This window comes from Candidatus Omnitrophota bacterium (assembly GCA_030650275.1).
Lineage (GTDB): Bacteria > Omnitrophota > Gorgyraeia > Zapsychrales > Fredricksoniimonadaceae > JACPXN01.
In genome coordinates, this window is the sequence record JAUSEK010000021.1 from 1 (window position 1) to 57,671 (window position 57,671).

A 57,671-nucleotide genomic window follows, 5' to 3' on the forward strand; every position below is an offset into this window, starting at 1 on the left:
GAACCGTTGACATCCCTGTCGGTAATCAATAAGGACAAAAGACCACGGTCATAGCTTACATCATCCCGAGGTGCTAATTTATTTTCGTGGTTAATTACAAGGGAAGCGAACTTGGCGGCATACGCATCAAACGAAAACGCCGCGTTGATAAACGCCGGTGGTTTGGTTGTTTCATACACTGGGCTTGTAAACAAAGCTGTGTCCGCAATCCCTGCCTCAACACCCATGTAGTCAAAATTGACCATTACCGGCTCACCGCTTTTGAAATTGATCTTGAATTTACCGCGACAGCCTCTTAATAATTTTCTGATCCCATCCTCATACCCGGACATTGTCTGCGATGGAATATTATCGGTAAGCGGCTCGATCACATTCCCAACCGTCGTCGCAGAAGATGAAGTCGTAGCAGTGGCACCCGATGTGCCGCCGGTAATAACTTCACCACTTTGAAGTGTGCCGGAAATGATAACGTAGAAAACTGCACTGGCACCGTTGGCCGTATTGATAATGACCCGACCTTTACCAGCCGATGTGCCGCCAGTAATCGTTTCGCCATGCTGAAAGGGCCCCGCTGTAACTGCGCCGATATTAATCGACTTCAGAAGATTGACCCCGCATCCGCAATTCTGAAAATGCTTCCCCCAGTCTGGGGCTGTTGCCGCGGCACCAGATCCTCTTAATTCCAAACCAAAACCTAATGCCCCCGGGCGTTTGCCGACAACCTTGCTGATATTTGTGAACGTCAACCTTACCGGATCGCGGGCAAACATCTCCGGGTCAAAACTTACGCGTGGGTTATATGCCAAAGTCTTTGCATCGGCAACCGCCAATGTTTCGGCTACCCCTTCTACGCTTTCAATCTTTGAAACAACCTGTCTTTTTCTTGTAAGCATGAAAACCTCCTCTTGGTCTTAAGCAATGGACGGATCAGACTGCGTGTGCTGATATAAAATTTCAATCTCAACGGTAAGTCCCGCATGCGGCTGTCCCTCTACCGTTTCAAAAGGAACATTGCTTTTAATATTGGTATCAATCGCGTAACCGCCACGGGTGTTATTAACCATCAATGCCTTTTCGATATCCCCTAAAATACCGCTTAACACCGTATCTGTTGCCAATGCATCCGCTTCATCTTGGCGAATCCAAAGGTCAAGATAGACGGATAATCGGCAAGTAAAATACGGATTAGGCGACATCTGCTTTTCTTCTTGTCCTGCACTCACAACAATGCAAGGAACCTGACGCAATGCATTGCCGCGTTTATCCCACCTCTGTACGCTTAAAATTGTGTTGTTGTACCCATTAGCAACAGTGATCCCTGCTAATGTCGTCTTGATATTCGCTAAAATGTTTTCCCGTACGGTTGGCATATCAAACTTTTTCCAATGTTTTCTGAATTGATTTATTCAAAATATTGATCCGCTCGTTTTGCATATCATCCCAAGTTTTATAAAACCCTAATCGCGGACGAATACGAATCTGGTTCTTTAAAACAAATAAAGGCAAAATACTTCTGACCTTTTGTTTTATTCTTGCCAAGAACGTTTTGCCCCGTAATTTCACAGGGATAACATTCTTAAGCAATCGCGGCTGACGATATTGCTTCTTAAGGCGGCCATCAGATGTAAAAAGTTCAGTACGCGCCGATAAAGGAATTGCTAACTTGGCACCACCGGGATTTCTTACAACTCCGCCTTCCTCTTGCAGTCTCGAAATCTTGGAATCAGAGAAAATCATCATGCCCATGCCTTCGATTGTTTGCGACACAAGCGATGCCCGTCTAAAATGTGTAAAAATTCCATGTGGTCTTGCCTTAATCCCCGGCGCACCCTGCAGGCGTGTTTGATAAAACTGTTTTAAGAATTTCTTACTGATATGATCCATGCCGTCGGCAAGTTCATACTTTAATTCCTTAGGAAAAACCCTTAGAGCTGTCTCAAAATTCTTTGTATTAATCTCTACCGTTAATTCGCTCATAGTTATTTCTGAACCAATAGGTGCCACATGCCTTGATCTTCACCCAAGATATCCACCACAACGAAATTCACATCAATTCCACCAATAACTTCCGGGAACAAAACTTCATCCCCACCTTTATTGATAGATGAAACTCCGTACGTTGCATCATTGGCGATAAAGATTTCAGTCTGATTTTGTAATGTACGCCCTGATTCTTCACCACCGGGATTCAAACGCTTACGATTAATGACCGCCTTAATGGTTTTGGGACTTCCATTTTTTGGCGTGTATTGAATCGCTTCAGCGAATTCATCTGGTGTTAAAAAACAATTTATGGCATCTCTTTTTAAGTTGTCTTTAAAACTCATGTCCCAGAATCCCGAGGACGTTGCCGCCCCCGGGATCTCCTTAGGTTTAGACAACTTTTAAAAGATGACCGAAATACTTATCAAGCAATATCTCGTCGGTATGCTGACGAGAACGAAACACATCCGACCGGATGGACTCATCACGGTATTGCTCGACCATCACATTCTCCGGGCTGTCATTTGCCCAAAGGAACGTGCGTCCGATAGACGGCTGTGTTGGATCCTGACCGTCTTGAGCGCAAAGAGCCAACAGAACATAGGTTGAACCCCAGATGTCTGCCCCTGCAAACGCCTGACCTTCCTTTGCGCTATTCTTGATCGCGTTAGCAATCAAAACATTCTGCACTCCAAACAGGTCTTTTAAGGCATTGATAATCTCTGACTCTGTCGGACGGGCGGTATACTTAATCACGTCTTTAATTCCGGCGTTGTTCAAACAAAGGTTGAGATTCGTGTAGCTCATCAAAAGCGTATTTGGTAACAGGCCACAATTTGTCCTGATCTTGGCTTTGCCGTCTCTGACCGTTTTGACAATGTCCTTGGTTGGATCACTCCACGGACTCGTGCCGGAAACGTCCGTCAACAAGGCCGCACCAGTAAAAATGCTGGTGTTGATGGCTGTTGAGGCAATACGCGCTTCCTGACCGCGAAGAACGATGTTAATAGCCGCTTTAGAAACAGCTAATTCAGCATCGAAATCCTTTGCGTAATTCCTGCGCTCGCTGTCATCAAGAGGCATTTCAAAACCGTTTTCGTCACAGCTATACCCAACATCCCTTGCGCCGATGCTTCCACGGTTATATTTGCCGTTAGCAGACCTTTTGGTATCGGGTGTTTGCGTTAAACTTTCGCGGGTAATCGCGGAAAAGTTTGCCGCCTTCTGCGGTGTTTTAAAAATCGGAAACAATTGCGTTCCAATAAAATCACCGGCGTTCTGGACGTATTCCTCAATGGCCGCGCCTAAATCCAACCTCGGTGTTGCTCTGACTCCTGCTTGATCTACTCCCATTTGAAACCTCCTATTTTTGGATAACTAACATTTTTACGCTTCTAACTGACTTGTTTCAGAACTACTGCCACCTTGCTTGATTCATGTGACTTTAATTGCCATGACAAAGATGTCGAATGCGGCCACCGCGCTGGCATTGACTTTCAAAGCAGTGGTAACCAAAACATCCTTTTGTGAGTTGATAATATCTCCGCCCAAAACAATGGCATCGTTGGTCGTACCCTTTGCCTTCACAGCAGAAGCGTCAGTGGCGACATTAACCAGCTTGACGTTGGCCGCTGTGGTATCGCGGGAGATAATCCACCAATTGATGATCCTGAATTTATAAGGCGCGGTCACGATTATCGGCGTTGTGGTCGCATCCGTGATGCCCTGCTTGGCAAAAATGACAGGAACCGAACCGTTAATCGTTGGATCACCAATCGCGGTCGAAGCCCCGTCAATGGCACCGGCTACCCCGTTATTCTGGAAACACTCAATAATGTCCCCGTCTGCGGTTGCCGCTTCCAAAGCAACGCCTTGAGCGACACCGGAAGCCGAAGCGGAAACTTTCCCACCAAGGGCGCCATAAATCGTGTTGCCTGCGGTAATAGCACCATTGGCAACCATTTTGTAGGTGCGCGAGGCAGACCTTAAATTAATCGCTACAAACTCGCCGCTTAAAGCCTTGCGGGCTGTGACACCGATAAATTCCTCTCCAGCATCCGCATAAACAACATTTCCGCTGGAAAGTTTGACACGACGGTAAGCTTCCAAATCAGTACCGGCAACAAACGACTTTGATCCTAAGTTTTCTTGAGACATTGCACTCCTCCTATTTTTAAGATGCTGTTATTTCTGTCTTGATTCCGCTGTTTGACTCAATGCTTCCTGAATACTGCACTTGTGTTCCTTTTGATACTCGCGGGCAGTTTCCAAGTGGTTTTTCTTTTGAGGCGTTTCTTCCTGATCAGCACCGGGCACCTTGTTCGCGTTTTGTTTTAAATCTTCGAGACGCTTGCCGCGCATGGCCGCTAAACTTGCGTCCACGGTTTTGCCGTTATCAATAGATTCCTCAACAATAGAATCCATACCCATCCCAGCAAACTCTTTATTCGCTGTCTTAACGATGGTTGAACAACGAACACGTTCATCTTTGACGGCTTCGTTTTGTAAAGACGAAACCATCTCGGGATGATCCTTCTTTAATACCTCAACAGTTAATTCTGTAGATTCGTTCATAACTTGTTTCCTTTCTGTTAAAACAGTTTCTTGTTTATTTATGTCAACCCGATTAACGCGGTACCTTTCCAAAAAGGAAACCACATATTCCAAAGCATCGGGATTATCCAGAAGTTTGTTCATAAACTCGGTGGCTTTTGCAGACAGCTCAACACTTGAATTAAAATGTTTATTAAACATGCCGTCATTGGCCGCCGGATCATCAACCACATCAACCGCCATTAAAGAACTGACTCGAAGTTTTGGCGGTAAATCTTTACCGCTTTTGTCCTTTTTCTCATCGGCATATTCCAAGTCAAATTCCCCAAGAACAACCGATGTGCCAAAAGCGTCTGGATCTTTCTCGGCTAAATCCAAAACGTATGAAGCAATATCCCCATCGGGCGTTTCATAGGCTGTTTTACTGATAAAAAGATCAGCGCGGGCAATATCACCGTCTTTTCTAAAATTCTTCGCCCTGCCGGTAAACGTGCCAAGAGCCGAACTGCTCATATTGGGATGCCCAAAACGTGACTTTAATCCCAGTTGACTTTTATTGCCCACATCAACAATTTGCTGAAGGGTTGTCTCATCGATTTGCCAGCCGCGCATATCTTTTACATTCCCCTGCGTCATGACCGCGAAGCCTCTGATGACACCTTTGTATTTCTCATCCTCATAGGCGCGGTCAATACCTGACTTTCCCTCTTTGATCCCGAATGCTGTTTCAAGCCTTCTTTGAGCGTTTTTTATTTCGTTCATCGTTGTCCTCTTCTTTTAAAATGCCGACCTGAATTTCTTTGCCCATCTCCATGCACGATGGTTTATTGATCGATACCTTTAATGATTTAATTTTGTTGCTGTGCATCCTGCACCTTTGGTTTTTTATCACTTGGCGCAACTGGTGGAACATTGCCTGTAGCCGCTGTCATATCAACGTCATATTTATCTTCCAAATCATTGATTTTCTTAAGTTCACGCGCCCGCTGTTCTAAGTTTTCTTCCCAGTCCTGACCCTGCGCGGCGGCTTCCTCTGCTAAAGTCGAAAGATTGTTATTAACCGCTTCCGTTGATGCTTTGACTTCATTTTCTGGATCCACCCACTGCCATCCCGGGGCTATCCATCGCGTACGCACATACGCATGGCGGTTCTGATAAAAATCTAAAATCGGCAGTTCACCTTTTAAATACGCCTCCTCTAAAAGCATGACCAAGACATGCTGGCAAAGGTTCTCCGCGATAAACCTCTGTTGCATCATGAAAAATCTTCGCGCTTCCAATAATGCCGCACGCGTGTTGGAATAATTTGACCTTGAAAAATCTTTTGCCAGAATTTCATAAGGAATATTTAAACCCGCCGATATGTCACGCAAAATCCTCTCCATGAATATCCCGAATGTCCCGCCCGGACGGTTTGGATTAAACGGCTGGATTTCCTCGTTCTCATTTAAATACTCGATCATCGCCGGACTTAATTCCTCAACGCGTTTATTCGCCTCTGGCTTAGACCTCGCCAAACTGACATCGTAAGAATTTGTTTTCTTAATAAAAATGGCAAAACATGCCGCGACCCGCGCCGCAACGATTTCCGCTTCCATGTAATCCGCACGGTCTTTAAACATATTCATGACCGGCGAAAAGAAAGGTTCCCCGCGTGTTTGACCAGAACGCTTCACGTGAGATAAATGAAAGAGATACGGATCGCCTAGGTCATTAAGCGCGGGGTACTTAATAAAAGTCTCGCTCGAATTGCCGTAACGCCTGCTGTAAATAAAATCCCCGGGATGATTCTTTCTGACGTAATACGAAACCGGATCCCCGTATTCGCCGACTTCAACACCCGCGTGGATGCTTTTGTTAAAAATCAAGTCGCTTGGTGTATCTAGGCGGTCGGACTCAATCGTCTGCAACACCAATGAATATGGTCTGCGCTTCTTTGAATTAAACACGCGAAGCGGAACGATGATTGACTCACCGTTAATAAACCTCTGCCGCTCGGACAGTTCTTCCAAACCGTAAAAACTTAAACGATTGCCTGCATCCGCAAAAGGTACCCAGCGTTCCCAAACCTTTTCGATTTGCTTCTGCAATTTATCGGCAACTTCCTCATTAATAGCCAGCGTGTCTTTATCAATGCGGCTTTGCATACGAATCCCCGAGCCGATGATGTTTGTAATAACGGTATCAATCGCACCCGAAGCAATCCCGTCATTGCGGATTAAATCACGACTACGTTCACGCAATCTTGAAAGATCAGGGTGCAAATCTGAATCAGCCGATCCACCACCCGGGATCCATGATCCCCGCAAACGACCGACATCCGCACCGCGATACGAACCTAAAAGTGATCTTGTCAAAAAACGGAAATACTTACGCTTGGCTGCCACTTGGGGTGAGAAGACACCGATAAAGTCATCCACCCTGTCTGCGAAAGTCTTTTTATTAGTCCGGATTAACGAATTTTGCATAATTTCTTCCGCCGCCATTTTGCGCGGCTATTTGTTTGCCTAAATCAGCACGTAAATTTCTTAATTCTGAAAGCGTCAGATACTGCAAGTTGCGTCCCCCGATTGAATACGACAACACCGCACCTCCCCGTAATCTTGTTGCGATTGCCTTATCAATCAGATCAATCAATTCACTGGCGGTGGGCGTTTCTTCATCTTCAACCGGCTGTGATAACGTGACACTACTGACCGCCTGAACACTTCTTGAATACGTAACATCCAAATCTTGGTTGTAGACATCGATTGCATACACATCCAAAACGGTTGGAGTAAAACTGATTTTCCAATTAAAACCGCCAACATAAATTGCCGTACCAGAAGCAAACACAGAATTGTCACTAGCCTTAAAAACTTGATATATGACAACATGACCACTCTTTGATTCAGGGATCCCAACTACTTCCATATGAACTTTATTCGCTTGGATGTAATCCATATTTACCTTTGCGCCCGTATGGTCTTTTCAATGCCGGTATAATCAATTCCTTCTTTATCGCCATCCGTCGAATCTTTTATAAAACTCAAACATTGACCGGCGGTTAAACCACTGCAAATTCCAGAAGCATCCCAAGGATTACCTGCCAAGGCCGCATCATTTAATTTCTTCCCCATGGTGCCAGTTGTCGTATGGTTGGATGTTTCATCCCAAACGGCGGCGGCAACTGTCGCGGCCGATGGCGCTGTGACTCCCGAAACTTGAGCGTCTAAATATTTTCCAAAGGTTCCGGCACTCGTGTGTCCGCTTTGAACTTCATCCCAAACATCATCGACACCAATCGCGCTCAAACGATATCCCGTTTTATCGTTATTTGTGGAAACGGTGACTCCCGACGTAACGCTGTTGACGCTGCCAGTCACGTTGCCTTGCACCGAGGACGATCCTTGGCCAAATGTTCCGCTGGTAACGTGACCACTTCTTAATTCATCCCATACCTTGTCAACGACCGCATCTTCCTCCGCAGAAGTTAACGAATATCCCGTTTTGTCATTATTTGTGGAAACTGTTACACCAGCAGTGACGCTGGCGACGCTTCCCGTAACATTGCCCTGAACGGATGCGACACCTTGCCCAAACGTTGCACTGGTGGTGTGGCCGCTTCGTAATTCATCCCAAACTTTATCGACAATTGCATCTTCTTCGCCCGCAGTTAATGCATAGCCGGTTTTATCATTGTTCGTTGCAACCGTTACGGCACCACCGACTGTGATCGCCATACTCGAAAAGTTCGTTGGAAAAGACTGCGTTAAGCTGTACCCTGTCTTATCGCCCACGACTTGAGCGTTAGAATCTACCCGCCCTAAAATAAGCGCATTCGGCGCAGTTCCGATCCACTTACCCAAATCGACACGCCCGCTACCATCAATAGCCATTAATGAAAAATTGCTTGGGAAAGATTGAGTCAGACTGTAGCCAGTCTTATCATTATTCGTTCCGACCGTTACCGCGCCACCGGCTGTTATTGCCATGCTTGAAAAATTTGTCGGAACAGCACTTGATGCAAGCCTTGATGAAACCGTTGCATTGAGGTTATTCCCAAGAATATTTCCAGCCGTTCCAGCTCCATATGCCCCGGGTAATGCAGTCCCCCATGGGTCACTCGCGGTCGTTGAAACCTGCAAACTGCTATTGATAGAAGGATTACCAGAAACGACAACGGCGTAGGTGGATGTAGAATCTGGATTAGTTGTCCAATTCCAAGCCACAGTTGCGACTTTCGTCGTTCCGTTGTAAGCGGTTATGGTACGCGCTTGCCCGACACCAGTTCCGCCATAAATCTTCACGATTAAACCTTTATAAAGGTCATCCGTGGATGATGCGCCCGAGGTAAGCGTGATACTTCCAGCCGCACCAGCCTGAGCCGTTCCGCTATGAATCATCATTGACTCAATTGGCGTTAGAGCAACCCTTCCGCTCGTATCAATCGATAACGATGAAAAATTTGTGGGGAAAGTTTGTGTTAAAGAATATCCAGTTTTATCGCTTACCGTTGAAACCGTATATCCCGTTTTATCAGTGTTCGTTCCAACCGTGACCGCTCCCGATAAAAGCGAAACCTCACCTGCCCCCGTTCCAAATTTGATTGTGACTTTAGGATAACCGGCTGTATCAGGCGTGGCCACGGCTGAACCATTCCAATAAACTGTATCCGCCTTAATGCGGCCGCTTGTGACATCTAATTGATTGGCGCCAGTTCCGGTCTTTACGCCGACAGCATTTGTGACATCCGTTACCGTTGGAATTGTTATATTGCTTAAAGTCGTTGATCCTGTGGCGTTCTTAACATTCGAGAAATCAATACCAACCTCGCCAGTTGAGGCAACATCAATTGAGTTACCTGCAGTCGTGACGGTCGCGGCCGCTTTAGGATCCCCGGCAATTGTCCTTATCAAAATATGCTGGGTTTTCGCACCTGATGTTGTTGTTTTAATTTGAATCGCTACATAATCCTGATTTAGTTCTGTGGCCGTCAAACTTAAATAATAAATGCCAGTCGTTCCGATTTCTGTTGCCTCGTTCGTGCAGTCTGCGAATCCGGTTGGGTTGGATCCATCTGCGAATTCATCGATCTCGCTATCCAATCCCGCGGCTCCTGTGACCGTATCACCGTCCGCGTCAACGATTGGGAAAACGATTCGGGTCGCAACGTTCTTTTGCCTTACGATTTCAAGAGCCTGTGCCGGTTCGCAAAAAGCAATCAACAAAAATAAAAATATGACTAAAAAAAATTTCACCGTCCGACTCCTCTACCAATTCCTCTGCCCATTCCGCGACCGGAATAAACATCGCTTGCCCCCTGTAATCCATCAAGACCGTTATCTTTAACCTCGTTGACATCGGTCGAAGTCAGAATTCCACCGTAAACAAGTAATTCATCAACAGTAGAATCAAGCTCGTTAACCCCACCACTCCCACTAATGCCAATGAAAATTTGCGTCCCAGAATCGTCATCAATAGTTCCAAATGGGGTTCCCCCACTAACAGTTTTGCTAACTCCATTTACGTAAAACGTTGGCACTCCCGCGCCAGCACGATTATGTGTGACGGCATAATGTTCAAACACTCCATAACCCACAACAGCCGTGGTAGTGTCCCAAGCTGTATTTCCACCGCTATAATGCACAAGCCATCGCAACTTATTTGTCTGTTTGTGAGCAAACAACCATGACCGGCCATTTTTTTGTATCAAAACACCAGCGTCTGTTTGATTTGCGCTGTTGTCTCCATCAGAATTATTATTTGCCCATAGTGCTACAGAAATGGGGTCGATGTTATTGAGTGAGGACGCGGAACTGATATTGATATCGGCATTATTAGATTGTGTGAATTGAACACCGTTCGCATATTTCCCCGTGGCTCCTCTTGTGACCGTTCCAGCAATAGTTCCATTGTTACTATTTGAAGAACAATCCAGATACACTCCTGATGTTTCCTGCATTTTGAATCCTGCTTTAGTGTTCGCCGAGGCGCACCAATCCGTTGCGGCAAATACCGAACTGGTGATCAGCAGAAAATTAAGGAGTAATGTTGCTGACAGAATTTTTTGAATCATCGGTAACCTTTATAGCTATGCCCTTCCATTGAACTTCAGATTCCGGAACCTGTCCGGTCTTTAATTCTTCCGTCTGTAAGTCGGTTATGGTTTGATCTGTCAGAGCTTTGTTTCTTTTTAATATTTCGGTTTGAATAAAATCTTCATTTACGGGAATCCGTTGAATCAAGGTTTGGCAATATTTATTGATGTCCATAGAGATTCTTAGTTTAATCGTTGTTTCATCTCCAGATTCCTCGTCATATCGCGTCGTTCCTTCTTTGATCACGTTATTTTCCGCATCAGTAACCGCTCCGATTTTCTGTGCAAAATCGACGGCACTAGCCGAGCTCTTCATAGGTACGGTGTATTGCGTTCGAACCATGATCGCGCCGGTCTTGGGATCCTGTTCAACGGCAAGAATTTTCCAACTGCATTGCGCGAAAGCTTGTCCACAAATTAGAAATGCCAGAATTAAACTGACAAAAATTACTCGTTGCATGTTTCCTCCTCGTTTAGAAAATAAAAAAAGCGGCAAAATGAGTGATTTGGGCACCCAAATTGCCGCTTTAACAATTTCGAAGCGTCCCCCGAAATTGGTTACAACGTTAATTTATCACCAGCAATTATACGAAGTCAATTAACTGGTTCAGTAATACTGAAAATTCTTTTAATGATACTACTTCTCAATGACTTTAAATTTCAACTCACAATCGACACATTTGTAATATAAAATAGGCTTATCCGCACCGTAACATCGGACTTTTCTTGACCGGCAGACCGGACACTTTAACGGCAAATAAACCACGACATTGCTCTTATTTACAACCTCTTCCTCTTTAGGTTTAGTGGATTTTATATAGCCATCTAGCCATCCCTTTTTATTAATCCACTCAGCCATTACGCCTTACCCAATTATTCTGCTTTAAAAGCCATGAACCTTGTTTTACCTCATTCTGATTGCGCGTATTTTTGTTGTCCTCCGCTTGCATAGAAAAAACCCGTAACATTTCAGCCGCGGCTGTTGAATAAACCTCTGTATCAAGAAAATGTGTTGCCGCGTGCGCTGTCACAGGCCGCCATTCTTCAATCGTTTTGCCATGCTTGCGATCACGAATGATAATCTTATGTTCCGCGCAAAATTGCTTGAGATATTCCTGATGGATATTCTGGTATAAATGCCATCCTCCTAACCCGTCCATCTTTGTGTTCTGAACAAATCGAGTCACCTTATCTTTAAAATACGAAGTATCAATATGCCATAGCGCTAAACCGCCCGGAATCATATGACCTGTTGCTGGGAATTTATCAATATTACTTGGCCTAAACGGCACACCGCTTAAATGCTGTTGCCCTTTAATAGGACGTGCTTTATCCCTCCATTGACGGCATATTTCATAAACTTCGGAAGTTCGATGCCCGCTGTCAATACAAGTTAGACGTACCGGCAAAGAATCTTCAGGATTCAACTGAAATGGATATTCGGATTTAAACATAATCTGTTCAACATCACCCCAATCTTCCACCCTTGTTGCCAAAATAAGCCATGACTCTTGCCCATACCCCCAGCCGCGAATGCTTAAATAAAAATGATCTTTCTGCACATCAACTCCACCGGTTAGAACAATGACCCCTTCCGGCAAAACTTCTTTGGGATACGATAAAACCAGCTCGGATAATTCATCCGGCTTTGTTTTGCTTGCTTTTTCTTCCCAAACCTCCGCCAACCATGAATTGACAAAATTCATGAGCAATTCAATATAATCTTTCGACTTTAGAAACTCTCCGGCGATATCGCTCCATGTGAGCCATGGTGAATATAATGAACTGATCCAAAATCCTCGATTTCTGCTTTTTTGATCGCTCTCGGCAATCCATTCGCCGTTTAACATCATGCGTTGCTTGTGAATATCCTCAATCCGGCCATGGCAATGAACACATTCATACCATGCTAAGCGGTCATTCTTTATACGCTCTGCAGATGCCTCCTCTTTCGGCCATTTGATTTGTCCAAAAACTAAAGCCTGCTTCTTGGCGCAATGCGGGCACGGCACATAAAATCTGCGCTGGTCTGATTTCTCATACTCACGAAAGATATACCCATCACGTGTTGTCGGCGTTGAAACTTTAACGGTCTTTTTATTCCAAAACGTTTTCTGACGTTCAGACGCTAATTTAATCGGATCCGCTTCACGGCCGGAAAACTTTGGATATTTATCAACCTCATCCAAGAATAAATACCGTATCGGCCGGGAAGCTAAATCCGCCGGACTGTTCGACCCTGCAAAATAAAGAATCATGCGGTCAAAATGATATTCAAGTTTGGTAATGTCATCTGTATTTTTAGGCAAGTATCTGCTTAAAGCGGGCGATGTTTCAATCATCGGCTTAATGCGGTTATATGAAACACTTTTGGCGTCATCCGCACGCGGCATGACCATAAGCGTGGGGCCCGGATCCTGATCAAGTACGAATCCCAGCATGTTATACATCGCTTCCGTTTTACCAACTTGAGAAGCGGCCATCACGGTTATTTCATCAACATACGGATCCGTAAAAGCATCCATGATGCCTTTTAAATAAGGCGTTCTCGAAGTTGACCATTGCCCCGGCTCCGCTGAAGTCTTAACATCCAAGCGTCTATACCTGTCCGCCCAGACACTCACTGTAATTTTCTCCGGCAAGACCCATTCTTCAGCAGCATAAGGCACAACCGTCTTAAGGATTTCCTTTTCTAGCTTTATTGGCATTGTGTGTCCCCGCGAATTGATTAATCATGAATCTGATTTCTTCATCAAGTAAGTCGCAAATAACTTTCGGATCCTGCTGATAAAGTTTTGGCGCGATATGTTTGGGCAATCTTAAAAAACCAGATTTGATTCCCCTGATTTGATTTTTAACAATCGACACATGATCGGCGAACGCGATTAATTCGCCTTCTATTTTCTTCAATTCGATTTTGCTTAACTTTGCCCGATTCTTTCTGTATTCGTTATCCCAATATTCCTTCCCGCCGTCTTCATCCGCGCCTTTGCCGCTGTAATACCACTTAAAGACCTCCCCGACTTTAAAACGAAATATCTCACCGGAATCATCACGAATGATAGGCATCCCCTGACTGATATACCGCCTGACCATGCGGGTTGATTTATCGAGATACAATGAAATCATCTGCAGATCGACGGTGCCGTCATTAACAACAATGTCTGTCTTGTGCGCCTCAGCTTTTTCAAAACCATCCAGCTCTTTAATCTCTTTAGAACTAAGCGCGGCACCGCGCCCCATTTTCTCAACGAGGGAAATGTACCGCTTCTTTCTTGCGAGTTCCGCGAGATTAGTTTTCTTCTCATCCATGAACCTTTACGCTCTCTGTGCTTTCTTCCCAGTAAATTCCTCCCAACGGCGCACCGCCACATCACAAAATACCGGTTCAATTTCCATAGCAAATACCCTGCGGTTTAAACGCTCACCTGCAATCAACTGCGATCCCGACCCGCTAAACGGTTCATAGCAAATATCTCCGGGCGATGTATGCACACGCATAGGAATAGCAAAAACTTCCGTCGGCTTAACGGTTGGATGCTCAATTCCGGGATTACGCTTCTTGCCCTCCCAATCCAATTCCCAAACGTCGGTATGATATTCCGGCGTTAACGGATCACCTGAACGCAAATAACCAACCGTCCATACAGTACCGATGGACTTATTCTTAGGTTTATACTCCGGCTTATTGCCTTTAATCCACATCAGTAAACACGGTTCATGCCGCCAAGAATAAAACGAATAGGTCAAGATCACGCACGGCTTAACCCAAACAATTTCCTGATGAATTAGAATACCAAGTTCTTTGCATACACCCTCAACATCAGACCGCCGCTTTGAAGCATGCCAAATATATAATGCTGTGCCTTTATGAATATGTTTTAAACCTGCTTTATAAAATTTCCTCATAAAATCAACCGCATCCGGAATATCAATCTCATGATAAACATTCGACCAGTCCCGTCCGCCGTTGGGTCTATTCGCACCGGTGTAATCAACACAATACGGCGGATCTGTCGCAAACAAGCTGGCTTTATGACCATCCATTAATCGCGTTACATCCTCATCACTTGTGCTGTCACCACAAAGCAAACGATGGTTGCCTAAAATCCAAAGGTCACCTTTTTGGGTGATCGTATTCTCCGGCGGTTCTGGAATATCATCCGGCAAAGTTTTTCCGTCTCCCAAGCTTTCAACTCCCATATCCCCAACACTATCCCGCAAGTTTTTAAGCCGAAGATTGATATAGTCATCTGACGCTTCATTTCTTAACCTCTCCAAGAGCGGAATCAATGCCGCTGTCCACTGCCCGGTGATTTCAGGGCTGTTGAGTGTGACATTCATGGCCATTTCAGAAACCTCATCCACATCCACCATAATGGCCGTAACGCTTTCAACACCCTCATCCTGCAAAATTTTGAATCGCTGATGACCAGATATAATGCGCATATTGCGCTTATTAACCACCAACAGATCCACATACCCGAATTTCTCCAAGCTATGACGAAGACCGGATAAAGCGTCATTACTTATGTCCCGCGGGTTATACGGTGCCGGTTTTAAGTCGGCCATGTTAATGTCACAGATTACCGGCTTTATGTTGATTTTTGCCACACATGCCTCCTTGACGTAACTACAATGAAATAAAGCGGTTGTATTACAAAATATCTATAGCTAATTTACGTATAAACCTCAAATTGAGTGACATTGACATCGATTTTTTCCACCCATATCACTGACGACCTGCGCCTCGCCTGACCCGCACCCGGCACCCCCCATGGGGGGAACCAAAATTCTTCTAGGCGTCCTTCGCCATCTGGGCAAGTATCTTCCCCAAGGTTGCTGGTTCTTTCTTAAGCTTCTCATGTCTGCTAACCTCCTCATTAGAAAAGAACTCACTGCTCTTAACATCGATCATCCGACGAAACCATCCCCATGGGTTATCAATACGGTCTTTATATCGTTCATACTTACGGCATGCGTTGATCAAGGCATCCGGTGGTGGTGGATACCCGCGCTCAGTACGGAAGTCCAATATGAACCTATAGAGATTGACCTCGTTTAATAACTGCTGACATAAAGCATCAAGCTCAGCTACCAGCTGTGGCGTTGGGCAGGGATATGGAAGTTTTACATCTTTCCAGAAATCAAAAAGACAGCTTGCTGATTTGTTAATTGATTCTTGTTTATATAATTCTTGTTCGGGTGTCTCTACAGTCACTGGTGGTAGTGTCGTTTCTGTCACCACCCCAGTGCTGTTTGTGTCACCAGTGACAGAAACAGCACTGGTTACGACCGGATGCTTCCCCTGAATATCCAGTAACTTATATACGTTGCTCCTGCCAGTATCGCGCTCAATCACAATCGCACGGATAATCTCAAGTTCTTTTAATACGCGCATAACTGTCCGCCTGCTTAAATCACACCGGTTGGCCAATGTGGTTGTTGAAGGAAAGCAATCCTGCCCTTTGCCGTTTGCGTAATAACAAAGCCAGCAATAAACAGCTACACCCAAGCTCCCTGTTTTCTCGCTGATATATTCCAAAGCGGACTTAGCAATCCAAAGAAACTTGCCATCCCGCAAGTCTCTAATCTCGAAATGTTCATTGTGTTTTAAAATTTTCATTTTCTCCATGCCAGCCATCCCCACAATGACAAAACAAAATATACGACAAACAAAAATGATTGCGCATAAAGGCCATGATAAAAATCTGTAACCGCCCAGCCTAAGTTAGAAACCATCCAAAACACAAAACCCCTGCGGTCATATCGGATATTCAATACAACGCCTAATATGGATAAAACTGTCAGAAGCCAAGTCATTTAAATAGCCTGCTGAACCAACTCACCACGAGACTCCATAAACTTCCGCCTGATTGCTTAGGATTAACCTCGCGAAGTTTTTGCCGATTATACCAATTCATCTTCTGGTACATTTCTTTTAAACCTTTCAGGATTTTCATGTCGCGTCCTTTATGTTTTTATTCTTTAAATGTTCAACAGTAAATCTGTTCTCCCCAACTTTATGCGTCATAAAGCCAGTAAATACTTGAGCCAAACGCTGACCCACTTCAGTTGATCCTTCAATAACAGCCCTGTTTTTTGAAACAATCAATGATGTCTCTAATCGCACCTTGGCTTTACCATAAATGCTCTCCACAGCCAAAACCGCTTCTGTAATCTGCTCTTCGATAATTTGCTCAGAAACAACATGATCAAACTGAAACCTGTAGACCTCCAACATAAACACCTCCAGTTATTCTTTTAAAAAATCTTCCAGTCCTTCATTACGAAATATTTTCTTAATGCGTTTAATTTCATCCTGTAAAGTCGCACGCGGCACATTCATTTGCCGTCCAACTTCTTGTAAACTTCTGTCCCCCTCACCTAACAAACGACAAAGTTCTTTTTGACGTCGGGATAACTTGTCCATCGCTTTAAATAAAACTTTAGGCAATTCCTGTTCATAAATCCTTTGAAAACCATTCTCAAATACCATAAAAACTGAATTGGGATGCATCGGCTCTCCTTCCGAATTAGACACAGCATCAATAGATAAGCTGGTAAAGAATGGTTTACGTTTTGCGCGGTTATTACTTTTAAGAATGTCATACAATTTATATTTCATGACGCGGTCTAAGAAAGTACGGTAACTTGCTTTTCCATCCTCTCGATATTGATCTTTAACAAAATACCAATGCGTTAAGCATTCTTGATATAAATCATCAAATGACTCTTTGTCGAGGATCTCAAAACGTTTTTGAAACACCCGAACCTGACACCGAATATCTTGTAGTTCCCATTCTTCAAATAAACCATGGTAGTTGTATTTAATATCGGCACCCTCGCAATTGCTGGTGCCTCAACAACATGAATAACCACAAGATAAAACCTATATAAGTTTTCTTTTGCTGATCTGTCTGCATCCCGATAATTCATCGGGCGTAGGCTCACGCTTAAGAATCCCGCGCAAAACTGCTGTAACAGCTTCCAAGATTTTTTGATTCTGCAGACGCCTTGAATCACCTTCCAATGGCTTATCCGAATAAATAATCTTGAATCCATTCTTGAATCGCTTATCAAAGTTAGCAGTTTGTTTTACGCCCATGAAATCCTCCCTCTACCTGTTACATACGACAACCTCCTCAAAATTGACGGAAAAATTTTTAAGACAGAAAATAATTCCGTCATATTCAACAAATTCGTCGTATGAAACAGGTAGAGGGAACAGATTTTCCATGTCGGGCATAAATATCTATAAACCATTGATTAATATTGACTTGTGATACTTCCTATTATAGGGTTGGGTCGCTTATGACAACAAACTTGAACAAACGGCCAGCTAGCGCATTAATTAAATCCAAAGAGAAAAAACGCTTTGTAATTTACACGCGCTGTTCCACTGATGATCAAGCGCAAGGCGATTTCACAACACTGGACGCGCAAGCGCATCATTGCAAAAATATGCTGGATGCCTTTGGTTACGAATTAGCTGATTTAGGAAACAAAGGCATCATCAATGATGATGGATATTCAGGAAAGGATTTAAACCGGCCGGGGATACAGCAGATATTAAACAACGTAGATAAACGCAAGAAATTTGACGGGATTATTTTCTTTAGATTAGACAGGCTGACGCGCAACCCGCGTGATCTTTACGGACTCATTGATTTATTTCGAGATAACGATGTTGATTTTATTTCGGTAAGAGAAAATCTGGACAGTTCAACAGCCATCGGACGTGTGGTCATTGGCATCCTTGGACTGCTCTCTGCCTTTGAACGCGAGCTGACCGGTGAGCGCGTAAAAGCATCCGCAATCGCCCGGGTACGCCAAGGCAAATGGGTCGGCGGTTTCCTCCCCTATGGATATATGCTGGAAAAAGACGGCGATCCCCTGCCTAACGGACGACAACCGCATAAAGTTATTCTTAATAAAGAGATATCTTCAAAAATGCGGCTGATCTGGGAAATGGCCGCGGACAATAAGTCACTCACCGAAATCGGTTTGGAATTAATGCGGCAAAATGTTAAAACACTGCACGGGCATGACTGGCGTCGGCAAACTTTATCTAAAATCATCAAGAATCCTTTCTATAAAGGGCAACTATTTTATGCCAACGAAACACACAAAGGCAGACATGAAGCTCTAGTTGATGATGCCTTATGGGAGAAAGCGAATAAAATTATGACAGCTAAACTACCCGGACACGGCTTCAGCCGTAAACCAAAGAAATTCAATTATCTGTTAAGCGGAATTTTAAAATGCGGAAAGTGCGGAACCAGCCATATATCCATATCTTCCACCGGCCATACCGGCAAAAGATTTGCTTATTATATGTGCGGACGATCCAAACAAAAACTTGGATGCGATACCTCCGCCGTACCAGCCGGTGTATTTGATAAAGCCCTGATTGATTACTTTAAAAAGGCATCCGATGACCGCTCTATTATCGTCAACGCCATTGGAAGTGCCATGCAAGAAGCACAGGTCAAAGTTGAGAAACTTCAAATTATAATCAAGGAAAACGAAACAAAACTGCAAGCATTAAGGATAGAAGCCCGGAACCTGCTAGATCTTGCCGCAGGTGGCGCCGTAGCGCAAGGGGTGACCTTTAAAACGAAGATGACTGAACTGGATGATGCGATATTAAAACTGGAAGATGCTCTGCAAAAAATGTACGCCCAAAAGGCCGCTGGTGACATATCCGCAAACTCCGGACAATTCCTTCACGAGACACTGCAATTTGCCATGAAACACATCGATAAAGCCCCTGAGGATGCACAAAAAAGCCTGATACGCGCCCTGATCAAAGAATTAGTGATCCACGATGACCACATCGATGTAAAAATGTATATCGGCCAGCCGGAATCAATACTCGAAGCCCAAATCGAGTCTGACTGCACCGAAACCTCCTCCAAGAAAAAGAAACGCCCCACCGATATTGCTACCGGTGAGGCGTTAACCAACCACACGCCAAATGCGTATGATTGTCAACATTGGCTCCCCCGCGAGGACTCGAACCTCGGACAAGCGCGTTAACAGCGCGCTGCTCTACCAACTGAGCTACAGGGGAATCAAAGAACGGTTTAAAAGTATGGCTATTATACTGAAATCAACTTAGAAGTCAATCCTTCGACAAGCTCAGGATTTCGTTAAAACTCAACCACCCTGCGGGAATTGAGCGACATGGTCAGCGTCGACATATCCACATACTCCACCGCGCTGCCCACCGGGATGCCAAGCCCGATACGGCTGACCTTCACCCCCAGGGGTTTCATCTCCCTGGCCAGATAAAGCGCTGTCATCTCGCCCTCGGCGTCCGGGTCGGTCGCGATCACTACCTCCCCGATCGCCTCTGTCTTGATACGGCCAAGCAGTTTATTGATCTGCAGGTCCTCCGGCCCGCGTCCATCCGCCGGTGAAATGTTCCCCAAAAGCACATAATACAAACCCCTGAAACTGCCTGTCCGCTCAATGGCCAGCAGGTCTTGCGGACTTTCCACCACACAGATCATCTTGCGGTCGCGGTTGGTGTCCGCGCACACCAGACACATCTCCTGCTCGGACAAATTATTACACAACTTGCAAAAACGCATGCCTTCCTTCAACTGGACCATATTATCGGCCAAAGCACGCACATTCTCCGATGGCTCGCTTAAAAGCCAGAAAACAATGCGCTCGGCACTGCGCCGGCCGACACCGGGCAATTTTGACAAGCGTTCCAAAAGATTTTCTATTAACTTGGGGTACATGGGGTTTTATTCACTATGCCATTCTTTGACCACTTCTCCGCCGAACATCTCCAAAGCCGCCTTCACCACCGTCTCATCTTTTTTAGGCACGGTAACGTCCCTGATCTTTAACACAACACGCACCCCAGTTCCCAATTTCTCGCTGAAAACTTTTTCAAGCAAAGCCAAACTCTCTTTCGTTTCCAAGGACTCTTTCTGGAACGCGTGGTCCTTATTGAACGCGATGGTCAATTGTCCGTCCCGAAACGCGTAAGGCAGTCCATCCTGCAAATACGTGGCCATAGACATTTTCCGGCGGGAAACCTCATGGGTCAAAGCATTCCATTGTTCCTGAATACCCTGCAAGGACATTTCTAAACTCACCGGCGGCGCAGACGGTCTAGCAGGAACGACTTCCGCCGGCGCCGATGTTGCCGGCTTAACAACCGCGACCACAGGTTGGACCTGTGCCTGCGATTGCCCGCCATACGCCATCTTGGCAAAAGCCAATTCCAAAGGCATGCGCAGGGTCTCCATGACGCGGGCGGTTTCCTGCGCCTCAATGAACAATTCAATGACCTTCAATATGCCGACGATGGTGATCCTCTCTGCCTGAATAGCCAGACGCTGTCTGACCGCGGCCGGATACTCCACCAAACCTTTCAGATCCTGGCCGCCGATCTTCATGATCATCATGTGCCTGAAATGTTCGGTCAGGTCCTTGCCCAATTGCTTGATGTCCTTGCCCCGCTCAATGATCTCATTGAACACCTTCAGGGCAGATACGCAATTTTTATCCACCAAGGCATCGGTCAATTGGAACAACAATTCGATCTCGACCATCCCCAGCATGGAGAACACGTCTTTGGCGTCAATGCCGTCGGATCCCAGGGCGCTCAACTGGTCCAAAATGCTCAACGCGTCGCGCATGCTGCCCTGCGCGGCCTTGGCAATGGCGAACAACGCCGCATCGTCTATTTTCAACTTCTCTTTGGCGCAAATGCCTTTGAGGGCCGAGGCGATCACGTCAACTGGAATGCGTTTGAAATCAAAACGCTGGCAGCGTGAAAGGATGGTTGAAGGGACTTTATTGGATTCGGTGGTGGCAAAAATGAATTTGACGTGTTCGGGCGGCTCTTCCAGGGTCTTGAGCAAAGCATTGAAGGCCTCGGAGGTGAGCATATGCACTTCATCAACAATATAAATTTTGTAACGGCCATAAGCAGGAGCGAATTTGACGTTCTCCCTCAAGGTGCGGATCTCATCAATGCCGCGGTTGGATGCCCCGTCGATCTCAATGACGTCAAAACTGTTGGACGAGGTGATCTCGCGGCAGGCAAAACATTTGCCGCACGGGATCAAGGTCGGCCCCTCCTGGCAATTGAGGGACTTGGCGAGGATGCGGGCGCACGAGGTCTTGCCTATGCCCCGGGGCCCGCAAAACAAAAACGCATGGGCAATGCGTTTGGACTCAATGGATCTTTTTAATAACTGGGTGATGTGGTCCTGCCCGATGACCTCGGCAAAGGTCTGGGGACGGTATTTGCGGGCTAAAACAAGATAGGACATAGGTAGTTACAATATCCCAAATGCACCGGTAAAATCAAGGGATATTTGCGTATTACCAACGGTACAGGGACTTGCGGACCGGTTTTTCCGATTCAGATGGTTTAGCAAACGGCTTAGGCGATGGCTTGCTGCCTTGAGGTTTAACGCTGGGCTTGCTGCGCATGGACAGGGAAATACGCTTGCGGGCAATGTCCACCTCTAAAATCTTCACTTTTACCTTCTGCTGGACCTTAAGAAAATCCGCGGGACTTTTGATATAGGTATCGGACATTTCGCTGATGTGCACCAGCCCATCCTGATGCACGCCGATGTCCACAAAGGCCCCGAAGGCCGTGACATTGGTGACAATGCCGGTCAACTCCATACCCGGGGTCAGGTCCTCAAGTTTTTCAACCCCCTCTTTAAATTGTACAACTTCAAATTTGGCGCGCGGGTCGCGTCCGGGTTTAGCCAATTCTTCCTTGATATCCAAAAGCGTCGGCAGACCCACCTGCTCGCTGACATATTTATGCACGTCGATCTTTTGACGCAATTTCTCATCCTTCATCAGGTCCTCCACCGAAGCCCCGACGTCTTTAGCCATCCGTTCAACAATGGCATAACTTTCCGGATGCACGGCCGAAGCATCAAGCGAGCTTTTACCGCCGCGGATGCGCAAGAAACCAGCCGCCTGTTCAAAGGCCTTGGCGCCTAATTTGGGTACCTTTTTTAATTCTTCCCGCGCATTGAACGCGCCGTTGGTGTTGCGATGCTCCACAATGGCCTGGGCCGAAGCCGGACCCAAACCGGAAACATACATCAACAATTGTTTGCTGGCGCTGTTGACCTCCACCCCCACCTGATTGACGCTGCTGATCACCACGTCATCAAGCATGTTCTTTAATTTGTTCTGGTCCACGTCGTGCTGGTACTGGCCGACACCGATGCTTTTGGGGTCTATTTTCACCAACTCCGCCAGAGGGTCCTGTAAGCGCCGGCCGATGGACACCGACCCGCGCACCGTCACGTCATGATCGGGAAATTCTTCACGGGCCGCGTCGGAAGCGGAATAAATGGATGCCCCGCTCTCATTGACCATCACGACCTGGATGCCGGGCAATTTCAAAAAACGGGCAAAGGCCTCGGTCTCGCGGCCGGCTGTGCCGTTACCAACAGCAATACATTCAATATCAAACGTCTGGCATAATTTCTTCATCGTCTGAATGGCGCGTTCTTTTTCCGCCTCGCTTTGGGTGACATAAATGACTGTATGGTGCATCAACTTGCCCTGGGCGTTCAAACACACCACCTTGCACCCCGTGCGATAACCGGGGTCCATGGCCAAAATATTCTTTTGTCCCAAAGGCGATGCCATCAATAATTGACGCAAATTATCCGCGAACACTTGAATGGCTTCCTCATCGGCTTTTTGTTTGCTTAACAGACGCGCCTCTGTCTCTATGGACAAAGACAAAAGCCGTTTGAAACAATCTTCAACAGCCATTTGCACCTGCGATGAACAGGCATTCGCGGGGCTGGCCACGAACATCTCATGAAGAATGGACAGGGCCTCTTGTTCACCAACGGTGATGCGCATCATCAGGAATTCTTCCTTCTCCCCCCGGCGCATGGCCAGAACGCGGTGGGACGGCGCTGTCTTCACCGGCTCCTTCCAATCATAGTAATCCTTGAATTTAACCCCCTCTTGTTCCTTGCCTTTGATGACTTTAGATTCAAGTACTGCTTTTTCCAGATAAAGGGCACGGATCCTGGCACGGGCTTGAGCATTTTCATTGACCCATTCCGCGATGATGTCGCGGCTGCCGGCCAGGGCCTCGTCAATATCGGCAACACCTTTGGCAGGGTCAATAAAACGCGCGGCCTCGATCTTTGGGTCAACGTCCGGATTTTGCTTAAAAATGAGCGCGGCCAACGGTTCCAAACCTTTTTCTTTGGCAATGGTGGCCCGGGTGCGGCGTTTGGGCTTATACGGAAGATACAGGTCTTCCAGCACCGTCATGGTCTGGGCGGCATTGATCTTTTCTTTCAGATCGTCGGAGAGTTTGCCCTGCTTGGTGATGGACTCCAGAATGGCGGCGCGGCGCTCGTCGAGTTCCTGCATTTGCCGCAGGCGGTCGCGGATCTGCGTGATGGCCACCTCATCCAAAGAACCGGTGACTTCCTTGCGGTAACGGGCGATAAAAGGAACAGTGCCGCCCTCGTCTAAAAGGACGGCGGCGGCAACGACCTGCTTTTCTCTTAAATTAAGTTCCTGGCAAACCTTGAGGATGTGGGAAGAATTCATCGCGACTTCGCCGGTGGCGCTAACGGCGGCCACAGGGGCAGGGCTATACCCGACTGAATAATGGCAAATATCCTCGGCTGGATGGCCATCGCGGGCCGCGCCCTGTTGACTATTTGAGGAGGTTCAACGTTCAAAGCCATTTCCTTGATAAGACTCCCCATCTGTTCGTCCCTTTTGGAATGACCCGGATTCATCGACCAGGATACCGATGCGTTCCAATACCCGTTGATCAGATTTTTCTTTCCGGTATCGGGATCATAGACTACGTTTGGGATTTGATGATAGGAAACTTCCAAAAGGATACGTTTCATCCATTTTTTTGATTCTTCCCTGTTTCCCAGCTCATAATGACTGGCCGCTAAGATCCACATGGCCGCGGCCACTTCATTCAATATAGGATATTTCCAGATCGCAATATGTAAAGGATTATTATTGCCTCGAAACGTCGTTCCCCAGGGATACGCGATCAATCCGCCGATCTCCCGGGATTTTTGTCCTTGCTCTTCCTGGGCCAAACGGACCCAGACCGGATCATCGATCACCTTCTGCGCCCAAACAATGGCTTCATTGTAATCCTTCTTTTCAAATGCCTGCCACGCGTGCAAATTGTATTGTCCCGGCTCAACAACCTGCGTCCTTGGGTCAGGAAAATGAGTCGGCACGTTTTCCTGAAAAGATCTATCCGCCACGATGCTGTTGACATGATCTGCGGCTCTTTTCCGTTCACCTGCGCTGATATTGATCTGTCTATAAATTGAAAAATAGTCATCATCGAGGACAAAGGGATTCACCCCATTAATGGGCAACACTCCCCAAGCGCCTATAAAACTACCCCCTTCAATTCCTCCGGAAGGATTTTTGGCATAAAAAAATGGAGTTTTCCATCCGTGCCCGACGGCTACGCCTTGCCCGGTGGCATAAAAGAACATTTTAAAACCCTTCACTTCATAGGCCGCTTTTAACAATTCATCCGTCAGCAATTCGGCGATCGCCTTGAAATTTCTGGCTTTTTTCCTGCTGCCCGCGTTCCAAAATCTTACGGCGTTCTTCTGTAAAGCTAAAATGACCCCGCCGGTCCACTCGGGCGATCCCACAGGATGAAACCCTCCACGGGCCTTGATGACATCAGGATCTTTAGCATCTGTAAAATCAACGGAAATGATGGTCCGGCTTTTCCCGCCGGGAAATTCCAGCGTGACGCGCACAAGACTTTTCGCCAGCATGGTTCCCGTTAAACGTTCGAGCGCGTCCAGCGGGACCGCATCCCCCAATTTTCCAGCCATGGTCCATGAATAGGCGTCTGTGGCAAATATCGCGCTCGGACCGTTTTCCCATATCCCTTGATGGATCGCTCCTTGCCGCGGCAGATAAACATTGTTCATAAACCACGCGGAAGCCCTGTCCGCGGCCTGTTTCCATTTCATGTCTTGCGTCAACTCGAACAATTGATAAAAAACATCAACGGTGTCCGCGTGCGGTTCGGTATGGACCCTGCCGGGCGTCCTATCTCCATCGCTGACAGCGCCGTCCGGTCTTTGCATGGCCAGCAAGGTTTCTCCCAAAATAACGGCATCATACAAATATTTTGCTTTATTGACCTGCAGCATCGCCATGATGAGAAAAGCGGTCGGCCCTGGCGTTGTCAAATATTCCAATTCTCCCTTCCCTTGCTTTCGGATGGATGTGCGGTCAACAGCATTGATCAAGCCTAATGCAGGACTGTCTTTTCCAAAAAGTTTTAATATGCCATAGGTTTTGTTCGCATCGCTGTTGTTAACGATCTCATTGCGGGGAATATGTAATCGCTGCGTGAAATAATCGATGATCCTTTCGGCTTCGCCCTGGTTTCCCGCCGCCTTTAATATCATGGCCATGACCGCGGCGTCATAGATGAAGGTCAAATTTTCAAATCCCGGATGGCCATATAAACTGGGTGACAGGCCCGTACCAGGGTCTGCCAATCTTATGATGCTTTGAGAGGCGCCATGCGTTAAATCATATATATCTAATGGTGTCAAGGCACGGGCATTCAACGGCCAGCTAAATGCCGATAAAAAAACCATGGTAAGCAATAATGAACGTAGGGAGGTGGGAACTACCGGAGTTTTGTTCATATTCGGAAGTCAGGCTATCCTTCTAAGGTTAAGGATCCTATGACTTTGCGCCCCCACTTTACAATGGGTTTGCCTTTGTCGTAGAACAGGTATTTCAAAATTCTAATAGAGAGTATGTCCTATGCCAAATAAAAAGCAAGGGTTTCAAACCGCATGCCCTTGCTGGAAAATTAATATATAACCATTGCAGTATAAATGGGTTACGCCATCATACCCTGGTGTGGAATACGTTTTCCACCCTGTGGATATGTCAGCAAGACCAAGTCCTGCAATGAGTTGCCGAATTAAACTTTTAATTAAAAAATTCTAATAGAATATAACTGATTGGAAGATATTGAGTTGCAGATAAACTTAAAAAACGGAGAGGCAGGGATTCCTTCTCCCCCGGCGTGACATTCGTCACGCCTCCTCCGAAGCCGGCCGCCCTCGCTTGAACCAGTGGCGCTCGGGTCGGCTTCGAATCAGTAGATATCCACGACCTCACGGTCGTGGCACTTCTGTTGTTCTTGTTACTTTCAGGCTTCGCCTGTCCTCGGCAAAAAATCATTGCCTCGGATGCTATCCATCTACAACCTTACGGGTGTAGGTTTACGAAGGATTTCTAAAGTTAAACCTAATATAAAAACGGAGAGGCAGGGATTCGAACCCTGGGACCAGGTTACCCCGGTCAACTGCTTAGCAGGCAGCTCCGTTCGGCCACTCCGGCACCTCTCCCTAATTATCCTGCACAGCTTTTGCCTTGCGCTTCTTCTCAAAAAACTCACTGACAATGGCCCCGCATTCGCCGGCCAGGATCCCGCCGACAACATCAACACGATGGTTCAACCGCTCATGCCGGACGATGTTCATCAAAGACCCGCATGCGCCTGTTTTGGGGTCCTCGGCACCGTAACACAAACGCTTCAAACGGGCCAGCACCAGCGCCCCGGCGCACATCGAACAGGGCTCGATTGTAACATAGAGGGTACACTCCCGCAACCACTTCGCGGACAAGCCGCTCGTCGCCTGCGTGATGGCGATCATTTCGGCATGCGCGGTGGGATCTTTGAGCGTTTCCACCTGATTATGGGCCCGGGCAATGATCTTATTCTCATGGACGATCACCGCGCCGACGGGAACTTCATCCGCCTCATAGGCCTTTTTTGCCTGGCGCAATGCTTCCCGCATGAACATCTCATCAATTTGGGTCATCAGGGTTTGGAAATAACCGCTAAAGGAAGGTCAATACGGACAACGGTGCCTGTGCGCAAAGAACTTTTGATGTGGATACCGCCACCCGCTTTCTCAACGATGGTGTGGACCACGGAAAGGCCGAGACCGGCGCTTTTTTCAAAACCGCGTTCCTTGGTGGTAAAAAACGGTTCAAAAACTTTTGACAAATGTTCCGGGGTGATGCCAACGCCTTCGTCCTGGACCTCGACCACCGCTCTCTTATTTGACCGGTCCCGGGTCGTGCGTATCCTCACTGTCCCTCCGGCTGGCATGGCCTGCATGGCATTGACCAAAACATTATGGATGACCTGGTGGCATTCAACCTTCCCCAAACGGACGGGCGGGATATCCTTGGCCAACCGCAGGGACATTTTGATCCTGGCCGCCTTGATCTGTTGCTTTAACAAAGCAGCGATCTCTCTGATGACCTCATTGACCGCGCAGGAGCCACTGGACGATCTGACCAGCATACGGCCGGTGGCGGCGCAACAGCGTTTGAGCTGGCGGTTCATCTGCTCGAGGGTGGTGATAATTTTAGTAAAATCCTTATAAGACAGGTATTCAAAATCGCGGCGTTTGTATTCGTCAATGAGTTTCTGCGTGCTTTTGCTGACCGACTGCAGGGGGCCGTCCAATTCGTGGGCAAGCCCGGACAGGATGGTCAAAAATTCGCGGGAAGATTTTTCAGATAAAGCCATAGGATAAAAAACGCGCCTAAGAGGACTCGGCGCCCCGACTTTTCTCGTATTATTGAAGTCGGGGTCGGCCACCCGCTCTATAAACTGCTCCTATTCGTCGCAGTTTATAAACAGAGCTCCTTCGAGTCCTTTATGAAAGTTAAACGCGCCTAAGAGGACTCGAACCTCTAACCCTCAGTTCCGTAGACTGATGCTCTATCCAGTTGAGCTATAGGCGCAAATTTTCAACGATTTTTTAATTCTCTTAACATCCGTTCCCGGTCGAGGCCTATTTTCGCCATGGCATCCCCGGGGTCGGCATGGTAATGCCGGCAGAACGTGGTCACTTCCGTGATGGTGTGCGCCCCCTTGTCAGCCAATGTCTTTAAAACCGCCCCCCTCAACCATGTTTCGTTGATGATGTCCCTGGGGGCCATGCCGCTTTCCTGCGACAACCGGTCGCGGTACACCGTGCTGGGCGATACCGGCATCACGCGCTTCTGGTCGTAATTGTATTTGAACACATGCGACAAAAGCACCTTCATATTTTCCATCCCGCTGGTTTCCGAGATCTCGTCCACGACACGGAACATCTTGCCCTCCACGTGATAACGTTTCAGGATGACAAAAACATCCATGAGCGTGATGAGGGACTCGGGGATGTTCATGGGTTCATTGTGCAGGCGCATGATCGCTTCCCGCGCGCTCAAGGCGTGGATCGTGCCCATGCAGTATTTGCCGATATTGACGGCCGTGATCATGTCCCGCGCTTCCGCCCCCCGCACCTCCCCGACGATGATGCGCTCGGGGCGCATGCGCAAACTGTTCTTGACCAGGTCCGAAAGGCTCAATTCATCATCGGTCTCAAGACGCGAGCAGCTGTCTTCCAAAAAAGTATTCAATTCCAAGGTGTCTTCAATAATGACCAGACGGTCCTTGGTGGGAATAAAACTCAACAACGCGTTGAGCAAGGTGGTCTTGCCTGTCCCCGGTCCGCCGGCGATGATGATATTGGCCGGCCGGATGGAAAGCCCTTCCAGATACAGCCACAACTGCCCCGCCGCCTCATAACTCATGGTCCCGCGTTTGATCAGATCAATGACGCTCAACGGATCCATCTTGGTCTTGGTGATGGTCAATTGCGGCCCCAGCGGCGCGTCAATGATATTGACGCGTCCGGCGAGGTTGGGCAGTTCCAGATTGGCGATCTTATGATAACCGGCGCGTCCGGCGAAGACCAGAAGTTTCTGGATGAATAAATGAAGTTCTCTGGAAGAAGCAAAATTGCGCCCGGTCGTGATGAACCCTTTTTGGGCGTGGTGGATAAAAACGGGCTTAAGCCCGTTGATGATGATGTCCTCCACCTCGGCGTCGCATAGCAGGTCTTCAACGATCCCGTAAGAAAGGAAATTCTTGGCAAAATGGCCCTTTTCATTCTTTGAAGGAAAAAGGCCGATGAACGGCTCACCGTCTTTTTGTCCCAGAAGCAGATTGAGGGCATGCACCACGATCTCCTGACGCTCGCTTTGGGGCAAAACGAGCGCCATCTTCCCCTTCAATTGCTCCAGTAAAAGTTCTTCCAGGTCCAAAATTTTCTCTTTGCTCATACGTTCGGTCTTTTCTTGATGATCACGACGGCAGACGTCTGGATGTCCAAATATTTCCTGGCAACCCGCCGGATGTCTTTTTTAGTAACGGCATTGATACGCGCGTCAAAATCTTTATGAAAATGATACCCTAAACCGTACAGTTCGTTGAGCGCACTCAATGACGCCAGAGCCGCCGGGGTATCCAGGCCCATCTTGAACATCCCTTTCAAATAGGCCTTGGCGCTGTTGATCTCTTCATCCGTGACATCCTCGGCGGCGAGGGCCTGTGCCTGCCGCGTGAGAATTCCTTTGACAGTATCAATTTTATCTTCCGTCGTCAAGACAAAAAGTGAGAGGATTCCGGCATCCACCCCGGGCGTATAATCCGAACCCACCGTATAGGCCTTGCCCAATTCATCCCTGACCTTAACGAAAAGCCGCCCGCTCAAACCGGAACCCAACACCGCGTCGATGACTTCCATGGTCCAGCGGTCTTCGTCTTTCAAAACAGGCGCCTGGAAAGCCATCATCACAACCGCCTGTTCTTTGTCCATGGCCACTGTTTTTTCACGGGTCTTTTGGGGAGGCGATTCCTGAAATTCTTTGAGCAACGGCCTGCCTTTAGACAAACCGGAAAACTTTTTCCTGATCTCCTGTATCACGGACGCGGGATCAAAATCCCCAAAAACAGCAAGCACCGCGTTGTCCGCGCGGACAAAACGCTGGTAGTATTCAATCGCGTCTTGACGGGTGATCTTTTGCACCGACCCCTTGGTGCCCAGAACATCACGGCCGAACGGATGGGTCAAATACAAGGTCTGAAACAATTCTTTAAAACCGACCGAAGCAATGTCATCATCCCTGGCATCAATGTCCGCGGCCATGTTGGTCTTTTCATGTTCTATTTCATCCATGGAAAAAGAGGGTTGCGCCAACAGGCCCTGCATGGTGTCCAAAGCAAAAGACAGGTCGTCGGACAGGACGTTCATGCTCAAACCGATGCTGTTGCGTCCGGCAAACCCGGACAAAGAACCGCCCCGGTTTTCCACGTTCTTTTTAACGCCTTTAGTCCAGACCCTGGACACCAGCATGCTTAAACCGGACAGTTCAGGATTTTCCTGACGGGTCCCGGCATTAAAAACGCAATCCACAGCGATAACCCCGACGCTATGATCTTCTCCCAAGAGAACGGTCAGACCATTGTCCAAAACGATCTTTTGGATATTGGACTTTCGCGGTTTTATTTCAACCGTCCCGGAAGCAGGACCGCCCTGCATAGGCCTTAAAACATTGATCGTCAGGTGATCATCCGTCAAATAGCGCCGGGCCACGCGTTTAATGTCCTCATTGCCGATCTTTTTAACGGCATCCACGTATTTCTTGGAAAAATACGGATCTCCCATCATGGCCTCGTCGGTGGCCGCCCTATATGCCAAAGAGGATGATGTCTGATTGCCAAATACGAACTGGCTTAAGACCTGGCGTTTGGTCTTTTCCAATTCTTGAGCATCCAAGCCCGAGCGCTTGACCTGCTCAATAGCGGATCTGGACGCTTGCAGAACAGCGGACAAATGGTCCTTGCTCATCACCCCTTCAACCGCGAACATGCCTTTGTCCTGGGGAGTAAAATTAAAAGCGGAGATCTCTTCAACCAATTTCTTTTTCTCATAAATATCCTGATAAAGCCGCGAGCCCTCCCCCTGCCCTAACGCCATGGCCAAAACATCAAGGGCATACAAATCCGGATCGGCGATGCTCACCCCTTGATAGGCCAAAGAAAAACGGATGAGCGGTGTTGCAAAATGGTCTTCAAAGCGGCGCTGTGCTATCTGCGGCGGCTCCTGCGGGGTATTGCGTTCAAGGTATGGCCTCTGCTTAAGATCTTTGAACGCCTCTTTGATCAAAGGCAGAACCTCCGGGCTTCGCACAGGCCCCGCGACAGACAAAATGATATTATTGGGGATATACCGGGACTTGTAATACGCATACAACCCCTCCCGCGTGACACCGTCAAACAGCGACGGATACCCGATGATCGGATGGCGGTAGGGATGGCGGATATAGACATTCCTGAAAACCAGATCGCTCAAGCGCCGGTCAGGACGGTCATTGTACAAACGCATTTCTCCGTGGATGACCTCGCGTTCTTTTTCAACCTGGGCAGGATCAAAAGCGGAATTGGCCACCATGTCCGCGATGATGTCCAGCCCTTGCGCAAAATTGCCCGACGGAAGATCCAGTGTATAAATGGTGTGATCAAAAGAAGTAGACGCGTTGATGGTGCCGCCCAAGGCCTCAACTTCTTTGGCAATGGCGCCGACAGGACGCTTGGCCGTGCCCTTAAACAGCATGTGTTCAATGAAATGGGATATCCCGGCGCCTGAATATTCCCCTTCAACCGCCGACCCGGTCTTGATATAAGCATCAATAGACAGGACTTCGCTGGACGGCATTTCCTGGACCAGAACGGTCATGCCGTTTTCCAGAACTTCTTTGCGGACCTGATCGGCATATACGGGTGAAAAGACGGACAAAAACAGCAGGAGAAAAAGCAGGCGTTTGGCCATTTCAGGAAGACCCGCGGTGATATTCATCCAGCAAGCGGCGGATGTCTGTTGCTGAATTCTTGGCGATCTGCGAGCAGATAAAGATCAATAAAGAGAACGGCCACACGTCCTGGGGCCCCACCAACAGACCGGCCAGGGTGTTTTCCTGCCTTTGCAGAAGATCGCCGTAATGCCGGATGGCGGCATGCACGTCCCCTTCAAAAACATCAAGAGAATGGGTCTTATTGTCGTATTTCAAAGACGGCCCCGAACCGCCGCGTACCAGCAAAAAATTAACCATGCTCTCTTCATGAGAAGGATCAAGGCCTTCCAAAGAGAACCCTTCCAGTTGGGGGATGTTGGGAGGCAGGATCAGCGACGGGCGGTCCACGACCACCTCTCCCTTGCGCACCACGGTATCGCCGGGGTTGATGGATGAAGCGGACAAAAGCACATACGGGACATGCGTTTCCTTAAACGTCTGCAGGGACTGGACGCGGGAACGGATGATATCGGTTTCTCTTAAGGCCTTATCCCAGGCATCATGAATGTTCATCATATAGGTATACCGAAAAATGGCGGAGAGGCTGGGATTCGAACCCAGGGCCCCTTGCGAGGCAACGGTTTTCGGGACCGCCGCATTCGACCACTCTGCCACCTCTCCCAAAGTCGTTAATTATACATATCTTCCCTGCTTAAGGGAATCAAATTTGCATAGTACATGAGCCGGGCGATGTCAGACATCTTCAACAAGATGGATATCCTGCCCAATAATACCCCTTTACCGATCAGATCCTTGACCATCTTTCCCCGGGCCGTCAAAACACGCGGCACAACCGACATAGGCAAAAGGCGGACATGCACCGTAGGATTATCATTGATAAAACCGGTTTTGATGCCGTATTCCAAAATTTCTCGCAACAGCAAAAGGGTCAGGTTCACTTTTTTTGGATTAACGTCCCGGCCCTTGGCAAGATGGGCCTTGTAGGATTCAATGACAGCAGGTGTCACCTGGGATAATTTGATCAAATGCGGGTGGTCTTTTTTACAAAAAGCGCTGAAATGATTTGCGGTCAGGCGCAGGCGTTCCAATGTTTTGGGGGGATGCTGGCCGGCCGCGTCATTTAAAAACTGTTCAAGAAAAACAGGAAGATCAATATCGCGGACAATGGTCAGGGATTCTCCGCCGGCGATCTTGGTTTCAATGTCTTCCAACAACTTTTGGGCAGCGGTCCGATCAGGCCCGGCGATCTGGGAATACAAAAGTCCCCGGGCGTAGAATTCAACGTAATACGTATTTCCTATTTTACGGACTTGACCCATATAGAAAGTGAAATAAAAAACGGAGAGGCTGGGATTCGAACCCAGGGCCCCTTGCGAGGCAACGGTTTTCAAGACCGCCGCATTCGACCACTCTGCCACCTCTCCAATATCATAACACCAATGCTTACAATAACTTATGATAAATATAATTTCTGTAAATCTTCCTTATTTCGTTTGGTGTCTAAATTGTGACTGTTTGTAAATTCATTATTACCTCTATTATTACCCTCTTTTAGAGGTATTACCTCTTCTGCCAAACGGCTCCGGGCCCCCGCCCAAGGCATTTAACTTTCTTCGATTTTTGAAGATTACGAAGAACTATTCTGATCATATCCCGACTAACCCCAGGACATGCTCTTTCAAGATCCGAAAGGGTAAAATCCTTCTCAAAGGCATTAATAGCCGTTTCAATAAATTCCGTTTTTGATCCTCGTGGGCTTTTTATTTGCCCTACCCGGCTTTCAAACTCATGGTAAGCCGTTTTAAGAATATAGAGAAGATAATTGATATAGGGCCAAGGGTCATGTTTACCCTCATGCCACCCTTGAGAACTCTGTTGCAATGTTTCATAGTAGCGTTCTTTGTTTTGCTCAATAAGCCGTTCAAGGCTAATATAGCGTCCAACCTCATAGCCCAGCGTATAACATTGAAGCAAGAGCAATAGCCGCGAAACACGACCATTGCCATCCCGGAATGGATGAATACAAAGAAAGTCGAGATTGAAAGCGCCCAACGCAATCAAAGGATGAACGCTTTTTTCCTTTAAAGCGTCCTGCCAATATTTGACAAGCTCCATTGTAAAGCCAGGTGTTCTTGAAGGATCTAGAGTTTTAAAACGCACACGTTCTCCCCCACCTGGTAATTTCTCAATAATATCTACTTCTTTCTCTTTATATTTTCCGGCATCCCAAATTTCACCACGGCTCATCTGGTGTAACTTAAGGATTGTTTTTTCGGAAATCGAGACCCCCGTCCCTTCACGATGGATCCAATCAAGTGCGGTGCGATAACAACGCACCTCTTCCTCGCTCCGGTCTTTCAGATGGGTCTTGCCAAAAACAACCGTCGCCACACGTTTTTCATCAACAAGCACCCCTTCGATCCTGTTGGAAGAAACAGCGCTTTCAATCAAAGCATGCTCTCTTAAAACTTTCAGTTTCTGTGGGAACTGTTTGGTAAAAAGCTCCTGCTTTCCTTTTGCCTCCCCCAAATCTGCCAAATACCAGGAGGTGGCTATAGGGATGTTCTCTATTTTTTTCTCAAACTGCTGAAAAGTTTTCATAATATCTTACCTACCTCTCCGATGCAATAGTAACATTCCCCGTCGGTCAAGTCAATCAGCGAGGAATGAAAAGAACTTTATAGACGTATGTGTAATACACAGCAATGCGGTGGGCCAGGGACTTGATGAAGGCGATGAAGGAGAACTCCGGCAACAGGGGAATGATGACGGCGGCGAGGATGATGAGATTGGCGGACAGGACCAGCCCGAAAGACACGAGATACTGGCCTTTCATCGGGCTGGGATCCGATTCATAAAGTTGACGGGCAGTGCCGATGACATGCAGGGCGGCCGCGAATGCCAATAAAAAAAGCACAAGCCGCTCATAAGCGCCATAACCCAGCGCGTTGAGAACCAACCCCAGACAAATGACCAAGATCGCGTAGATGGGAACGACGGCCCCGGCCATGTCGGCGGACGGCCCCAAAAAAGAAAAGATCTTCGCGACAACGGAGCGGCCGAACCCATAAACTTCTTTAAAATCATAAAGGAATAAATGCAGGATGGTATAAGCCGCAATGCCCCACAACAGCCATTGTTCTTTATGGACGGGAACGCCCAAGAACTGGTCCTGGAACGCCAAAACGCAGGCAACGACCAACGGCAGGACCAATAAAAAGAGAAGGAATTTCAGGATGGTCAATAATCCTTGTTTCACTTTTTCCTCCCGATACGCTCAACGCCGCCCATGTAAGGACGAAGGACTTCGGGGACAATGACGTCCCCTTCCTTGGTCTGGTAATTTTCCAGAATGGCGGCCATGGTCCGCGGCAGGGCAACGCCGGAACCGTTGAGGGTGTGGACGAAAGCGGACTTTTTGCCGTCCTTACCTTTGTAGCGGATGTTCGCCCGGCGGGCCTGAAAATCCTCAAAATTTGAACAACTGGAGGCCTCCAGCCATTTGTCCAAACCGGCCGCGTACACCTCGATGTCGTAGCATTTGGCGGCGGCAAAACTCAAGTCACCGCTGGCCAGCAACAACACCCGATAAGGAATACCCAACAATTGAAATATCTTGCAGGCATCAGCCAATAAGGATTCCAATTCCTCATAAGAATTTTCCGGTTTGACGAATTTGACTAATTCCACTTTATCAAATTGGTGGATGCGCACGAGCCCGCGGGTGTCCTTGCCATAAGAACCCGCCTCCCGCCGGAAACACGTGGTATAAGCGGTGTAATAAAGAGGCAGGTCCTCTTCATTGAGCGTTTCATCACGGTGGATATTAGTGACCGGGACCTCGGCCGTGGGGATCAAATAAAGATCATCGGATGGCAGATGATACATGTCCTCTTTCATCTTGGGCAATTGCCCGGTCCCTGTCATGGACGCGGCATTGACCAAAACCGGCGGGGACATTTCGCAATAACCGTGTTCGCGGGTGTGCGTATCCAGCATAAAATTGTATAAAGCCCTCTCCAGCCGCGCCCCGAGGTCTTTATAAAGGACAAAATTGGAACCGCTTAATTTCGCGCCCCTTTTAAAATCAATGATGTCCAGCGCTTCGGCGATCTCAATATGCGTCTTGGGTTTAAAATCCGGTTTCGGCGCTTTGCCCCAACGGTTGATCTCTTTATTGGCCTCGGCCCCGCCGACGGGAACGGAACTGTGAGGGATGTTGGGGATGCCCAGCAGAATGTCCTGAATTTGCCCTTCAATACCCTTGATGACCGGCTCCATGGCATCCACCTTCTGGGCAATGGCCTTCATGGGACCGATCTTCGCCTTAGGATCGCATTTTTCCTTAATGAGCCGGCCGATCTCGTCATTGGCAATATTCTTTTTGGCTTTAAGGTCTTCAAGATCAACCAGCAATTTCCGGCGCTGGCTGTCTAGTTCCAAAAGACGGTTGAGATCGGCCTTGGCGTGTCTGGCCTCAAGGCCGGCCTTGACCTGGTCGGGATTATCGCGAATGAACCTTAGGTCGAGCATGATGAGTTATGGTAACGCAAACCGACGGTCGGTGTCAAATCAAAAGCGGGATTATTCGAGGATCAAATTCTTCAGGTTCTCTAATAACGCGTCGCATTGACGGTCACTGAGCTTGCCCAGATGTTGCTTGAAACGGTGGTTATCAATGGCGCGGATTTGATCGGTCATAATGTCGGAATCAAACGGCAACAAAGATTCTTTGGCAAGGACCCTGACCCTTAAAGGGGCGGCATCGTTTCTAAGCCTTGAAGTTAATAAACAAACGACTGTGCTTGTATGGATATCATTGATGTCGTCCGTCTGTACGACGACAACCGGACGGGTCTTGCCCGGCTCTGTGCCAAAAGCCGGGTCCAGATCTGCCAAATAAATATGGAATTTAGATATTTTCATTCAAGCAGATGAGGGTCTATGCCTTCGATCTCCCGCAAGAGAGCCAACGAATCCGCTCCGACCAGTCTGGACGCCTTGCGCAATTGCTGGCGCCATTTCCGCTTGCGATTGATCTTATTATAAAATTCCAAGGCCTTATTAATGTATGCATTGCGGGACAAATGCACCTCTTTCACCACTTCTTCCAGATCTTTAAAAATATCGTCTTTTATCTTCAATGAGATCGCTTTCATTTTCCCCTCCTGTGGTATCACTAAAAGTATATACCACTTTGAGAGGGAATCAAGAAAAAAATTCGAAGCGTCCGGCGATCGTGTTGCGGCGGAGGAGCGCGGTGGTCCCCGGGCCTATCAGCGTTCGAACACCTTTAAGCCCCACCGAGGTCCAATGGACGCTTTCGAATAATATCAAATATTAAAGATCATGCCGGCTCAGGCGATAGCCCTCAAGGACCCTTTCTGAAACCAGGTCTTTGACCTCATCGCTCAAACAGCGCACGCGGTCATACCACTTTTCATCCTTCCCCTGCTCGGAAGGCATGGACACGAACATTCCCTTCTTTCCTTCAATGACCCTGACCCCCTTAATGAGGATGGCATCATTGACAACGATATCAACAAATGCCTTGACCCGCCCTTCCGCAAGACGATGGATACTGCCGACCTTGACATCTAAAAGCGTTTCGTTCATATGCCCTCCCTTGGTTGTGAACAAAGCAACGATAACATACATTGATTTTTTGTCAAGTCATTTATTTATTAATAGTCAATTTCATGCCATAATATCAAGAATATCAAAATAAAATTGCAAATCCAACAATATATGCTATTCTAATGCTATCGTCCATCTCATCCAAAGGGGGTTGTATGTATATAGGGAAGAAAGTTGAAACCATCCGCAAGGCGCAAAAAATGTCTTTGACGGAACTCTCCAAGAAAAGCGGGGTCCAGCTGGCCACGTTGAGCCGCATTGAGAACATGAAAATGGTGGGCACGCTGGAGTCGCACATCAATATCGCCAAGGCGCTGGGCATTGACGTGACGGAATTATACCGCGGCATTGACCAGAAGTCCGCGATCCTGGATGTAGGGCCGGACCAGAGCGGCGCAGATATTTTCAGGCACAGCGAACGCTCTTCTTATGAGATCCTCACCAAAAACGTCCTGAAGAAAAAAATGATGCCGGTATTGATCCGTATTGAGGCGAACGGCAAGACGAACACGGAACAAAACCAGCCGGGCACGGAAAAATTCATTTTTGTCCTGGAGGGCGTGGTTGAGGCAGACATCAACGGGGCGAAATTCCGTTTGAGCAAACACAATACATTCTATTTTGATTCTTCCCTTCCCCATCATTTCATCAATAAAGGAAGGTCAACCGCGCGCGTACTGTGCGTGGGCACGCCGGTATCCCTTTAAAACAATCCCCAAAAACCAAGGAGATGGCTATGTCAGGAAAAATTTTGATCTGTGATGACGAGGAAGGTATCCGCGAGTCCTTAAAACTCATTTTGTGCGACCATTACGACCTGGTGGTCGTGGACAGCGGCGAACAGGCCCTGCACACATTGGCGAACGCAAAAGACATCAAAGTAGCGCTCTTGGACATAAAGATGCCCAGGGTCAATGGTCTGGATGTCCTGCAGGAGATCAAATCAAAATATCCCGAGGTGAAGATCATCATGGTCACCGGCTACCGGTCGGTGGAAACAGCCGCCGAAGCCGCGCGTCTGGGAGCGTCGGGGTACATCATCAAACCGTTCAAGGCGGAAGAGATTTTAGAGGTTGTTAAACGAAATATTCATTAACTAATTGGTCATGATTTATTTTATCATTAGTTCATTTCTTAATGCACTGACCAGTCTTTTATCCTGCTTTTTTGTCCTCTTCACTAACCCAAAAGCAAAAACAAATCAAACATTCGCTTTATACACATTTTGTGTGTCCATGTGGGCAATTTTTTATTTGCTTTGGCTTACTGCTGATAATCCAGAAAATGCTCTTTTTTATGTAAAAATAATAAACATATCAGCATTGTTTATACCCTGCGCATTTCTTCATTTCAGTTGCTACCTATTAAATGAATATCAAAAACATAAGAAAATTATTTTCTTACTCTACCTATTTAATTTAATACTATCCAGTACTGTAGGATTTACTGACCTATACATACTAGGAACAGAAAAACAATTAATTTTTCCCTATTGGCCAATAGCCGGAAAGTATTATATTCTTCTTTTCTTAGAATATGTTCTTATCGTCGGCTATTCGCTACTTATTATTTATAAAAAAATGAAAATAAGTGTAGGAATAAAGAATCTACAATTAAAATATCTATTTTACGGAATACTCATCGCTTATATAGGGGGAGCAACGAATTTCCCTCTCTGTTATAATATCCCAATTCCTCCTTTCGGAAATTTCTTCGTTTCGCTCTATACAATCTTTATCACATACGCTATTTTAAAATATCAATTAATGGATATACACATTATTGTTAAAAAGAGCCTAGTTTATTCAATATTGATCGCAATACTGACTGTATTCTATTTTAGTTCCATATATTTAGCCGAACGTATATTCCAAGAGATGCTTGGTTATAAATCATTGTTGATCTCCGTGACCTTGGCCTCATTCATTACGCTCATTTTTATTCCGCTTAAGAACATCATCCAATCTTTTATCGAAAAATATTTCTTTATGGGTAATTTCTTCCAACTAGCAGAACAAAATGAACAATTACGACGAGAAATTGTTCAATCCGAACGCCTGAAATCCATCGCCATCCTGGCCAGCGGCATGGCGCATGAGATCAAAAACCCGCTGACGGTCCTCAAAACCTTCAGCGAATTCCTGCCCCGAAAAATGGATGACAAAGAATTCCTCAAGAAATTCCAGCCCATGATCGCCCATGAGATCGACCGCATCAACGCTCTGGTTCATGAACTCCTGGACTTTGCCAAACCAGCTCCCCTTCAGATAAAGCCAACGCCCATCCACGCCCTTTTAGACCAAACATTGGAGATCTTAAGCAATGATTTTCTGAAACACAAAATTAACGTTCATAAGGACTATAGCCTGACAACGCCGGCGATATTGAATCTGGACCCCAATCAATTCAAACAAGCCCTGTTGAATATACTGCTGAATGCCATGGAAGCCATGCCGACGGGCGGCGCCGTCACCGTGACCACCCTCCCTTCTTCCGACCTGCAATACGCCCTGATCAAGATCCAGGATACCGGATGCGGGATCAGAAATGAAGATATCGCCCACATTTTTGACCCGTTCTTCACCAAAAAAGACCACGGCACCGGGCTTGGGCTCTCTATAACATACGAAATTGTGCGGGGACATCAGGGAAAAATATTTGCGGAAAGTGAAAAAGACAGGGGCACGGCGTTCGTGATCGAACTGCCTTTATAATTCCCCTTTGTGATAGAGTTCAACGATGGCCCGCACCGGCCTGGGGTTGAACTGCTTGCCGGAATATTTCTGGATCTCCGCGAGGGCGATCTCTTTGCTCAAACCCTTGCGGTAAGAACGGTCGGTGGTGATGGCATCAAATGTGTCTGCCACGGCGATAATGGCCGCGATCATCGGAATGGATTCTCCTTTTAAACCATCCGGATAACCGGCGCCGTCATAACGCTCGTGGTGGTATTTGACGCCGTTGATGCATTCCTCAAAACCCGTCAGGGGTGAAAGTATTTCCGCCCCGCGGGTGGTGTGGGTTTTCATGATCTCATACTCTTGCGGCGTCAATTTGTCCTGCTTGCACAAAATGGACTCTGGCACGCCGATCTTCCCGATGTCGTGCAATAATCCGGCGATATAAAGGTTCTCAAAAAATTTGGGAGGGAAATCCGCTGTCCCGTTGGCTTCCATTTGCCGCGCGACCGCAAGGGCGTATTTCGTGACGCGCTCGGTATGGCCGTGCGTATAAGCGTCCTTGGCTTCAATGGCCGACCCCAGGGCGATCGTGGTCTGGATGAAAAGATTACGGTTGCGTTCCGCTTCCCTCTTTAAATCCTCGAACAATTCGGCATTGCGTATGGCCATGGCCACGTCAGAAGCCAGCGCGGAAAAGAAATCCAGTTCTTCCTGGTCAAAACGCGTTTTATCGTATTTCTCCCCCAATAATAAGATCGCCAAAAGCATATGCTGATGATAAGCCGGCACGCAGGCCACGGCATTGAGTTTCGGCATTTGATGGCTGACGTCATGCAGGAGTTTTTTACTGCCGTTGCCGTTGGAAATGACGCTTTCCTTCCATATCATTTTATTGATGTCCTCGGCCAGGATCGCGTTGCGGTTCCCGACAAGGTATTTGTATTCCTTTTCAATGAACAACTTGATGATGGGGTGGTTGCGGTCAAAACGGACAAAGCCCTCCGGGATCCTGGCGCCCTGCTCTCCGCGGGAAATGGACAGGACATAATTGTCCTTAACAGGGTCATAGAGGATCATGCCGGCATGCTGGATACGGACCTTTTGGACAATGGAACGGACGATGAGTTTGATCAAAAGCCGGGGATCGTGGATGAGGATCATCCCCTTGGCCGCGGATTCCAGTTCTTTCTTATAATCGATCTTGGTGGACATTAGGAAGCCATCTGGCTTAAAACGATCTTCTCGAGTTCCTCAAGGATAAGAGGTTTGTGGACATAACTGATGACGCCCAGGGCATTGGCTTCTTTAATGACCGCTTCATCCTCGACGCCGGTGACCATGATGACCTTGGTCTGCTTGTCTGTTTTACGCAATTCGCGCAAGACCTCTATTCCGGTCATTTCCTCCATGCGCACATCCAGCAAAACAAGTTGGGGCTTGTTCTTGATGATCAGATCCAGGGCCTCACGGCCGCCGGAGGCCGTCAGGACCTCAATGCCGCGTTTTTTAAAAAAACTCTTCGCGAATTCCCGGATGTCCGACTCATCATCCACGATCAAAAGTTTGGACATATCAAACCCCTTTATATTTTAATAAAAATATCATTCAACAGCAACGGGAAGACGCAATTTCATCCGTGTCCCGGCCATATAATCGGACAACATTTCCACTTTTCCTTTATGATTGTCCTCAATGATCTTCTTGATCACATAAAGCCCGAGGCCCGTGCCTTTCTTGCTGGAAAGTTTGGTGGTAAAAAAAGGCGTGAATAATTTATGGACGTCTTCTTTTTTCACTCCCATGCCATTGTCCTCAAAGATAATCTCAACCCAACCATCCTCCGGCGCCACACGGACCGTCAGTGTCGGCTGATACTGCGGCTCTTGCTTTTCGGTCTTTCTTTGCATCATCGCGTCATAAGCGTTATCGATGAGGTTAAAGAAAACCTCCTGCAGTTGCGTAAAATTCCCTTTGATCTTGGGGATATTCTGCGGGTCATAGGCGTGCACCACCTGAAGTTCCTGCACCTTGATCTTGAATTGGGCCATTTCAAAAGCGGACTTGAAGGCCTGGTTAAAATCAATGGCCGCGAAACCGGCATCGCCTTTGCGCGTGTATTTCAAAAGGCCCTGCACGACCTCGCCCCCCTGCACCACATTCTCCTGCACGCGGTTGAAAGCCCGCTCAAGGTCCGCTAAAAGTTCTTTGACCTTGTCAGAACCCTCCATATTCTTGCTCAATTTCAAGGAATCCAAAGCATCGCCGGCAATAAAGCCGAGGGCATGAAAACGGTTATTGATCTGATGCGACAGGCCGTCGGCCATGGTCCCGATGGTGGCCATCTTTTCCGCCTGGAACAACTGCTGTTGTGTGATTTTCATGTCTTCATAAAATTGGGCATTCTCAATGGCCAAAGCCGTCTGATTTGCCAAAATGGAAAACACAGATAAGTCGTCTTCGCTATATAATTTTCCGGATTCTTTCTTACCTAAAATAATAATGGCTAATAAGCGCTTCTCGATCAAAATAGGCAAAACCAGGTCTCCTTCCAATGCCGCCACGATCTTCTCAACGGCAACCAGGTCCTGATCAGCGTAATCCTGGATCTTTTGCTTAAGCTCTTCATAAACGATGGGAGCGCCGGTTTCGACCAAATAGGTTATCAAAGGCGAATCATCCGCAATGGTTTTGATAAAGGTGACATTGCCGCTGCGGCGCTTATGAGCACCCAGAATAAACTGATTCTTAGGCCGGTCATGCATATACACCAAAGCATGGTCCAGACGGACCGCGCGGGTGACGATATAAACGATCAGGTTCAGCAATTTCTTTAAGTCCTTTACCCTGCTCATCCCCGTAGAGGCCTGACGCAATGTCGTCTGGTAGCGGCGTTGCTCCTGCAATAACTGGTCTTCCGCCCTTTTTTGTAAAAATAAATAAATAAACGGCCCTACCGTAGCAAGGAATCCCATTAGTGTAATAGGTATTAACCATAGGCCTTGGCCTAATAATTTGAAACCGACCCAAATAGGAATGCCTAATACAAGAGTATAAACAATAATGAAAGTGGTAGCCCTAGTAATTGCTACACGAATATCCATTAGTTGATATTTAACTATTGTATAGCTAACTATGATGAACCAAAAAATCGTTAAGGGAGGGCCAAGCCAGATATAATCAAATACTCGAAACCATAATAAATAAACGTTGCTAGCTCCTGACATTAAAGCAATGGTGAGATTTGCTATGGTAATATACTTGAGTTGAAGTTTTAAAATTCCTTCAGATCTTATAAAATTTTGAAAAAACCGTATAAAAGCAAAAAGCAGCAAGGCACATAGCTGCACATCCCACAATATTTTACTCGGACCATAAATAAACCCTTTCACTCCATTATCAACAAAAACACCTTTTATAATCATATCTGTCTCAAAAATCAGATAGGAAAGAAGAATCATGGGAGAAAAAACTAATAAAGTTCTAAATTGAAAAATTTTGGATTGCGCGTAGGAATAACAATATGCAAAAAGAAGAAACGATGGAGCAATAAAGCCTCCTGTGGAATACAAAAACTTCGCCCAAAACAACTCTCCCGACTTATCAGAGACCAAAAAAAACATACCAAGACCAAAAGACCATAAAGTCATGGAATTTGCAAAGATGGCAAAAAAACGAGCTAGAAATTTATTGTGACCTTTGAATAAAATAAATGCGGAAAAAAGAAAATAGGCGAAAGCGAAGAAAAAAAGCAGATAGGCTTTTAATAACACTATCCAACCTCTGGTACTTCAACGGCCTTCCAAATTAAATCTTTATTTGTTAAATAAAACTTCACAGAGGTTATCTCACCAAATGCGGAGACACCGAAGAAAATCTTGGTCGTACCAAAAACAAGCTGTAATTTCTTCTTTATAATTCTAGTTTCAGCATAAAACGTCGTCCCTTCTTTTCTAGGTTGTATTAGGCCATTATTCAATGCACCATTTGCTAAGAAAACATGCTCTGCTTCTACTGCTTGAGGTGTAAATTCGGGATATTGAAAAGCAACGTGAACTGTCCCAGAAGACGGCATCAATAAACCTGCCAATGCCAGATATATGGTTTCATTATAATGGCCTTTTGTATCTTGCCGAGAAATACTTCCTACAACAATACTGCTCGTACATTCTGGCCGGGAGTTATCGCTCTTAAAAATAATAATTTTATTCGCCCTTAAGAAAGGGGGAGTAAAAGCAAGAACAGTCATCATTTTCTTTTGATCAGCTTTTAGAAGAATTTCTTTATTGCTGTATCTATCCCGAAGATCAAAAGGCAATTGTTTACCAAAAAAATCTTCTACTTCCTGAATTACAGTTTTAGGACTCATAAAAAGCTTAAAATTAAAATTTATAGGTTAATGTCATAAGGCCAATATTCGTAAATTGTTTATAATCCCCATCAACGGTGGCGCCGCTGGAGGAGCCGACATCGTTATCGATCTTCCTGTGTTCATAGATCAAGGCCGAGTAGGCCAGATCCAGGGTCAAACGCGGGGTCAGGTCATAGCCCAAGCCGGTCGTGATGCCGTGGGAATCGCTGTCCGGCAAACGGGGATCCCAGGTGGTCTGGGGAATAGGCGTATTGTGATGATAATACCCGCCGCGCAGGCGCAAACGGTCGTTGGCCGCATACTCCGCGCCAACGGCCTGGGACCACACCGACTTCCAGTCCCGCGACGCGGGGTTCCCGTCGTTTAAGACCAGCAACCGCGTGGTGTCTGTTTCATCCCTCCAATTAACGGCCTCATTCTTAACGCTGGACCAGTCCATCCATTCCACATCAAGATTAACGGTCCACTTGTTCGTGGGCTTAAAACTGTAGCCCAGCACAACACTTTGGGGCAAGGTGAATTTCTCGGTCAACGTGGTCTCATAAGCCGTGCCTCCGAAAATCGCCTGGTAATTGCTTCCGCTGCTGTTCAGGTTGTTCAAATACCCCTTACCTTCATAAATATGCTTGATACGGCTGCGGTACATCAAACCGAGTTGATGGCGGTCATTGACCTTATACATCGTGGCCAGCCGATAACCCCACGCGTTGTCCCTGGCTTTCAATTGAAAATCGCCGTCGGTACCGCCCGTTTGAGGCAGTTTCTTTTTCTTATTGGCTTTAGAATGATCATTGTCCGCGCTGACAGCCAAAGACCATTGGTCCGTCACCTGATAAGCCGCGGTCAGCATATAATCCTTGTTTTCGATCACAGATTCAGTGGCCACATAACGCAAATTGCTGTCCTGCGCCCAGTTCGTGCCAAGGCCGAAATAAGAAGTTTCTCCCACGCCGAGGGACAATTTATTATTGATGGGAACGGCTAAATACGCGTGCGGCACAAAAAACGTATCGCGGCGCATCTGTGTTTTATCACCGGCAAAATTCTTGTAATCCACCTGTGGAGCGATCAGCGCTGATCCGACGGACACCTGTGTATCCCTGATCTGGGTCAAACCGGCTGGGTTATAATAAATGGCTGCTGGAGTGTTGGCCTGACCGACAAAAGCAGAGCCCTTACCCATGGCGCCCGCATCGGGCGTTTCAACACGAAACGAACCCGAACCGGCCGCAAAAGCATTGCCTCCCCAAAGAACACTTAAAGCAATAACGGCAAATGCAGAACATTTGAACATCGCCTGCCTCCTGTTTCAATTTTAGGAATATTTTATATTTATAATAATGAGTTAATTATATCCTCGTCGAAAGGGAGCCGCAAGGATGAAATCGGAAATTTTAGGAAGGCGCCAAGATCAAGGATTGATCAACTATTCATAACCATACTTTTTGGGGTTTGAAAAGATCGCATCAATGGTGGAATTTGCCTGTTCATCACTTAACTCAACTTTCTTTAAAATTTCAAGGAGTTGTTCCTTATCTCTTTTATTGACTGCTAAATCAAATACCTCTGATAATTTAGCTGCAAATAACCTTTCATTGACGGTCATGGCACTGAATCTTTTCCCTTCCTTGGAATTCTTCTTAATTAAATCCAGGTCCCAACCTCGATCTTTTGCCTCCTTTTCTAATTCTTTCAGTTTTTCAGTCAAAATAATCTCCATCTCATCTAAAGGCGGGGGAAAAAACCAATCCATCAATTTTTCTAATTGATCCTGAGGCATATGTTTATCCAATTCTCTGATAAGACTATCGATCTTAGGAGAAAAAACAGAAAGTTTATAAATTAAAATGTCGATTATCGGGTCACCACTCGGTTCAATCATTGTCATAAATAGATCCTTTAAACTAAAATTCCGGATTTACACCTGAAACTCTTTCTATTTTAATCTGGGATTCAGAATCTGGAATAAAATATTCTATTTCTTGACCTGGATTACCGTGCAATTCATCTGCTGGCTTCACTTTAATATCTTTTACAGCAACAATCCTACCTTCAACAACAAATCTTCCTTTATTTTGATCTGGCAGACCTAAACTACTTCGTGGATTTGGACTCAAACTGGGATTGATTGGTGTCCAAGAGGGGGCAAATGGTTCCGCTCCTTTTGCATCAATATTCTTATTCACATCTTTACCAATAATACGGTAAACTTTCTGTCCGACTGTAGGAGGACCATGCAATACTGCCTTTGCCTCTGCTTCACCAAGGGCTGTTTCAGTATTTTTAGTTAAACTGTTTTTAAATACAGACACCGCCTTATCTAAACTTTTTCTCCCTTCAGGTATATCCCGTATCACTTTAGAAGCCAGCTGACCCGCTAATCCCTTCTCCATTCCGCCGGCAACCGCTGCCCAGGCCTTACCGCTTCCAACAAATATTCCCAGACAACTGATAGTTCTTTCTAAGCCACCTAATCGTTCACCGGTAAACAGATCTTTGCCGCTCAAAAACTCATACATGGACACGACATTGCCAATGACCGGGATCGACCCGACCCCTAATCGCGCCGTACTGATAAGCAAATCCCCGACGTTTACCTTCAATTGTGAAACATTGTCGGCATTATCGGATGGTATTGTATTCCCGAAAATCAGGCTTTGCGGGAATAACAGTTCTTCTTTTGTAATGCCATTTCTTTTTGAAACAGCCGCGACATTTTCAACAATATTTTCAAACTGATCGTATTCGATCTTTTTTGTCTCTTGAGAGGCCTTATCTACGACCCTTTTCAAATCTTGGACCGTATCAATGTCCTTCTGAATTTGTTTCTTGATTTCAGGTAAGGGGGATTGTGCTGGATTAAGAAAAGCTTGAACAGGAATCTGCCCACTATTAATTCTTGCGCGGGCATCTTGCTTGCATCGTTCAAAATTGTTTTCAGCTTGTTTATAACACCGCTTTTTTTCTTGATCACAAATTTTAAATTCTTCCTTACAGTCACGCCAAATTTTATCGCAACTCTCCTTCTCATCATAAAACTGCAAATACTTGCACTTTCCCTCTTCAAATGACGCCAAAGCTCCTAAATAATCCTTCCTTGCCTTTCGAACCAAACCGTCAATCCCGGGATAATCCGGGTTTAGGGATTGGACTTTTTCGATTTGTTCTTTTAAAAATCTGCGGTAATAAATGGGGTCGCCGTACGCGGGAGCCTCGTCCGATCTGGCATAAATCTCATTCTCTTGGGGCAACAGGCGGGGAGCACAATAGGAATTGTTTTCGCAAAAATCACCTTCATAGCTATTTTCCCAGGCACGGTACAAACATAAATACGATTCAAACAAAGCAGGGTCAATGTCCTGGGATCTCTTGCATGACTCAATAAGGTGCTGGTGTCCTTCATTTTGATATTCGGTCCTTTGAATATAGGAAAACGCATCGTCAGGAAACCTTTTAATAAGCTCATCAAAAAAATTCAATTCCTTGTTTGATCCAAGAAATTTATCATAACTTAATAGGTCCGCCCTTAATAAATATGCTTCTCTATAATGACCGTCGAGTTGGATCGCCCTTAATAAATCCTGGCTTGGATCAAATGCATATTCATACCGCACAGGATAAGCATAGACATCAACCAATCTCCCGACGTCTTCATAGGCCCGTTTCAAAGATTCAGAGGATTCGGCTACGCCGCAAGAGGGGTGTTGAATGATCTCATCATAGACCGGTTTTAAAATACCCGAATTTCTTAAGTAATGGACATAGAAGAAACTTTGGAGTTTATGATTGTAAAATTTGATGCTGGCACAATCCCTGATGGCATCATCTAACAGCAGCAATTCAAAAGATAAAAGGGCCCGCCGATAATATGATTTCGGATCATTTGGTGATTTTTGGATCTCTCCCTTGGTTTTGGCAATATCGTGAAAAATGCCTGTGACCCTCTCTCTGAACAATGTCAGTAAAGCATCACTAGGATCGGCCGCTAAAGTATTGGTATTGTTTTTAGTTATTTCTTGCGGATCTGTTAACTTGGATTGGGGGGTATTGCCGGGTAAAAAAGCTGAGGCAAAAGCAAGGCCAGGATTAAAAAACAGGATGGTAAGAAACAGTTTGAAAACAAATCTCATATGATCCCTTGGCTTTGCATGCGCAGCAGGAGGTCGCGCGTCAGCAGGACCGCATTCGCGCTGGAGCCGCCATGTTCGAGGAAAACGCAGAAAACGATGCCGGCTTTGTCCGAACGCGCCCAGCCGGTGAGCCACGCGTGATTGGCCCTGCCTTCTCCGGCCTGGGCCGTGCCGGTCTTGCTCCAGATCTTCATGTTCGCCACGTCAGCAAGCGCGTGCGCCGTTCCTGCCTCATCGGTGACCGCGCGCCTTAAACCATCACGCACGACCGTCCACACGTTATCCCGCAGCCGCACGCGGGGCAATCGTTTAAGGTCCACTGGCGCCACGGGCTTATTGTCCACCGCTTTCAAAAGCCGCGGACGCAGGATCAGCCCGTCGGAAGCGACCGCTGCCATCATCACGGCCAATTGCAAGGGTGTTGCCAGCGTTTCCCCCTGACCGATGGACAAATTCAACGTATTGCCCTTATACCACCGGGTCACCCCGCCTGAAGGGCGGGACAGGTGTCCGCTGGATTCAAAGGGCAGGTCAATGCCTGTGGGACGGCCAAGCCCAAGGGCCCGGGCATATTGCGTCAGGTATTTGGGACCCGCCAACAACCCCAAATGAAAAAAATACACGTTGCACGAATGCGCGAGCGCGTCCCAAAGATCTTGCGTGCCGTGAACATGCGCGCATCCGAAACGCGTTCCGCCGAGCATATAATAACCGGGGCAATCAAATGACGCGTCAGGCGTGATCTTTTTTGTCTGTAAAGCCGCCGAAGCCACCACCACCTTGAACACCGATCCCGGCGGGAACTGTGCGTTGACCGCGCGGTTGATGAATGACGCCCCGCCAACGGCGGGGTCCAGGTATTTCCGGATGTTTTGCGGATCAAAGGACGGGGAACTGACCAGGCCCAGGACATCGCCGTTGGACAGGTCCATCACCACCACCGCCCCGCGACGCCCGGCCAAAAACTCGTCGGCAGCCGTTTGCACGCGCGCATCAAGGGTCAATGTGATGTCCTTCCCCTTTTGCGGCTCCTTGATGCCCAAAAGCCGGACCTGCCGGCCCCGCGCGTTCACCTCGATCTGCCGGCCCCCGGACCGGCTGCGCAAAAGCGGATCGTAAAACCGTTCCACCCCGCTTTTACCGGTCGTACTTAAAGGCGTGTAGCCGTATTCGGCAAACGCGTCCGATTCGCCGGGATCCACCTTGCCCACATAACCCAGGGCGTGGATGCCTGCCGCGCCCAACGGATAAACCCGTTCAAACCCTTTCTCCACGACCAGCCCCGGATACCGGAACCGGTTCTCTTCAACCGTGATGAGCGTCCTGCGGTCAATGTTCTCCGCCAACAGCACGGGCACGAACGGCGCCGTGCGCTTGCGGTCATACTGTTTTCTCAAATACCCGGGACTTTTATGGAGAACGCCGGAAAGAAAATTAAAAAGATCGTCCCTGTCTTCCACTTCCTGCGCGATAACGCCCAGATGGAACGCCTGCCGGTTGTCCGCCAGCACGATGCCGTTACGGTCAAAGATCCTTCCCCGGGGGCCGTCGTCAGGGATGATCCGGATGCGATTGTTGACGCTTTGATCGTGATAATACTCGCCCCGGATGATCTGAAGATAGGACAAAGCGATGATGACGACGGCCAAAGCGGAAAAAACGATATTGCGCAAAATGTCTAAACGCATATTTTATAATTTGAATTTAACAACGATATTTCTTAATCCCTGAAAAACAAAGGTGGCCGCGACCATGGTCGTGACCAGTTGGGGTATTAAGATAAAGAACACGGCCTCCGTCAGGCGCACCTCATGCTGGCGCAGGCGCAGGACGGTTTCCAGGATAAAACAACCCGTGACGACAAAGAAAGCGGCCATGGCCCGCGAAAAACGGGACCCCGGCTGGTAAATGTTCTTGCGGATATACGTGGCCAGGTAAGCCCCGGCGATATAGATAAAAAGATAGGTGCCGAACGGCTGTGGGCCGAACGCGTCGCGGATAAGCCCGGCAACAACGGCGGCCCAGATCCCGTAACGGATGCCCCAATATAGATTGCAAAAAATAACGACGAGGATGAGAAGTTCAGGCTTGCCCCACACGCCGACGGTATTATAAAGGACGAATTCGGCAAGAAAAAAAAGATAGGCGATCAGGGCGATAGCAGCGGCGCGTTTCATAGCGAATGAATTATGGGGACACAATACTTAATTCAAACTTCGCATCCCTCAGAATTAAGTTTTGTGTCCCCATAATTCCATAATCTCCTGTTCTTTCCGGCGCATGCGTTTAACATCTTCGGGCGAACGGTCATCGTAACCGCACAAATGCAAAATGCCGTGGACGACGTAAAGGATGAGCTCGCGTTCAAAGGTATTCCCGTAACGTTTGGCATTGCGGGCCGCCACGGCAGGACAAATGATGATCTCGCCACCGGCTGTCACCCCCGAATGTTTTTGTCGGGGGTCCAGACATGTATGTTCTGGATTCCCGACAGAAGCATTCGGGAATGACAAAACATCCGTGACGTAATCATGTCCGAGGTATTCGCGATTTAAGCGCCGCATGCGTTTCTCACCCACGAAAACAACGGATAGATCAGCAAAATTAAATTTTAATTTGCGGCAAGCGGACCGCAGGGCGGTTCGGACTTTTGGGACGGGAATAGGGATTTTTCTTTGGAAATTAGAGATGTTCTCATTTTCCATTTTCTTCTTTTTCCGGATATTTAATGCGGCTGTGGTACATGGCTGTCAGGACACGGACAAAGGTCGCGGCGATGGTGTCGATCTCGCGCAGGGTCAGATTGCACTCGTCCAGCTGGCCGTCGATGAATTTATTGTTGATGACCTTGTGCACGATGTCCCCGATCTTCTGCGGGGTGTGTTCATCCAGCGCGCGGGTCGCCCCCTCAACGGAATCAGCCAAAAGCACGATGGCTGTTTCCTTGCTTTGCGGCTTGGGGCCGGGATAACGGTAATCCTCTTCCCCCACCGGCCGGTCTTCCTCCCCTTCGGTCACGGCCTTCTGGTAAAAATAATGGATCAGGCTGGTGCCGTGATGCTCGGGGATAAAGTCCACGATGCGCCCGTTGAGTTTGTATTTCCGGGCCAGTTCAATGCCTTCCTTGACGTGGTTGAGGATGACCAGACGGCTCATGGAAGGCTCGAGATCGTCATGCTTATTGCCCGTGACCATCTGGTTCTCGGTGAAATATTCGGGTTTGACCATTTTACCGATGTCGTGGTAATAAGCCCCGACCCTGACCAGAAGCGCGTGGGCCCCGATGGCATCCGCCGCGGTCTCGGCCAGATTGCTGACGATCAAACTGTGATGATAGGTGCCCGGCGCCTCGACGACCATGCGTTTTAAAAGCGGATGCGAAGAGTCCGACAGTTCCAAAAGCGTAAAATTGGTGATCTCGCCGAAGACCAGTTCAAAGATCTTCAGCGTTGCCATGACGAACAGCCCGGCCAAAAGGCCGTTGATGGCCAGCGGTTTAAGGATGTAAAGGACGATGTCCGCGTTGATGACGGGGTTGAGCAGCAAATAACAGCTGACCTGGACAAAGGCCACAAAAACCCCGGCGGTCAAAAACACACTGCGGTTGCGCGCCTCTTTCACCTTATAGACGCCGGCCAGGGAACTCATAAAAAAGATCAAAAGGTCGGGCACGTTAAACCCGAGCATCAGTCCGCTTAAGGCCGCGCTCATGAACGCCATCATGAACGCCAATTGCACGTCGTTAAAAAGGAGCATGACCAGCATCGGCACCGCGGCCACGGGAAAATAATAAATCGAAAAAGCCGTCGTGGACCTTAGAACATAAGCGGAAAAGACCAGTACGGCCAGCAAAAGCCCCAGATGCAAAAATAAACGCGCCTCGGCGCGTTTATACAAAAACAAATGAAGTCCGAAAAGGAAAACGAAAAACGGGATGATCAAAGGCAGGCCGGAAAAATGGCAAAACACCGTTAAGGCCGCAAGGGTCAGGCCCAACATGACGATGTGGTCAACAGACAACGGCGATTGAGGACCGGTTTTATTCATACACGCTTGTTGTTGGTGTCCCCATTTTTACCATACGCCTCAATGATCTTCTGCACCAGGTCATGGCGGACGGTGTCTTCGCTGGTCAAATGGATGAATTTGATCTCCGGCACGCCCGCCAGCACCCGCTCGGCTTCAGCCAGGCCATGAGGCCCGGCATTGGGCAGATCGCTTTGGGTGACATCGCCGGCGACGACGACCTTGGAATCAAATCCCATACGGGTCAAAAACATTTTCATCTGGTCGGGCCGGCTGTTCTGGGCCTCATCCAGGATGACAAAGGCCTCGTTGAGCGTGCGGCCGCGCATGAACGCCAAAGGCGCCACCTCAATGATGCCCTGTTCGCTGTACTGCTCGACCTTTTCCGGTTCCATCATGTCGTAAAGCGCGTCATATAAAGGCCGCAAATACGGCAAGACCTTCTCGACCATATTGCCGGGCAAAAAACCGAGATTTTCTCCCGCTTCCACGGCCGGACGCGTCAGGATGATGCGGCGCACCAGGCCTTTTTTCAGCGCGTTGACCGCCATGGCAATGGCCAGATAAGTTTTGCCCGTCCCGGCGGGACCGATGCAAAAAACAAGGTCATAGTTTTTGATGGCCTCCACATATTCGATCTGCCCCTTGGTCTTGGGGGTGACAAGGCCGCCTTTGACCGAAACTTCGATCTTCTCCTTGGCGAGGCGCTTGAAATCAATTTCTTTCTCTTTATCCACCAGCCGCAGGGCATAAACGATGTCGGCTTTCTTGACATCCTTGCCCCGCTCGACAAAGGTCATCAGGTAAGAAAAAAGTTCGCTGGCCCTTTGCGCCTGCGGCTCCTGGCCGACGATCTTGATGCCGTCCTCGGAACGCAGGATGCGCACGCCGAGTTCTTTCTCGATCAGTTTTAAATTCTGGTCGTAGCGGCCGAACAGCAGTTGGAGATGCTGGTTATTGTCAAACTGAAGGCGGAATTCCATCGTTGACTATTCCCCGGCGGGAATGGTGAGCACGGTACCCGGCCTGACAAAATTTGGATTTTTCAATTTGTCCTTATTGGCCTCATATACCCTGGTCCATTTGCCGTAAGAACCGTAGAATTTCTTGGCGATCTTCTGCAGGGTGTCGTCCTTTTGCACCGTATAGGTCACGCTTTCCCCGGAGCCGGAAACGGCAGGGGGCGCCGGCACATCCTCCGGCTGATCCGCGGCAACGGCTTGTGTCGTGGTCTGGGACGCCGTCTCCCCGGCCTTCTTGGCTTTGGGAACGGACGCGGGTTTGCTCACCTCCAGGACATACACCTTGCGCGTCTTTTTCTCCGGCTCCTGATAGGTCCCGGAACCGGTCAAAGATCCCGCGTTGCCCGATGGCCCGATATCCACGCGGTCCTTGGTCATCACATAGGTCTGCGCTTTAATACCGCAACCGGCGGCGAAAATAACGGCCAAAACCAGGAACAAAAATCTCTTAAACATTTAATTCTCCTTTGTTAATGCCTATTTTTTAACCGGCGCGCAAACCAAACCCAATTCCTTCAATTGCTTCACATCCACCTCCGACGGAGCGTCCGTCATCAGGCATGTCCCTTTTTGCGTCTTGGGAAAAGCGATGCAGTCACGGATGGATCCGTTGCCCGTCAGGATGGTGACGATACGGTCAATGCCGTAGGCCACCCCGGCGTGCGGCGGCGCGCCGTACTCAAAAGCGCGCAACAGGAAACCAAAGCGCTTCTGCGCTTCCTGGGGGTGTAAACCGATGATGTCAAAAATCTTTTGCTGTAACTCCCGGCGATGGATACGCACCGAACCGCTGCCGATCTCATGGCCGTTAAGGACCAGGTCATACGAACGGGCGCGCACCTTGCCGTACTCCCCTTTTTCCAAAAGAACGACATCGTCCGGATGGACGGACGTGAACGGGTGATGCTCGCTCTCCCACCGCTTTTCTTCGGCATTATACTTCATTAAGGGAAAGTCCACAACCCAAAGAAAAGAAAAACCATCCTTGTCTTTGCGGATGTCCGGCTTGTCGCTCTTATATTTGGCCATGGCTTCGGCATGGGTCATGCGCGCGAACGGAACAGGCAGGTCAATGTTCAAAACATCCTTGAATACTTTCTGATAAAGCCGCTCAGTGAGGCCGAAAACGAACTCCTCATCCACAAAGGACATTTCCATGTCCAATTGCGTGAATTCCGGCTGACGGTCGGCGCGCAGGTCTTCGTCGCGGAAACACCTGACGATCTGGTAATAACGGTCCATGCCGGAGACCATCAGGATCTGCTTGAACAATTGGGGCGACTGCGGCAGGGCGTAGAAACTGCCCGGTGTCAAGCGTGACGGAACAAGGAAGTCACGCGCGCCCTCCGGCGTTGATTTCGTCAACACGGGGGTCTCGATCTCGGTAAAATTTTCATTGTCCAGAAAAGCGCGCATGGCCGCACACAGTTTATGGCGCAAGATCAGCGAGTCTCTTACCTTCTTGCGGCGGATGTCCAAATAGCGGTAGGTCAGGCGCAGGTCTTCGGAGGCCTCGATATTGTCGTCGATCTCAAAGACAGGCACCTTGCTGGTATTGAGGATCTCCAGGTCCTTGGCCAAAAGCTCAATGTCACCGGCAGGGACATCAGGATTGACATTTTTGGGCGGCCGCACATTGACCGTGCCCGTGATCCTGACCACGAATTCCGGCCCCAGTTTTTGCGCCTCTTCGTGGGCCTTGGGGCTGACCGACGGGACGAACACCACCTGTGTGATGCCGTAACGGTCGCGGATATCAATGAAGATGAGTTTGCCGTGGTCGCGCCGGCGATGCACCCAGCCGCACAACACCACTTCTTGATCTTTCAGGGTCTTGTTCAATTCACCGCACGTGTGCGTTCTCATAATAACCTTTTTCTTAAATACTCCAATACTCCTTCCAACTTCACGTTCTCCTGTGCGCCGCTCGTCATATTTTTAACAGCGATGGCGCCATTTTTCATTTCTTCCTCGCCTAAGATCAACGCGAAACGCGCGTTCAATTTATTGGCACGGTTCATCTGCGATCCGATCTTGCCTCCACTGTAGCTCATGTCCGCGCTGATGCCGGCATGGCGCAAATCGTTAACGAGCTTGAATGCCTGTTTCTGCCCCGTCTCATCCATAGTGATCACAAAGGCATCGATGGTGGACGGCACCGGCTGTGTGGCGCCCGATGCCAATAAAATACGATCAATGCCCAAGGCAAAACCAATGGCGCTGAAATCTGTTTTGGCATCACCGCCCAGTTCATGCACGAGACCGCCATAGCGGCCGCCGGCGCCGACGGCATCCTGACTGCCCAGACCATCGGCGGTGATCTCAAAGACCGTGTGCGTATAATAATCCAAACCGCGTACCAAATGCGGCGCAATTTCAAAATCAACACCGACGCTCTTTAAAGCGTTTTGGACGGATTGGAAATGGTCTTGGCCGGCGTCAGATAACGGCAGTTTTTTGACCACAGAAGCGGCCACTTTACGGCATGCTTCATTCTTACAGTCCAACACGCGGAACACATTGCGCTCAAAACGATTTTGACATTCTTCGCACAGATCTTTCTTATGTTTTTTCAACTCCCCCCTTAACCAAACAGAAATGTGTTCTTTGTCTTCTTTTGAACCCAGGGAATTGATCTTAAGTTTTGGGTTCTTGACCCCGAGCGCCTTCAATAAATGCATGGCCAGCGCCAAAATTTCCGCATCCAGATGCGGCGAGGCGCTGTTGGGGCCGATGGCCTCCACCCCGATCTGGTGGAACTGGCGCAAGCGGCCTTTTTGCGGACGCTCGCCGCGGAACATCGGGCCTATGTAAAAAAGTTTTGACAGCGGCTCCTTCTTGTCAAAACTGTTCTCAATATAAGAACGCACCACCGAGGCCGTGCCTTCGGGGCGCAGCGCGTACCCCTCTTCCTTGCTGGTGGCTAATTCCAAAAGTTGTTTATTGACGATGTCGCTGGCCTGGCCGAGGGAGCGTTTAAAAAGCGCGGTCTCTTCATAAATGGGTGTGCGGATCTCGCGGTAACCGTAGGATTTGAGGATCTTGCGGGCTTTGGATTCTACATCTTCCCAGAGAGGAATAACGTCAGGAAGTATATCGGAGGTGCCGCGCGGGACAGAAAATTTCTGCATGCTATTACTTTACTTTTTGCTTCATTTCAAGACCGGACTTGAACACCACGACCTTACGGGGAGGAACAGGCACGCTTTGCCCCGTGCGGGGATTGCGGCCGAAACGGGCCTTGCGCTCCTTGATCTTGAACACGCCGAAATTGCGCAGTTCCACTTTTTCGCCGCGCATAAGCGAATCAACGATGACGTCAAAGGTCTTTTGCACGATCCTTTTGACATCCACCTGCTTGATGCCGGTGGCGTCCGTAATTCTCAAAACAATATCTTTTTTGGTCATTGACCCTCTCCTTGGATTACGTAGAAATTTAACGCAAACATAGTATCAACAAGG

Annotated in this window: 54 protein-coding genes, 5 tRNA genes, 1 pseudogene and 1 riboswitch; of the genes and pseudogenes, 3 read left to right on the plus strand and 57 right to left on the minus strand. The window is 47.7% G+C overall.

Going from position 1 to position 57,671, the window contains the following annotated elements:
- The 41 genes from Q7K71_05400 to Q7K71_05600 form a co-directional block, all read right to left on the minus strand.
- Window positions 1-893, minus strand: an 893-nt coding sequence (locus Q7K71_05400; protein ID MDO8675535.1) for a hypothetical protein, incomplete at its 3' end; no start/stop codon positions are given.
- Window positions 894-911: 18 nt separating this feature from the next.
- Window positions 912-1,370, minus strand: coding sequence for a hypothetical protein (locus Q7K71_05405; GenBank protein MDO8675536.1), 459 nt, complete (start codon window positions 1,368-1,370; stop codon window positions 912-914).
- Window position 1,371: 1 nt separating this feature from the next.
- Window positions 1,372-1,977 carry a hypothetical protein gene (locus Q7K71_05410; GenBank protein ID MDO8675537.1) on the minus strand — a complete coding sequence of 202 codons (606 nt, stop codon included), beginning with the start codon at window positions 1,975-1,977 and terminating at the stop codon, window positions 1,372-1,374.
- A 2-nt stretch (window positions 1,978-1,979) separates the two neighbouring features.
- Window positions 1,980-2,327, minus strand: coding sequence for a hypothetical protein (locus Q7K71_05415; GenBank protein ID MDO8675538.1), 348 nt, complete (start codon window positions 2,325-2,327; stop codon window positions 1,980-1,982).
- A gap of 46 nt (window positions 2,328-2,373) precedes the next feature.
- Entirely contained in the window at window positions 2,374-3,336 is a 963-nt protein-coding gene (locus Q7K71_05420) for a hypothetical protein (GenBank protein MDO8675539.1), read from the minus strand.
- 81 nt (window positions 3,337-3,417) lie between these two features.
- Window positions 3,418-4,140, minus strand: a complete 723-nt coding sequence (locus tag Q7K71_05425; GenBank protein MDO8675540.1) for a hypothetical protein — start codon at window positions 4,138-4,140, stop codon at window positions 3,418-3,420.
- 27 nt (window positions 4,141-4,167) lie between these two features.
- Window positions 4,168-5,298 carry a hypothetical protein gene (locus Q7K71_05430; protein MDO8675541.1) on the minus strand — a complete coding sequence of 377 codons (1,131 nt, stop codon included), beginning with the start codon at window positions 5,296-5,298 and terminating at the stop codon, window positions 4,168-4,170.
- A gap of 86 nt (window positions 5,299-5,384) precedes the next feature.
- The gene (locus Q7K71_05435; protein ID MDO8675542.1) at window positions 5,385-7,022 is read right to left on the minus strand and encodes a phage portal protein; all 1,638 of its coding nucleotides are present in this window, start codon (window positions 7,020-7,022) and stop codon (window positions 5,385-5,387) included.
- Entirely contained in the window at window positions 6,979-7,479 is a 501-nt protein-coding gene (locus tag Q7K71_05440) for a hypothetical protein (GenBank protein MDO8675543.1), read from the minus strand. The genes Q7K71_05435 and Q7K71_05440 overlap by 44 nt, the downstream gene beginning before the upstream one ends.
- Window positions 7,480-7,481: 2 nt before the next feature.
- Window positions 7,482-9,776 carry a hypothetical protein gene (locus tag Q7K71_05445; GenBank protein MDO8675544.1) on the minus strand — a complete coding sequence of 765 codons (2,295 nt, stop codon included), beginning with the start codon at window positions 9,774-9,776 and terminating at the stop codon, window positions 7,482-7,484.
- Window positions 9,773-10,594, minus strand: coding sequence for a LamG-like jellyroll fold domain-containing protein (locus Q7K71_05450; GenBank protein MDO8675545.1), 822 nt, complete (start codon window positions 10,592-10,594; stop codon window positions 9,773-9,775). Before Q7K71_05450 ends, Q7K71_05445 begins: the two co-directional genes overlap by 4 nt.
- On the minus strand, window positions 10,557-11,075 hold the full coding sequence (locus Q7K71_05455; GenBank protein ID MDO8675546.1) for a hypothetical protein: 519 nt from the start codon (window positions 11,073-11,075) through the stop codon (window positions 10,557-10,559). The genes Q7K71_05450 and Q7K71_05455 overlap by 38 nt, the downstream gene beginning before the upstream one ends.
- 391 nt (window positions 11,076-11,466) lie before the next feature.
- A complete protein-coding gene (locus Q7K71_05460) occupies window positions 11,467-13,323 on the minus strand; it encodes a phage terminase large subunit family protein (GenBank protein MDO8675547.1) in 1,857 nt (618 codons plus the stop codon).
- The gene (locus Q7K71_05465) at window positions 13,292-13,927 is read right to left on the minus strand and encodes a hypothetical protein (protein ID MDO8675548.1); all 636 of its coding nucleotides are present in this window, start codon (window positions 13,925-13,927) and stop codon (window positions 13,292-13,294) included. The genes Q7K71_05460 and Q7K71_05465 overlap by 32 nt, the downstream gene beginning before the upstream one ends.
- A gap of 6 nt (window positions 13,928-13,933) precedes the next feature.
- Window positions 13,934-15,229 (minus strand): DNA methyltransferase, encoded by a 1,296-nt coding sequence (locus tag Q7K71_05470; GenBank protein MDO8675549.1) that lies wholly within the window; start codon window positions 15,227-15,229, stop codon window positions 13,934-13,936.
- 184 nt (window positions 15,230-15,413) lie between these two features.
- Window positions 15,414-16,250: a helix-turn-helix domain-containing protein gene (locus Q7K71_05475; protein MDO8675550.1), complete on the minus strand. Its 837-nt coding sequence runs from the start codon at window positions 16,248-16,250 to the stop codon at window positions 15,414-15,416.
- 324 nt (window positions 16,251-16,574) lie between these two features.
- Window positions 16,575-16,859, minus strand: coding sequence for a hypothetical protein (locus Q7K71_05480; protein MDO8675551.1), 285 nt, complete (start codon window positions 16,857-16,859; stop codon window positions 16,575-16,577).
- A gap of 12 nt (window positions 16,860-16,871) precedes the next feature.
- Complete coding sequence (locus Q7K71_05485; protein MDO8675552.1) at window positions 16,872-17,384, minus strand: sigma-70 family RNA polymerase sigma factor; 513 nt, start codon at window positions 17,382-17,384, stop codon at window positions 16,872-16,874.
- A gap of 123 nt (window positions 17,385-17,507) precedes the next feature.
- The gene (locus Q7K71_05490) at window positions 17,508-17,723 is read right to left on the minus strand and encodes a hypothetical protein (GenBank protein MDO8675553.1); all 216 of its coding nucleotides are present in this window, start codon (window positions 17,721-17,723) and stop codon (window positions 17,508-17,510) included.
- Window positions 17,724-18,340: 617 nt separating this feature from the next.
- Window positions 18,341-18,535: a hypothetical protein gene (locus Q7K71_05495; protein ID MDO8675554.1), complete on the minus strand. Its 195-nt coding sequence runs from the start codon at window positions 18,533-18,535 to the stop codon at window positions 18,341-18,343.
- A 1,080-nt stretch (window positions 18,536-19,615) separates the two neighbouring features.
- A tRNA-Asn gene (locus Q7K71_05500) sits at window positions 19,616-19,691 on the minus strand.
- 79 nt (window positions 19,692-19,770) lie between these two features.
- On the minus strand, window positions 19,771-20,370 hold the full coding sequence (recR, locus tag Q7K71_05505; protein MDO8675555.1) for a recombination mediator RecR: 600 nt from the start codon (window positions 20,368-20,370) through the stop codon (window positions 19,771-19,773).
- Between the two features lie 6 nt (window positions 20,371-20,376).
- Window positions 20,377-21,918 (minus strand): DNA polymerase III subunit gamma/tau, encoded by a 1,542-nt coding sequence (dnaX, locus tag Q7K71_05510; GenBank protein ID MDO8675556.1) that lies wholly within the window; start codon window positions 21,916-21,918, stop codon window positions 20,377-20,379.
- A gap of 52 nt (window positions 21,919-21,970) precedes the next feature.
- Entirely contained in the window at window positions 21,971-24,202 is a 2,232-nt protein-coding gene (locus tag Q7K71_05515) for a Tex family protein (protein ID MDO8675557.1), read from the minus strand.
- Window positions 24,199-26,265, minus strand: coding sequence for a hypothetical protein (locus Q7K71_05520; GenBank protein MDO8675558.1), 2,067 nt, complete (start codon window positions 26,263-26,265; stop codon window positions 24,199-24,201). Before Q7K71_05520 ends, Q7K71_05515 begins: the two co-directional genes overlap by 4 nt.
- A 52-nt stretch (window positions 26,266-26,317) precedes the next feature.
- Window positions 26,318-26,400: riboswitch (cyclic di-GMP riboswitch) on the minus strand.
- 541 nt (window positions 26,401-26,941) lie between these two features.
- Window positions 26,942-27,030 (minus strand) — tRNA-Ser (locus Q7K71_05525).
- Complete coding sequence (gene tadA, locus Q7K71_05530; GenBank protein MDO8675559.1) at window positions 27,031-27,507, minus strand: tRNA adenosine(34) deaminase TadA; 477 nt, start codon at window positions 27,505-27,507, stop codon at window positions 27,031-27,033.
- Window positions 27,507-28,226 (minus strand): ATP-binding protein, encoded by a 720-nt coding sequence (locus Q7K71_05535; protein MDO8675560.1) that lies wholly within the window; start codon window positions 28,224-28,226, stop codon window positions 27,507-27,509. The genes tadA and Q7K71_05535 overlap by 1 nt, the downstream gene beginning before the upstream one ends.
- 144 nt (window positions 28,227-28,370) lie before the next feature.
- A tRNA-Arg gene (locus Q7K71_05540) sits at window positions 28,371-28,444 on the minus strand.
- Window positions 28,445-28,450: 6 nt separating this feature from the next.
- Window positions 28,451-29,812, minus strand: coding sequence for an ATPase, T2SS/T4P/T4SS family (locus tag Q7K71_05545; GenBank protein MDO8675561.1), 1,362 nt, complete (start codon window positions 29,810-29,812; stop codon window positions 28,451-28,453).
- Window positions 29,809-32,388 (minus strand): pitrilysin family protein, encoded by a 2,580-nt coding sequence (locus Q7K71_05550; GenBank protein ID MDO8675562.1) that lies wholly within the window; start codon window positions 32,386-32,388, stop codon window positions 29,809-29,811. The genes Q7K71_05545 and Q7K71_05550 overlap by 4 nt, the downstream gene beginning before the upstream one ends.
- On the minus strand, window positions 32,363-32,899 hold the full coding sequence (locus tag Q7K71_05555; protein ID MDO8675563.1) for a hypothetical protein: 537 nt from the start codon (window positions 32,897-32,899) through the stop codon (window positions 32,363-32,365). The genes Q7K71_05550 and Q7K71_05555 overlap by 26 nt, the downstream gene beginning before the upstream one ends.
- Before the next feature lie 17 nt (window positions 32,900-32,916).
- Window positions 32,917-33,004, minus strand: a tRNA-Ser gene (locus Q7K71_05560).
- A gap of 8 nt (window positions 33,005-33,012) precedes the next feature.
- Window positions 33,013-33,663: a phage integrase SAM-like domain-containing protein gene (locus Q7K71_05565; GenBank protein MDO8675564.1), complete on the minus strand. Its 651-nt coding sequence runs from the start codon at window positions 33,661-33,663 to the stop codon at window positions 33,013-33,015.
- Between the two features lie 20 nt (window positions 33,664-33,683).
- Window positions 33,684-33,768: transfer RNA gene (locus Q7K71_05570), tRNA-Ser, on the minus strand.
- A 136-nt stretch (window positions 33,769-33,904) separates the two neighbouring features.
- Window positions 33,905-34,945 (minus strand): Fic family protein, encoded by a 1,041-nt coding sequence (locus Q7K71_05575; GenBank protein ID MDO8675565.1) that lies wholly within the window; start codon window positions 34,943-34,945, stop codon window positions 33,905-33,907.
- 55 nt (window positions 34,946-35,000) lie between these two features.
- Window positions 35,001-35,603, minus strand: a complete 603-nt coding sequence (locus Q7K71_05580; GenBank protein ID MDO8675566.1) for a hypothetical protein — start codon at window positions 35,601-35,603, stop codon at window positions 35,001-35,003.
- Window positions 35,600-36,877, minus strand: coding sequence for a serine--tRNA ligase (gene serS, locus Q7K71_05585; GenBank protein ID MDO8675567.1), 1,278 nt, complete (start codon window positions 36,875-36,877; stop codon window positions 35,600-35,602). The genes Q7K71_05580 and serS overlap by 4 nt, the downstream gene beginning before the upstream one ends.
- 51 nt (window positions 36,878-36,928) lie before the next feature.
- On the minus strand, window positions 36,929-37,270 hold the full coding sequence (locus tag Q7K71_05590) for a type II toxin-antitoxin system PemK/MazF family toxin (protein MDO8675568.1): 342 nt from the start codon (window positions 37,268-37,270) through the stop codon (window positions 36,929-36,931).
- Entirely contained in the window at window positions 37,267-37,503 is a 237-nt protein-coding gene (locus Q7K71_05595; protein MDO8675569.1) for a hypothetical protein, read from the minus strand. Before Q7K71_05595 ends, Q7K71_05590 begins: the two co-directional genes overlap by 4 nt.
- A gap of 181 nt (window positions 37,504-37,684) precedes the next feature.
- Window positions 37,685-37,960, minus strand: coding sequence for a septation protein SpoVG family protein (locus Q7K71_05600; protein ID MDO8675570.1), 276 nt, complete (start codon window positions 37,958-37,960; stop codon window positions 37,685-37,687).
- Between the two features lie 176 nt (window positions 37,961-38,136).
- On the opposite strand from Q7K71_05600, the gene Q7K71_05605 reads away from it, so the two are divergent.
- From Q7K71_05605 to Q7K71_05615, 3 genes are all read left to right on the plus strand, one after another.
- Window positions 38,137-38,688, plus strand: a complete 552-nt coding sequence (locus tag Q7K71_05605) for an XRE family transcriptional regulator (protein ID MDO8675571.1) — start codon at window positions 38,137-38,139, stop codon at window positions 38,686-38,688.
- A gap of 29 nt (window positions 38,689-38,717) precedes the next feature.
- A complete protein-coding gene (locus Q7K71_05610) occupies window positions 38,718-39,077 on the plus strand; it encodes a response regulator (GenBank protein MDO8675572.1) in 360 nt (119 codons plus the stop codon).
- Between the two features lie 781 nt (window positions 39,078-39,858).
- Entirely contained in the window at window positions 39,859-40,695 is an 837-nt protein-coding gene (locus Q7K71_05615; protein ID MDO8675573.1) for an ATP-binding protein, read from the plus strand.
- On the opposite strand, the gene Q7K71_05620 is transcribed toward Q7K71_05615, so the two are convergent.
- The 16 genes and pseudogenes from Q7K71_05620 to Q7K71_05695 form a co-directional block, all read right to left on the minus strand.
- Window positions 40,690-41,874 carry an HD domain-containing protein gene (locus Q7K71_05620; GenBank protein MDO8675574.1) on the minus strand — a complete coding sequence of 395 codons (1,185 nt, stop codon included), beginning with the start codon at window positions 41,872-41,874 and terminating at the stop codon, window positions 40,690-40,692. The genes Q7K71_05615 and Q7K71_05620 overlap by 6 nt on opposite strands.
- Window positions 41,874-42,233: a response regulator gene (locus Q7K71_05625; protein ID MDO8675575.1), complete on the minus strand. Its 360-nt coding sequence runs from the start codon at window positions 42,231-42,233 to the stop codon at window positions 41,874-41,876. The genes Q7K71_05620 and Q7K71_05625 overlap by 1 nt, the downstream gene beginning before the upstream one ends.
- Window positions 42,234-42,263: 30 nt before the next feature.
- Entirely contained in the window at window positions 42,264-43,565 is a 1,302-nt protein-coding gene (locus Q7K71_05630; GenBank protein ID MDO8675576.1) for an ATP-binding protein, read from the minus strand.
- An 866-nt stretch (window positions 43,566-44,431) separates the two neighbouring features.
- Entirely contained in the window at window positions 44,432-45,028 is a 597-nt protein-coding gene (locus tag Q7K71_05635; protein MDO8675577.1) for a hypothetical protein, read from the minus strand.
- Between the two features lie 13 nt (window positions 45,029-45,041).
- Window positions 45,042-46,325, minus strand: coding sequence for an OmpP1/FadL family transporter (locus tag Q7K71_05640; GenBank protein MDO8675578.1), 1,284 nt, complete (start codon window positions 46,323-46,325; stop codon window positions 45,042-45,044).
- Between the two features lie 132 nt (window positions 46,326-46,457).
- Window positions 46,458-46,919 (minus strand): hypothetical protein, encoded by a 462-nt coding sequence (locus Q7K71_05645; protein MDO8675579.1) that lies wholly within the window; start codon window positions 46,917-46,919, stop codon window positions 46,458-46,460.
- Between the two features lie 16 nt (window positions 46,920-46,935).
- Window positions 46,936-49,161 carry a pre-toxin TG domain-containing protein gene (locus Q7K71_05650; protein ID MDO8675580.1) on the minus strand — a complete coding sequence of 742 codons (2,226 nt, stop codon included), beginning with the start codon at window positions 49,159-49,161 and terminating at the stop codon, window positions 46,936-46,938.
- A complete protein-coding gene (gene mrdA / locus Q7K71_05655) occupies window positions 49,158-50,849 on the minus strand; it encodes a penicillin-binding protein 2 (GenBank protein MDO8675581.1) in 1,692 nt (563 codons plus the stop codon). Before mrdA ends, Q7K71_05650 begins: the two co-directional genes overlap by 4 nt.
- A 3-nt stretch (window positions 50,850-50,852) precedes the next feature.
- The gene (gene mreD, locus Q7K71_05660; GenBank protein ID MDO8675582.1) at window positions 50,853-51,338 is read right to left on the minus strand and encodes a rod shape-determining protein MreD; all 486 of its coding nucleotides are present in this window, start codon (window positions 51,336-51,338) and stop codon (window positions 50,853-50,855) included.
- A 54-nt stretch (window positions 51,339-51,392) separates the two neighbouring features.
- Window positions 51,393-51,866 carry an rRNA maturation RNase YbeY gene (ybeY, locus tag Q7K71_05665; GenBank protein ID MDO8675583.1) on the minus strand — a complete coding sequence of 158 codons (474 nt, stop codon included), beginning with the start codon at window positions 51,864-51,866 and terminating at the stop codon, window positions 51,393-51,395.
- A complete protein-coding gene (locus Q7K71_05670; protein ID MDO8675584.1) occupies window positions 51,856-53,208 on the minus strand; it encodes an HDIG domain-containing protein in 1,353 nt (450 codons plus the stop codon). Before Q7K71_05670 ends, ybeY begins: the two co-directional genes overlap by 11 nt.
- Complete coding sequence (locus Q7K71_05675; GenBank protein MDO8675585.1) at window positions 53,205-54,170, minus strand: PhoH family protein; 966 nt, start codon at window positions 54,168-54,170, stop codon at window positions 53,205-53,207. The genes Q7K71_05670 and Q7K71_05675 overlap by 4 nt, the downstream gene beginning before the upstream one ends.
- Window positions 54,171-54,176: 6 nt before the next feature.
- Complete coding sequence (locus Q7K71_05680) at window positions 54,177-54,665, minus strand: LysM peptidoglycan-binding domain-containing protein (GenBank protein ID MDO8675586.1); 489 nt, start codon at window positions 54,663-54,665, stop codon at window positions 54,177-54,179.
- 21 nt (window positions 54,666-54,686) lie between these two features.
- Complete coding sequence (gene aspS, locus Q7K71_05685) at window positions 54,687-56,075, minus strand: aspartate--tRNA ligase (GenBank protein ID MDO8675587.1); 1,389 nt, start codon at window positions 56,073-56,075, stop codon at window positions 54,687-54,689.
- Entirely contained in the window at window positions 56,072-57,340 is a 1,269-nt protein-coding gene (gene hisS / locus Q7K71_05690) for a histidine--tRNA ligase (GenBank protein ID MDO8675588.1), read from the minus strand. Before hisS ends, aspS begins: the two co-directional genes overlap by 4 nt.
- 4 nt (window positions 57,341-57,344) lie before the next feature.
- Window positions 57,345-57,620, minus strand: a pseudogene (locus Q7K71_05695) (HU family DNA-binding protein).
- Window positions 57,621-57,671 lie beyond the last annotated feature (51 nt).

What these genes read in the sequence shown, in the direction of transcription:
- Q7K71_05465 (MDO8675548.1), bottom strand. Translation starts at nt 13,927, where the DNA reads ATGGATGAGAAGAAAACTAATCTCGCGGAACTCGCAAGAAAGAAGCGG.
- Q7K71_05625 (MDO8675575.1), bottom strand. Translation starts at nt 42,233, where the DNA reads ATGTCCAAACTTTTGATCGTGGATGATGAGTCGGACATCCGGGAATTC.
- Q7K71_05575 (MDO8675565.1), bottom strand. Translation starts at nt 34,945, where the DNA reads ATGAAAACTTTTCAGCAGTTTGAGAAAAAAATAGAGAACATCCCTATA.
- Q7K71_05670 (MDO8675584.1), bottom strand. Translation starts at nt 53,208, where the DNA reads ATGAATAAAACCGGTCCTCAATCGCCGTTGTCTGTTGACCACATCGTC.
- dnaX (MDO8675556.1), bottom strand. Translation starts at nt 21,918, where the DNA reads ATGTCCTATCTTGTTTTAGCCCGCAAATACCGTCCCCAGACCTTTGCC.
- Q7K71_05555 (MDO8675563.1), bottom strand. Translation starts at nt 32,899, where the DNA reads ATGATGAACATTCATGATGCCTGGGATAAGGCCTTAAGAGAAACCGAT.
- Q7K71_05450 (MDO8675545.1), bottom strand. Translation starts at nt 10,594, where the DNA reads ATGATTCAAAAAATTCTGTCAGCAACATTACTCCTTAATTTTCTGCTG.
- Q7K71_05545 (MDO8675561.1), bottom strand. Translation starts at nt 29,812, where the DNA reads ATGAGCAAAGAGAAAATTTTGGACCTGGAAGAACTTTTACTGGAGCAA.
- tadA (MDO8675559.1), bottom strand. Translation starts at nt 27,507, where the DNA reads ATGACCCAAATTGATGAGATGTTCATGCGGGAAGCATTGCGCCAGGCA.
- Q7K71_05515 (MDO8675557.1), bottom strand. Translation starts at nt 24,202, where the DNA reads ATGAATTCTTCCCACATCCTCAAGGTTTGCCAGGAACTTAATTTAAGA.
- Q7K71_05490 (MDO8675553.1), bottom strand. Translation starts at nt 17,723, where the DNA reads ATGGGCGTAAAACAAACTGCTAACTTTGATAAGCGATTCAAGAATGGA.
- Q7K71_05640 (MDO8675578.1), bottom strand. Translation starts at nt 46,325, where the DNA reads ATGTTCAAATGTTCTGCATTTGCCGTTATTGCTTTAAGTGTTCTTTGG.
- Q7K71_05455 (MDO8675546.1), bottom strand. Translation starts at nt 11,075, where the DNA reads ATGCAACGAGTAATTTTTGTCAGTTTAATTCTGGCATTTCTAATTTGT.
- Q7K71_05565 (MDO8675564.1), bottom strand. Translation starts at nt 33,663, where the DNA reads ATGGGTCAAGTCCGTAAAATAGGAAATACGTATTACGTTGAATTCTAC.
- Q7K71_05620 (MDO8675574.1), bottom strand. Translation starts at nt 41,874, where the DNA reads ATGTCCACCAAGATCGATTATAAGAAAGAACTGGAATCCGCGGCCAAG.
- Q7K71_05615 (MDO8675573.1), top strand. Translation starts at nt 39,859, where the DNA reads ATGCTTGGTTATAAATCATTGTTGATCTCCGTGACCTTGGCCTCATTC.
- Q7K71_05645 (MDO8675579.1), bottom strand. Translation starts at nt 46,919, where the DNA reads ATGACAATGATTGAACCGAGTGGTGACCCGATAATCGACATTTTAATT.
- ybeY (MDO8675583.1), bottom strand. Translation starts at nt 51,866, where the DNA reads ATGGAAAATGAGAACATCTCTAATTTCCAAAGAAAAATCCCTATTCCC.
- Q7K71_05550 (MDO8675562.1), bottom strand. Translation starts at nt 32,388, where the DNA reads ATGAATATCACCGCGGGTCTTCCTGAAATGGCCAAACGCCTGCTTTTT.
- Q7K71_05475 (MDO8675550.1), bottom strand. Translation starts at nt 16,250, where the DNA reads ATGGAGAAAATGAAAATTTTAAAACACAATGAACATTTCGAGATTAGA.
- Q7K71_05460 (MDO8675547.1), bottom strand. Translation starts at nt 13,323, where the DNA reads ATGCCAATAAAGCTAGAAAAGGAAATCCTTAAGACGGTTGTGCCTTAT.
- mrdA (MDO8675581.1), bottom strand. Translation starts at nt 50,849, where the DNA reads ATGCGTTTAGACATTTTGCGCAATATCGTTTTTTCCGCTTTGGCCGTC.
- serS (MDO8675567.1), bottom strand. Translation starts at nt 36,877, where the DNA reads ATGCTCGACCTAAGGTTCATTCGCGATAATCCCGACCAGGTCAAGGCC.
- hisS (MDO8675588.1), bottom strand. Translation starts at nt 57,340, where the DNA reads ATGCAGAAATTTTCTGTCCCGCGCGGCACCTCCGATATACTTCCTGAC.
- Q7K71_05680 (MDO8675586.1), bottom strand. Translation starts at nt 54,665, where the DNA reads ATGTTTAAGAGATTTTTGTTCCTGGTTTTGGCCGTTATTTTCGCCGCC.
- Q7K71_05675 (MDO8675585.1), bottom strand. Translation starts at nt 54,170, where the DNA reads ATGGAATTCCGCCTTCAGTTTGACAATAACCAGCATCTCCAACTGCTG.
- Q7K71_05405 (MDO8675536.1), bottom strand. Translation starts at nt 1,370, where the DNA reads ATGCCAACCGTACGGGAAAACATTTTAGCGAATATCAAGACGACATTA.
- Q7K71_05435 (MDO8675542.1), bottom strand. Translation starts at nt 7,022, where the DNA reads ATGGCGGCGGAAGAAATTATGCAAAATTCGTTAATCCGGACTAATAAA.
- Q7K71_05595 (MDO8675569.1), bottom strand. Translation starts at nt 37,503, where the DNA reads ATGAAAGCGATCTCATTGAAGATAAAAGACGATATTTTTAAAGATCTG.
- Q7K71_05635 (MDO8675577.1), bottom strand. Translation starts at nt 45,028, where the DNA reads ATGAGTCCTAAAACTGTAATTCAGGAAGTAGAAGATTTTTTTGGTAAA.
- Q7K71_05610 (MDO8675572.1), top strand. Translation starts at nt 38,718, where the DNA reads ATGTCAGGAAAAATTTTGATCTGTGATGACGAGGAAGGTATCCGCGAG.
- Q7K71_05415 (MDO8675538.1), bottom strand. Translation starts at nt 2,327, where the DNA reads ATGAGTTTTAAAGACAACTTAAAAAGAGATGCCATAAATTGTTTTTTA.
- Q7K71_05590 (MDO8675568.1), bottom strand. Translation starts at nt 37,270, where the DNA reads ATGAAAATATCTAAATTCCATATTTATTTGGCAGATCTGGACCCGGCT.
- mreD (MDO8675582.1), bottom strand. Translation starts at nt 51,338, where the DNA reads ATGAAACGCGCCGCTGCTATCGCCCTGATCGCCTATCTTTTTTTTCTT.
- Q7K71_05425 (MDO8675540.1), bottom strand. Translation starts at nt 4,140, where the DNA reads ATGTCTCAAGAAAACTTAGGATCAAAGTCGTTTGTTGCCGGTACTGAT.
- Q7K71_05495 (MDO8675554.1), bottom strand. Translation starts at nt 18,535, where the DNA reads ATGCGGTTGTCGTCCGTTAGGCAGGGGATCGCCGTCTTTTTCCAGCAT.
- Q7K71_05440 (MDO8675543.1), bottom strand. Translation starts at nt 7,479, where the DNA reads ATGGATTACATCCAAGCGAATAAAGTTCATATGGAAGTAGTTGGGATC.
- Q7K71_05410 (MDO8675537.1), bottom strand. Translation starts at nt 1,977, where the DNA reads ATGAGCGAATTAACGGTAGAGATTAATACAAAGAATTTTGAGACAGCT.
- Q7K71_05480 (MDO8675551.1), bottom strand. Translation starts at nt 16,859, where the DNA reads ATGTTGGAGGTCTACAGGTTTCAGTTTGATCATGTTGTTTCTGAGCAA.
- Q7K71_05520 (MDO8675558.1), bottom strand. Translation starts at nt 26,265, where the DNA reads ATGGTTTTTTTATCGGCATTTAGCTGGCCGTTGAATGCCCGTGCCTTG.
- Q7K71_05605 (MDO8675571.1), top strand. Translation starts at nt 38,137, where the DNA reads ATGTATATAGGGAAGAAAGTTGAAACCATCCGCAAGGCGCAAAAAATG.
- Q7K71_05650 (MDO8675580.1), bottom strand. Translation starts at nt 49,161, where the DNA reads ATGAGATTTGTTTTCAAACTGTTTCTTACCATCCTGTTTTTTAATCCT.
- Q7K71_05600 (MDO8675570.1), bottom strand. Translation starts at nt 37,960, where the DNA reads ATGAACGAAACGCTTTTAGATGTCAAGGTCGGCAGTATCCATCGTCTT.
- Q7K71_05420 (MDO8675539.1), bottom strand. Translation starts at nt 3,336, where the DNA reads ATGGGAGTAGATCAAGCAGGAGTCAGAGCAACACCGAGGTTGGATTTA.
- Q7K71_05535 (MDO8675560.1), bottom strand. Translation starts at nt 28,226, where the DNA reads ATGGCTTTATCTGAAAAATCTTCCCGCGAATTTTTGACCATCCTGTCC.
- Q7K71_05430 (MDO8675541.1), bottom strand. Translation starts at nt 5,298, where the DNA reads ATGAACGAAATAAAAAACGCTCAAAGAAGGCTTGAAACAGCATTCGGG.
- aspS (MDO8675587.1), bottom strand. Translation starts at nt 56,075, where the DNA reads ATGAGAACGCACACGTGCGGTGAATTGAACAAGACCCTGAAAGATCAA.
- recR (MDO8675555.1), bottom strand. Translation starts at nt 20,370, where the DNA reads ATGTACCCCAAGTTAATAGAAAATCTTTTGGAACGCTTGTCAAAATTG.